45 protein-coding genes, 1 pseudogene and 1 riboswitch are annotated in these 54968 nt (G+C 70.5%); of the genes and pseudogenes, 20 read left to right on the forward strand and 26 right to left on the reverse strand.

Annotation, left to right across the window (positions count from 1 at the left end):
- The coding region (locus tag KAK03_RS22905; RefSeq protein ID WP_210857002.1) for a DEAD/DEAH box helicase at nt 1-1322 on the reverse strand (1322 nt) is incomplete at its 3' end.
- A gap of 314 nt (nt 1323-1636) precedes the next feature.
- On the opposite strand from KAK03_RS22905, the gene KAK03_RS22910 reads away from it, so the two are divergent.
- Nucleotides 1637-4060: a putative bifunctional diguanylate cyclase/phosphodiesterase gene (locus KAK03_RS22910; protein WP_210857003.1), complete on the forward strand. Its 2424-nt coding sequence runs from the start codon at nt 1637-1639 to the stop codon at nt 4058-4060.
- A gap of 39 nt (nt 4061-4099) precedes the next feature.
- Here KAK03_RS22910 and KAK03_RS22915 read toward each other — a convergent pair whose 3' ends face one another.
- The gene (locus tag KAK03_RS22915) at nt 4100-5659 is read right to left on the reverse strand and encodes a M4 family metallopeptidase (RefSeq protein ID WP_210857004.1); all 1560 of its coding nucleotides are present in this window, start codon (nt 5657-5659) and stop codon (nt 4100-4102) included.
- A 256-nt stretch (nt 5660-5915) separates the two neighbouring features.
- Between KAK03_RS22915 and ettA the strand changes: the two genes are divergently transcribed.
- Nucleotides 5916-7580, forward strand: coding sequence for an energy-dependent translational throttle protein EttA (ettA, locus tag KAK03_RS22920; protein ID WP_210857005.1), 1665 nt, complete (start codon nt 5916-5918; stop codon nt 7578-7580).
- Between the two features lie 75 nt (nt 7581-7655).
- Here ettA and KAK03_RS22925 read toward each other — a convergent pair whose 3' ends face one another.
- Nucleotides 7656-8597 (reverse strand): fasciclin domain-containing protein, encoded by a 942-nt coding sequence (locus KAK03_RS22925; RefSeq protein ID WP_210857006.1) that lies wholly within the window; start codon nt 8595-8597, stop codon nt 7656-7658.
- 165 nt (nt 8598-8762) lie between these two features.
- On the opposite strand from KAK03_RS22925, the gene KAK03_RS22930 reads away from it, so the two are divergent.
- Nucleotides 8763-9398 (forward strand): TetR/AcrR family transcriptional regulator, encoded by a 636-nt coding sequence (locus KAK03_RS22930; protein WP_210857007.1) that lies wholly within the window; start codon nt 8763-8765, stop codon nt 9396-9398.
- A 38-nt stretch (nt 9399-9436) separates the two neighbouring features.
- Nucleotides 9437-12199, forward strand: a complete 2763-nt coding sequence (locus KAK03_RS22935; protein WP_210857008.1) for a zinc-dependent metalloprotease — start codon at nt 9437-9439, stop codon at nt 12197-12199.
- A 31-nt stretch (nt 12200-12230) separates the two neighbouring features.
- Here the strand turns inward: KAK03_RS22935 and KAK03_RS22940 are convergent, their stop codons facing one another.
- Nucleotides 12231-14756 (reverse strand): GspE/PulE family protein, encoded by a 2526-nt coding sequence (locus tag KAK03_RS22940; RefSeq protein WP_247661366.1) that lies wholly within the window; start codon nt 14754-14756, stop codon nt 12231-12233.
- A gap of 147 nt (nt 14757-14903) precedes the next feature.
- Here KAK03_RS22940 and pcp point away from each other — a divergent pair, with 147 nt between their 5' ends.
- On the forward strand, nt 14904-15551 hold the full coding sequence (gene pcp / locus KAK03_RS22945) for a pyroglutamyl-peptidase I (RefSeq protein ID WP_210857009.1): 648 nt from the start codon (nt 14904-14906) through the stop codon (nt 15549-15551).
- 101 nt (nt 15552-15652) lie between these two features.
- Nucleotides 15653-16912, forward strand: coding sequence for a hypothetical protein (locus KAK03_RS22950; RefSeq protein WP_210857010.1), 1260 nt, complete (start codon nt 15653-15655; stop codon nt 16910-16912).
- On the opposite strand, the gene KAK03_RS22955 is transcribed toward KAK03_RS22950, so the two are convergent.
- The 12 genes from KAK03_RS22955 to ribD all read right to left on the reverse strand — a co-directional run bounded on the left by KAK03_RS22955 (nt 16867) and on the right by ribD (nt 25522).
- Nucleotides 16867-17088, reverse strand: coding sequence for a zf-HC2 domain-containing protein (locus KAK03_RS22955; RefSeq protein WP_210857011.1), 222 nt, complete (start codon nt 17086-17088; stop codon nt 16867-16869). The two genes, KAK03_RS22950 and KAK03_RS22955, sit on opposite strands and share 46 nt — an antisense overlap.
- The gene (locus KAK03_RS22960) at nt 17085-17660 is read right to left on the reverse strand and encodes a sigma-70 family RNA polymerase sigma factor (RefSeq protein WP_210857012.1); all 576 of its coding nucleotides are present in this window, start codon (nt 17658-17660) and stop codon (nt 17085-17087) included. The genes KAK03_RS22955 and KAK03_RS22960 overlap by 4 nt, the downstream gene beginning before the upstream one ends.
- Nucleotides 17661-17665: 5 nt before the next feature.
- A complete protein-coding gene (gene tolA / locus KAK03_RS22965) occupies nt 17666-18538 on the reverse strand; it encodes a cell envelope integrity protein TolA (protein ID WP_247661367.1) in 873 nt (290 codons plus the stop codon).
- 161 nt (nt 18539-18699) lie between these two features.
- Nucleotides 18700-19128 carry a protein TolR gene (gene tolR, locus KAK03_RS22970; protein ID WP_210857013.1) on the reverse strand — a complete coding sequence of 143 codons (429 nt, stop codon included), beginning with the start codon at nt 19126-19128 and terminating at the stop codon, nt 18700-18702.
- Between the two features lie 7 nt (nt 19129-19135).
- Nucleotides 19136-19825, reverse strand: coding sequence for a protein TolQ (tolQ, locus tag KAK03_RS22975; RefSeq protein ID WP_210857014.1), 690 nt, complete (start codon nt 19823-19825; stop codon nt 19136-19138).
- The gene (gene ybgC, locus KAK03_RS22980; protein WP_210857015.1) at nt 19822-20262 is read right to left on the reverse strand and encodes a tol-pal system-associated acyl-CoA thioesterase; all 441 of its coding nucleotides are present in this window, start codon (nt 20260-20262) and stop codon (nt 19822-19824) included. Before ybgC ends, tolQ begins: the two co-directional genes overlap by 4 nt.
- A gap of 8 nt (nt 20263-20270) precedes the next feature.
- Nucleotides 20271-20660 (reverse strand): TssQ family T6SS-associated lipoprotein, encoded by a 390-nt coding sequence (locus KAK03_RS22985; RefSeq protein ID WP_210857016.1) that lies wholly within the window; start codon nt 20658-20660, stop codon nt 20271-20273.
- Nucleotides 20660-22210 (reverse strand): serine/threonine-protein kinase, encoded by a 1551-nt coding sequence (locus KAK03_RS22990; RefSeq protein ID WP_210857017.1) that lies wholly within the window; start codon nt 22208-22210, stop codon nt 20660-20662. Before KAK03_RS22990 ends, KAK03_RS22985 begins: the two co-directional genes overlap by 1 nt.
- A gap of 13 nt (nt 22211-22223) precedes the next feature.
- Nucleotides 22224-22823 carry a transcription antitermination factor NusB gene (gene nusB, locus KAK03_RS22995; protein WP_210857018.1) on the reverse strand — a complete coding sequence of 200 codons (600 nt, stop codon included), beginning with the start codon at nt 22821-22823 and terminating at the stop codon, nt 22224-22226.
- Nucleotides 22820-23284: a 6,7-dimethyl-8-ribityllumazine synthase gene (ribH, locus tag KAK03_RS23000; protein ID WP_210857019.1), complete on the reverse strand. Its 465-nt coding sequence runs from the start codon at nt 23282-23284 to the stop codon at nt 22820-22822. The genes nusB and ribH overlap by 4 nt, the downstream gene beginning before the upstream one ends.
- Nucleotides 23285-23297: 13 nt before the next feature.
- On the reverse strand, nt 23298-24395 hold the full coding sequence (gene ribBA / locus KAK03_RS23005) for a bifunctional 3,4-dihydroxy-2-butanone-4-phosphate synthase/GTP cyclohydrolase II (RefSeq protein WP_210857020.1): 1098 nt from the start codon (nt 24393-24395) through the stop codon (nt 23298-23300).
- A gap of 17 nt (nt 24396-24412) precedes the next feature.
- A complete protein-coding gene (gene ribD / locus KAK03_RS23010; protein ID WP_210857021.1) occupies nt 24413-25522 on the reverse strand; it encodes a bifunctional diaminohydroxyphosphoribosylaminopyrimidine deaminase/5-amino-6-(5-phosphoribosylamino)uracil reductase RibD in 1110 nt (369 codons plus the stop codon).
- A 146-nt stretch (nt 25523-25668) separates the two neighbouring features.
- Between ribD and KAK03_RS23015 the strand changes: the two genes are divergently transcribed.
- The 7 genes from KAK03_RS23015 to KAK03_RS25180 all read left to right on the forward strand — a co-directional run bounded on the left by KAK03_RS23015 (nt 25669) and on the right by KAK03_RS25180 (nt 33072).
- On the forward strand, nt 25669-26259 hold the full coding sequence (locus tag KAK03_RS23015; protein WP_210857022.1) for a type II secretion system protein: 591 nt from the start codon (nt 25669-25671) through the stop codon (nt 26257-26259).
- Between the two features lie 135 nt (nt 26260-26394).
- Nucleotides 26395-26925, forward strand: a complete 531-nt coding sequence (locus tag KAK03_RS23020) for a GspH/FimT family pseudopilin (RefSeq protein WP_210857023.1) — start codon at nt 26395-26397, stop codon at nt 26923-26925.
- Complete coding sequence (pilV, locus tag KAK03_RS23025; protein WP_210857024.1) at nt 26916-27488, forward strand: type IV pilus modification protein PilV; 573 nt, start codon at nt 26916-26918, stop codon at nt 27486-27488. The genes KAK03_RS23020 and pilV overlap by 10 nt, the downstream gene beginning before the upstream one ends.
- A 14-nt stretch (nt 27489-27502) precedes the next feature.
- Nucleotides 27503-28351: a PilW family protein gene (locus KAK03_RS23030; protein WP_210857025.1), complete on the forward strand. Its 849-nt coding sequence runs from the start codon at nt 27503-27505 to the stop codon at nt 28349-28351.
- On the forward strand, nt 28348-28896 hold the full coding sequence (locus KAK03_RS23035; RefSeq protein ID WP_210857026.1) for a pilus assembly PilX family protein: 549 nt from the start codon (nt 28348-28350) through the stop codon (nt 28894-28896). The genes KAK03_RS23030 and KAK03_RS23035 overlap by 4 nt, the downstream gene beginning before the upstream one ends.
- A gap of 31 nt (nt 28897-28927) precedes the next feature.
- Complete coding sequence (locus KAK03_RS23040; protein WP_210857027.1) at nt 28928-32611, forward strand: pilus assembly protein; 3684 nt, start codon at nt 28928-28930, stop codon at nt 32609-32611.
- Nucleotides 32612-32622: 11 nt separating this feature from the next.
- Entirely contained in the window at nt 32623-33072 is a 450-nt protein-coding gene (locus KAK03_RS25180) for a type IV pilin protein (RefSeq protein WP_210857028.1), read from the forward strand.
- A 27-nt stretch (nt 33073-33099) separates the two neighbouring features.
- On the opposite strand, the gene nrdR is transcribed toward KAK03_RS25180, so the two are convergent.
- From nrdR to KAK03_RS23060, 3 genes are all read right to left on the reverse strand, one after another.
- On the reverse strand, nt 33100-33543 hold the full coding sequence (gene nrdR, locus KAK03_RS23050; protein ID WP_210804042.1) for a transcriptional regulator NrdR: 444 nt from the start codon (nt 33541-33543) through the stop codon (nt 33100-33102).
- Between the two features lie 25 nt (nt 33544-33568).
- The gene (gene glyA / locus KAK03_RS23055) at nt 33569-34819 is read right to left on the reverse strand and encodes a serine hydroxymethyltransferase (protein ID WP_210857029.1); all 1251 of its coding nucleotides are present in this window, start codon (nt 34817-34819) and stop codon (nt 33569-33571) included.
- 63 nt (nt 34820-34882) lie between these two features.
- Nucleotides 34883-35020, reverse strand: a riboswitch (ZMP/ZTP riboswitch).
- 34 nt (nt 35021-35054) lie between these two features.
- Entirely contained in the window at nt 35055-35933 is an 879-nt protein-coding gene (locus tag KAK03_RS23060) for a lytic transglycosylase domain-containing protein (RefSeq protein ID WP_210857030.1), read from the reverse strand.
- A 259-nt stretch (nt 35934-36192) separates the two neighbouring features.
- Here KAK03_RS23060 and KAK03_RS23065 point away from each other — a divergent pair, with 259 nt between their 5' ends.
- The 4 genes from KAK03_RS23065 (at nt 36193) to KAK03_RS23080 (ending at nt 45406) form a co-directional block, all read left to right on the forward strand.
- On the forward strand, nt 36193-37743 hold the full coding sequence (locus tag KAK03_RS23065) for a UbiD family decarboxylase (protein ID WP_210857031.1): 1551 nt from the start codon (nt 36193-36195) through the stop codon (nt 37741-37743).
- A 296-nt stretch (nt 37744-38039) separates the two neighbouring features.
- A complete protein-coding gene (locus KAK03_RS23070; protein WP_210857032.1) occupies nt 38040-41735 on the forward strand; it encodes a DUF748 domain-containing protein in 3696 nt (1231 codons plus the stop codon).
- A 63-nt stretch (nt 41736-41798) separates the two neighbouring features.
- Entirely contained in the window at nt 41799-42353 is a 555-nt protein-coding gene (gene msrA / locus KAK03_RS23075) for a peptide-methionine (S)-S-oxide reductase MsrA (RefSeq protein WP_247661368.1), read from the forward strand.
- A 23-nt stretch (nt 42354-42376) separates the two neighbouring features.
- Nucleotides 42377-45406: a hybrid sensor histidine kinase/response regulator gene (locus KAK03_RS23080; RefSeq protein WP_210857033.1), complete on the forward strand. Its 3030-nt coding sequence runs from the start codon at nt 42377-42379 to the stop codon at nt 45404-45406.
- Nucleotides 45407-45409: 3 nt separating this feature from the next.
- On the opposite strand, the gene pdxH is transcribed toward KAK03_RS23080, so the two are convergent.
- Complete coding sequence (gene pdxH / locus KAK03_RS23085) at nt 45410-46045, reverse strand: pyridoxamine 5'-phosphate oxidase (RefSeq protein WP_210857034.1); 636 nt, start codon at nt 46043-46045, stop codon at nt 45410-45412.
- Between the two features lie 366 nt (nt 46046-46411).
- On the opposite strand from pdxH, the gene KAK03_RS23090 reads away from it, so the two are divergent.
- On the forward strand, nt 46412-47038 hold the full coding sequence (locus KAK03_RS23090; protein ID WP_210857035.1) for a nucleotidyltransferase family protein: 627 nt from the start codon (nt 46412-46414) through the stop codon (nt 47036-47038).
- On the opposite strand, the gene KAK03_RS23095 is transcribed toward KAK03_RS23090, so the two are convergent.
- The gene (locus KAK03_RS23095) at nt 47030-47629 is read right to left on the reverse strand and encodes a gamma-glutamylcyclotransferase (RefSeq protein WP_210857036.1); all 600 of its coding nucleotides are present in this window, start codon (nt 47627-47629) and stop codon (nt 47030-47032) included. The two genes, KAK03_RS23090 and KAK03_RS23095, sit on opposite strands and share 9 nt — an antisense overlap.
- Nucleotides 47630-47733: 104 nt before the next feature.
- Between KAK03_RS23095 and edd the strand changes: the two genes are divergently transcribed.
- The gene (gene edd / locus KAK03_RS23100; protein WP_210857037.1) at nt 47734-49566 is read left to right on the forward strand and encodes a phosphogluconate dehydratase; all 1833 of its coding nucleotides are present in this window, start codon (nt 47734-47736) and stop codon (nt 49564-49566) included.
- Between the two features lie 26 nt (nt 49567-49592).
- Nucleotides 49593-50213 carry a bifunctional 4-hydroxy-2-oxoglutarate aldolase/2-dehydro-3-deoxy-phosphogluconate aldolase gene (eda, locus tag KAK03_RS23105; RefSeq protein ID WP_210857038.1) on the forward strand — a complete coding sequence of 207 codons (621 nt, stop codon included), beginning with the start codon at nt 49593-49595 and terminating at the stop codon, nt 50211-50213.
- Here eda and KAK03_RS23110 read toward each other — a convergent pair whose 3' ends face one another.
- From KAK03_RS23110 to KAK03_RS25185, 5 genes and pseudogenes are all read right to left on the reverse strand, one after another.
- Nucleotides 50214-50837, reverse strand: coding sequence for an FMN-binding negative transcriptional regulator (locus KAK03_RS23110; protein WP_210857039.1), 624 nt, complete (start codon nt 50835-50837; stop codon nt 50214-50216).
- Nucleotides 50838-50858: 21 nt separating this feature from the next.
- Nucleotides 50859-52490 carry a methyl-accepting chemotaxis protein gene (locus KAK03_RS23115; RefSeq protein ID WP_210857040.1) on the reverse strand — a complete coding sequence of 544 codons (1632 nt, stop codon included), beginning with the start codon at nt 52488-52490 and terminating at the stop codon, nt 50859-50861.
- A gap of 115 nt (nt 52491-52605) precedes the next feature.
- Complete coding sequence (locus KAK03_RS23120) at nt 52606-53571, reverse strand: MBL fold metallo-hydrolase (protein WP_210857041.1); 966 nt, start codon at nt 53569-53571, stop codon at nt 52606-52608.
- Nucleotides 53572-53576: 5 nt separating this feature from the next.
- On the reverse strand, nt 53577-54752 hold the full coding sequence (locus KAK03_RS23125) for a tetratricopeptide repeat protein (protein ID WP_247661369.1): 1176 nt from the start codon (nt 54750-54752) through the stop codon (nt 53577-53579).
- Nucleotides 54753-54875: 123 nt separating this feature from the next.
- A pseudogene (locus KAK03_RS25185) lies at nt 54876-54968 on the reverse strand (biopolymer transporter ExbD); the annotation flags it as partial.

A 54968-nucleotide genomic window follows, 5' to 3' on the forward strand; every position in this document is an offset into this window, starting at 1 on the left:
GGCCGAGCGCCGCCCTGGCCGGCCGAGGCCGGCGGACGCGGGCCGCGCGGCGCGCCCTGCGGGGCGCTCCGGCCACCGCCGCCACCGCCACCGGGGCGACCACCACGGCCGCCGCCACCGGCGCCCACGCCGATGGTCATGCGCCGCCCCAGCACGATCGGCTCGGGCTTTTCACCGGCCGGCGGCTCGAAGCCGGGAATGGTCTGGCGCGGGATCTCGCGCTTGATCAGCTTCTCGATGTCGCGCAGGAACTGCTCCTCGTCGACGCAGACCAGCGAGATCGCCTCGCCCTGGGCGCCGGCGCGGCCGGTGCGGCCGATGCGGTGCACATAGTCCTCGGGCACATTGGGCAGCTCGAAATTGACGACGTGGGGCAACTGGTCGATGTCAATGCCGCGCGCGGCAATGTCGGTGGCCACCAGCACCTGCAGCGTGCCAGCCTTGAACTCGGACAGCGCCTTGGTGCGTGCGCCCTGGCTCTTGTTGCCATGGATGGCCATGGCGGTGATGTCTTCCTTGTTCAGGAACTCGGCCAGGCGGTTGGCGCCGTGCTTCATGCGGGTGAAGACCAGCACCTGGTGCCAGTCGCCCTGGCGGATCAGGTGGGCCAGCAGCTCCTTCTTGCGCTCGCGGCCGACCGGGTGCACCTTCTGGGCGATGGCGTCGTTGGTCTGGTTGCGCCGGGCCACCTCGATCAGCTGCGGCTGGTTCAGCAGGCGGTCGGCCAGGGCCTTGATCTCGTCGCTGAAGGTGGCGCTGAACAGCAGGCTCTGCTTCTGCTTGGGGACGATGGCCAGGACCTTCTTGATGTCATGGATGAAGCCCATGTCCAGCATGCGGTCGGCCTCGTCGAGGATGAAGATCTCGACGTGGCTCAGGTCCAGCGTGCCCTGCTGGTGGTGGTCCAGCAGGCGGCCGGGGGTGGCCACCAGGATGTCCACGCCCTTGCGCAGGCGGTCGATCTGCGGCTGCATGCCCACGCCGCCGAACATCACCATGCTGGTCAGTGGCAGGTACTTGCCGTAGGTGCGCACGCTTTCCTCGACCTGGGCGGCCAGTTCGCGGGTGGGCGTGAGGATCAGCGCGCGGATCGCGATGCGGCCACGCGCGTCCTTCTTGTGGCCGGCGGCGGCCAGGCGGTGCAGCGTGGGCAGCGTGAAGCCGGCGGTCTTGCCGGTGCCGGTCTGGGCGCCGGCGAGCAGGTCGCCGCCGCTCAGCACCATCGGGATGGCCTGGGCCTGGATCGGCGTGGGGTGGTCATAGCCCTGATCGCGCACGGCGCGCAGCAAGGGTTCGGCAAGGCCGAGTTGGTCAAAGGTCATGGGGCTCTTCGCGAGCGGGCACGCCCATCGGCCGGCAAGTGATGCCGGCAACCAGCCTGGGTCGCGCGGATGAGGGACGGACGGCGGGGATGCCGGCCGGGTCGGAATCGACATGCGCCGTCGGGCTGGAGCCGTCGACGCCTGGCGCCAGTGTATCAGTCTGATCCGCGCCACAGGCAAGCCTACAGCGTCAGGCGCAGCGGCCGATATGCAGAGAACGTGAGCCCCGCACCCGGTCAGAGCGGGGGGCTGCGGGCGCACAATCGTCCGTCGTGCCGTCCGGGCCTGCATTGGTCCAGTCGAGGATCCTGGTTTTGTCGCTGTCGTTCTTCCATCGTCATTGGGCCGCCTGGCGCGAGGAGACGCGTGTCTTCTCCGACCCGGACAGCGCGTCCGCGGAGCTGCGGGCGCGGCATCTGGCCGGCATCACCCGACTGACGCCGGTGCTGATGGTGGCCAATCTGTTCAACGCCCTGGGTCTGCTGGTGGCGGTGAGCGGCAGCGTGTCGGCCAAGGCCTGGCTGCTCTGGCTGGGCGTGCTGCTGCTGATCGTGGGCGTGGCGCTGCGCGGCTGGCTGCGGCATCGGCGCGAGCCGGTGATGCGCGCCTCGCCGCGCGCCATCCGGCATGCCACCTTGCATGCGCTGGTGCTGGCCTGCGTCTGGACGGTTCCGGTGGTGGGGTGGCTGGACGCCTTGACACCGATCCAGCAGCTGATGGTGGCCGTCACCACCACCGGCATGATGGCGGCTGGTGGCTTTGCGCTGTCCTCGGTGCCCCAGGCGGGCCTGGCCTGGACGCTGGCGCTGGGGACGGGGGCGATCGTGGGCGTGGCCCGGCTGGGCGGCACGGTCGCCTGGGTGCTGGCCGGCATGCTGCTGGGTTACGTGCTGGTGATCGCCGTGGCGGTGCGCTCGGCCGCCCGGCAGTCGGCGCTGCGCCTGCGCTCGGAACGCGAGGCCGAGCGCCAGAGCCAGATGGTCGGCCTGCTGCTGCGCGACTTCGAGGAGCATTCGGCCGACGTGCTCTGGGAGGTGGACCGCCAGGGCCACTTCACCCATGTCTCGGCCAAGCTGGCAGCGCTGTTCGGCGACGACCTCGACATGTCCTCGCTGGGCCTGTTCGAGGTGCTGGCTGGCCGCTCACCCGGCGGCGCCGAGGCCGAGGGCCTGCGCAAGCTGCGCCAGGCCCTGAACGCCGACAAGCCCTTCCGCGACGTGCTGCTGACCGTCGAGGTCGGCGGCGTGCCCCGCTGGTGGTCGATCACCGCCAAGCCGCTGGTCGAGGACAGCGGCCGCACCGTGGGCTGGCGCGGCGTGATCTCGGATGTCACCCAGCAGCGCCTGGCGCACCAGCGCCTGACCTACCAGGCCTATTTCGATTCGCTCACCGGCCTGGCCAACCGCGACCAGCTGCGCAACCGCCTGGTGCAGGTCATCGACGCCTGCGCCAACACGCCGCGCCGCTGCGCGCTGCTGTGTCTGGACCTGGACAATTTCAAGGCCATCAACGACTCGCTGGGCCACTCGGTCGGCGACGGCGTGCTCAAGCTGGTGGCCCAGCGCCTGCAGTCGGTGATGCGCCGCGCCGACTTGGTGGCCCGGCTGGGCGGCGACGAGTTCGCGGTGCTGCTGGACGATGTGCGCAGCGACGACGAGGTCGACCTCCTGGCCCGCCGGCTGCTGCAGGTGCTGAACGCGCCGGGCGAGATCCAGGGGCGCAGCGTGATGGTGGGCGCCAGCATGGGCGTGGCGCTGATCCCCGACCACGGGCAGTCGATCGACGACGTCATGGGCAACGCCGACCTGGCGCTGTACGCCGCCAAGGAAGCGGGCCGCGGTCGCTTCGAGACCTTCGCCACCTGGCTGGGCGAGCGCAGCCGGCGCCTGGTCACGATCGAGGCTGAGCTGCGCCAGGCCCTGACCCGTGGCGAACTGAGCCTGCACTGGCAGCCCAAGGTCGACATCGCCACCTGGCAGATGCGCGGCGTGGAGGCGCTGCTGCGCTGGAACCATCCAGAGCTGGGCTCGATCTCGCCCGGCGAGTTCGTGCCGGTGGCCGAGAAGTCCGGCCTGATCGGCGACATGGGCGCATGGGTGCTGAAAGAGGCCTGCCGCGTGGCGCGCGATCAACTGCCGGACCTGCTGATCTCGGTCAACGTCTCACCGCTGCAGCTGATGCGCGAGGATTTCCTGGCCGATGTCGAGGCCGCCTTTGCCGAGACCGGGCTGGCGCCGGGGCGGCTGGAGATGGAGATCACCGAGTCGGTCTTCATGGACGACGCGGCCACCGCGCTGCGCAACCTGCATGCGCTCAAGCGCCTGGGGGTGCAGATCGCGCTGGACGATTTCGGCACCGGCTATTCGGCCTTCCAGTACCTGCGCCGTTTCCCGTTTGACACGCTGAAGATCGACCGCGCCTTCGTGCGTGAGCTGCTGACCCACCACGATGCGCGCGCCATCGTGCGCACCATCGTCGCGCTGGCCAACACGCTGGGCATGCGCACCGTGGCCGAGGGGGTGGAGGAACCCGCCCAGCTGGAAGTGCTGCGCCAGGCCGGCTGCAGCGAGATCCAGGGCTTCCTGGCCGCGCGCCCACTGCCGCTGGAGCGGCTGCTGGGCCTGATGGACACCTGGAACGAACACAACCGGCCTGAGCCCGGGGCGATGCCCGAGACCCAGACCGTGCCGCTGGACATGCTGGCGCCGCTGTCCGACACCACGCGGGCGGTGCGCTGAGCAGGCGTTGCCGGGGCGCCCGGCAACGCCGCTTCAGCCTCAGTTGACGAGCACGGCCGACCAGGCGGCGGCCACCGCGTTCCACTCGGCCGAGCCGGCGCCGTACAGGTCGGTGGCGGCGTTCAGGCTGGCGGTGCGGGCGCCGGCGTAGTTGGTGCTGCTGGTCATGTAGACCGTCAGCGCGCGGTACCAGATGGCGCCGGCCTTGTCGCGGCCGATGCCGCTCAGGCTGGCGTTGCCGGTGGCCTTCTTGGTGTTGCCGGCCACGCAGGTCGGGCTGGCCGGGCCACTGGCCGGTGCGCTGCCTTCGGCCAGCAGGTAGAAGAAGTGGTTGGCCACGCCCGAGCTGTAGTGCACGTCCAGCGAGCCCAGGGTGGAGTACCAGCAGTCGGCCGAGGCGCCGTCGCTGTTGGGGCTGTGCATGTAGCGCAGCGCCTTGCCGCCACCCGCCTTGTAGAGCTTCTCGCCGATCAGGTAGTCGCCGGCGTCGCTGGCGTTGTTCGCATAGAACTCGACCAGGGTGCCGAAAATGTCGGACGTGGCCTCGTTCAGGCCGCCCGACTCGCCCGAGTAGGTCAGGTTGGCGGTGCGGCTGGTCACCCCGTGGGTCATCTCGTGGCCGGCCACGTCCAGCGAGTCGAAGGGGTTGAAGGTGGTGCCGTCGCCGTCACCGTAGGTCATGCAGAAGCAGCTGTCCGACCAAAAGGCGTTGTTGTACTTGCGGCTGTAGTGGACCCGGTTGTAGGCGCCGACGCCGTTGTTGGCGATGCCGTTGCGGCCATGGACGTTCTTGTAGTAGTCCCAGGTGACCGCGGTGCCGTACTGGGCATCGACACCGATCGTGGCGGTGTCGCCCGTCGTGCCATTGCCCCAGGTGTTGTCGGCATCGGTGAAGATGCTGCCGCCGCTGGTGCGGTTCTTCATGTTGAGGGTGTACATGTTTCCGCGGCTCGGGTCGCGCAGCGAGTAGGTGCCGCTGACCAGGTCGGTCGTCAGCGGCACGCTGCCACTGAAGAAGCTGTTGCCGGTGCCGGCCGCGGCGGCGTCATGCACGTCGTCCCAGCTGTCGAGCACCTTGCCGGTGCGGGCGCTGACGATCACATGGGCCTCGATCGGGGTGCCGTCGGGGCGGGTTCCGAAGACGCGGGTGTCCCAGGCCAGGCGGGCGCGGTCGCCGCGGGCGTAGACCACCAGCTCAGGGGCACTGCCGCGCGCGTCACCGGCCACGCGGCCCTGGGCCACTGCCTGGGCCGCCGCCGAGCCGTAGACCGGCGTGGCACTGACGTCGATGCCGCGCTGCAGCGTCTGCGACACGCCCAGGAAGCTGCCCGAGCCGTGCGAGTGCACGACCACGTCGCCACCGATCACGCGCAGGCCCTTGTACTGGCGGTCCAGGCGGACATGTTCGGTGCCGTCGGCATCGATGACCACGTCTCGCACGCTGTAGCGGTGGTCCGGGCCGTGGAAGGTCTGCGCCGCGAAGCGGGCCAGGTGGGCCTCGGCGCGGGCCTGGGCGGTGTCGGTCGCGGCCAGGGCGGGGGCAACTGCCAGCGCGGTCAGCGCCAGGGCCAGGGCGTGGGTCAGGATCTTGGTCTGCACGGGTCAACACTCCTGTCGGATGTGGGTGGGTGGTCCGGAAGTTCCGGCTGGCCGGCGGATCGCGCTCGGCCGAGGCCGATTCTTCACGGCGTGAGCGCGCAATCCAAGCCCACCAACCCGGGGGGGATCCGCGGGTGGTGGGGTTCCGGCGATAATCGCGGGTTGATCCCGATGCAGGGCGTTGCGCTGTACAGACAGCGCTGCCCGGAAATGCCGGTTGCCACCGGCCCCCACCCGAACCCCACAGGCTTGACCCATGGCCCAATACGTCTTCACCATGAACCGCGTCGGCAAGATCGTGCCGCCGAAGCGGCAGATCCTGAAGGACATCAGCCTGTCCTTCTTCCCCGGCGCCAAGATCGGCGTGCTGGGCCTGAACGGCTCGGGCAAGTCCACGCTGCTGAAGATCATGGCCGGCATCGACAAGGACATCGAGGGCGAGGCCACGCCGATGCCGGGCCTGAAGATCGGCTACCTGCCCCAGGAGCCGCAGATGAACGCCGAGCAGACGGTGCGCGAGGCGGTGGAGGAGGGCATCGGCGGCGCGCTGGCGGCGCAGAAGCGCCTGGACGAGGTCTACGCCGCCTATGCCGAACCGGACGCCGACTTCGACGCCCTGGCCACCGAACAGGCCGAGCTGGAAGCCATCATCGCGGCGGCCGGTGGCGAGAACACCGACCACCTGCTGGACATCGCCGCTGACGCGCTGCGCCTGCCGCCCTGGGAGGCCAAGATCGGCCCGCTGTCCGGCGGCGAAAAGCGCCGCGTCGCGCTGTGCCGCCTGCTGCTGTCCAAGCCCGACATGCTGCTGCTCGACGAGCCCACCAACCACCTGGACGCCGAGTCGGTGGAATGGCTGGAGCAATTCCTCAAGCGCTTCAGCGGCACCGTGGTGGCCATCACCCACGACCGCTACTTCCTGGACAACGCCGCCGAGTGGATCCTGGAACTCGACCGCGGCTATGGCCACCCCTACAAGGGCAACTATTCCGACTGGCTGGACGCCAAGGAAAAGCGCCTGGAGGCCGAGCAGAAGGCCGAGGATGCCCGCGCCAAGGCCATGAAGCAGGAACTGGAGTGGGTGCGCAAGAACGCCAAGGGCCGCCAGGCCAAGAGCAAGGCGCGCCTGGCCCGCTTCGAGGAGCTGAGCGACGTCGAATACCAGAAGCGCAACGAGACCAACGAGATCTTCATCCCGGTGGCCGAGCGCCTGGGCAATGAGGTGATCGAGTTCAAGGGCGTCAGCAAGAGCTTTGGCGACCGCGTGCTGATCGACAACCTCAGCTTCAAGGTGCCGGCCGGCGCGATCGTCGGCATCATCGGCCCCAATGGCGCCGGCAAGTCCACGCTGTTCCGCATGATCCAGGGTGTCGAGCAGCCCGATGCGGGTGAGGTCAGCATCGGCAAGACCGCCAAGCTGGCCTTCGTCGACCAGAGCCGCGAAGGCCTGGCCGCCGACAAGACGGTGTGGGAGGACGTGTCCGGTGGTCTGGACAACATCGTCGTGGGCAAGTTCGTCATGCCCAGCCGCGCCTACATCGGCCGCTTCAACTTCAAGGGCAACGACCAGCAGAAGCTGGTGGGCAGCCTCTCAGGCGGTGAGCGTGGCCGCCTGCACCTGGCCAAGACCCTGGCCCAGGGCGGCAACGTGCTGATGCTGGACGAACCGTCGAACGACCTGGACGTGGAAACTCTGCGCGCGCTGGAAGAGGCGCTGCTGGAGTTCGCCGGCTCGGCGATGATCATCTCGCACGACCGCTGGTTCCTTGACCGCATCTGCACCCACATCCTGGCCTGCGAGGGCGACTCGCAGTGGTTCTTCTACGACGGCAACTACCACGAGTACGAAGAGGACAAGAAGAAGCGCCTGGGCGAGGAGGGTGCGCGCCCGCACCGCCTGCGCTACAAGGCCCTGAAGTGATCGCCCGCGTGGCATCGCGCCCATGAACAAGGCCGCCCTCGGGCGGCCTTGTCGTTTCCGTGCGCTGTGGTGCGGTCAGGGCAGGATCACGCGGTCGATCACGTGGATCACGCCGTTGCTGGTCAGCACGTCGGTGGCGACGATGCCAGCCTGGCGTCCGCGTGCGTCGGTGATCTTCAGGCTGCTGTCCACCGTGAAGGTGCCGCCTTGCAGCGTGGTGATCGCACTGCCCACCGGCACCTGGGCCTTCAGCACCAGCGAGGGCACGACGTGGTAGGTCAGCACCTGCGTCAGCAGCGTGGTGTTGGCCAGCAGCGCGGCCTTGGTGACACCCAGCTCGGTCAGCAATGCGGCGAAGGCGGCGTCGGTGGGCGCGAAGACGGTGAACGGCCCATCGGCCTGCAGCGCCGAGACCAGACCGGCGGCCTGTACCGCCTCGACCAGGATCGTGAACTCCGGCGGGCTGGCGGTGCCGGCGGCCACGGCGGTGGCCACGATGTCGCGGTTGGCCGGCAGCAGCACCTTGTCGACCACATGGACCACGCCATTGCTGGCGTGCCGGTCGGCCTCCAGCACCGTGCTGCGGCGGTTGCGGCCGTCGGTGAAGACCAGGGTCGAGCCCGAGGCCTCGGCCTTGAAGAAGCCGCCGCCCACGGGCTCGATCGGGCTGCCCAGCGGCACGTCCGCGGCAGTGACCCGACCGCCAATGACGTGGTAGGTCAGCACCGCGGTCAGCAGTGGCTTGTTGGCCAGCAGCGTGGCCTTGTCGACCCCCAGCTCGGCCAGCAGGCTGGCGAACGCCGCGTTGGTGGGCGCCAGCAGCGTCGACGGACCGGCGGCGGTCAGGGCGGACTGCAGCCCGGCGGCCTCGACGGCCTCGACCAGGATGCTCAGGTTCGGATCGATCTGGGTCACGCTCAGCAGGCTCGGATCGTCACCGCCGCCGCCGCAGGCGGTCAGGCCGGCCAGCAGGGCCACGGAGCTCGCCAGGGCGGCGCGTCGGGTCAGTCGGTTCATTGGAGTCTCCTGGGTTGAGACCAGTCGGTTCATTTGGTGACTGGACGGTATAAGCATGACTGATTGGTAATCGCCATGCTGACCAAGTAGTCTTTTTCGTGACTGATGAGTCACAAAATCAACCCGGCAATCGCGCTGGTGACCGTCGACCCCTAGAATCGGGCGATGGTGAAGCTGTCCTTCAAGACCCAGGTGCTGCAGGTGCGCGAGCAGGCCATCCTCGACGCGGTGGTGCACCTGCTGGCCGAAAAGGGCTACGAGCTGATGACGCTGGACGAGGTGGCTGCCGAGGTCGGCATCGCCAAGGCCAGCCTGTACAAGCACTTCGACTCCAAGGAGGCGCTGGCCGCCGCCGCGATGGTGCAACTGCTCGACGCCTGCCACGCCGAACTGCAGCGCCTGCAGGCCCAGCCGGGCGCGCGCGCGATCGACCGCCTGCAGGGGGTGGTCCGCTGGGCCCTCCACACCCAGCTGGCCGGCAAGATGCCCACGTTGCCGGCGCAGAACTCCGCGCTGCGCAGCGCCCTGGTGGCCGACCGCCGCTACATGACCCGCCTGGACGAGGTCAGCGAGCACCTGGGCGCCTGGATCGTCGAGGCCCAACGGACCGGCGACCTCGACCCCGGCCTGCCGGTCGAGCTGGTGCTGTTCACCCTGTTTGCCCGCGCCTGCGACCCGGTGCTGGGCGTGATGCGCGCCACCGGCCGCTACGCCGACGAGACCCTGGTCGAGTGGCTGCTGCGCACCTGTTTCCATGGCCTGGCGGCCACCGTCGCCGAGCCTTCGCCCGTGCAGCCATGAGCTGCCGATCTTCGTTCCCGTTGTACCCACCCCGTGCGATGAGCCTGACCCACCGATCCCTGGTTCCCACCGCCGTGAGCCTGTCCGCCCTGCTGCTGCTGGGCGGCTGTGCCAGCCTGCCGAGCCTGGGCGGCGGCCCGGCCACGACCGACGCCGCCAAGCCGGCGGCCGGCAAACCTGAGCCGGCCCGCAGCGGCACCGCGAGCGCCGCGCCCGCCGCGCCCGGGGCGGCAGGCGCGGCACCGGCGGCGGGTGGCCCGCCGGCCTTCGCCACCGTCACCAAGGATGCCAAGCGCATCGACGGCCTGCTGCCGCTGTGGCAGAAGGACGAGAAGGTCTGGCTGGAGCTGCGCCCCGAGGACCTGGGCAAGCCCTTCTTCCTGTCGCCCAAGCTGGCCCAGGGTCTGGGCGAGAACGGCCTGTTCGGCGGCCTGATGGTGGGCCGCTGGCAGCCCTGGGGCCGTGCCCAGGTGGTGGAGTTCCGCCGCATCGCCAACCAGGTGCAGATGGTGGCGCGCAACGACCAGTACACCGCCGCCGCGGGCTCGCCGGAGGCGGCCGCCGTGAAGTCGGCCTTCTCGGACAGCCTGCTGGGCAGCACCGCCGTGGCCAGCCAGGCCCACCCGGACAGCAAGGCCATCCTGATCGATGCCAACGCGCTGTTCGTCACCGACCTGCTGGGCATGGGCATGACGCTGCAGCGCCAGTACCGGCAGACCTACAGCTTCGACAAGGCCAATTCGGCCGTGGTGGACCTGCGTGGCAACCCGGACGAGACCGTGCTGCGCGTGCAGGCGCATTACGTCGCGCCCACCCTGGCCCAGCCCCAGCCAGGCGCGCCGCCCACCACGCCGCAGCCCACGCTGCCCTCCACCTTGCCCGATGCGCGCAGCCTGTTCCTGACGCTGCACTACTCGCTGGTCCGCCTGCCGGCCGAACCGATGCCCGCGCGCCGTGCCGACCCCCGTGTGGGCTACTTCACCACCTCGGTCGACGACTTCGGCAACGACCTGCGCCAGCAGCCGCGCCAGCGCTTCATCAACCGCTGGCGCCTGGAGAAGAAGGACCCGGCCGCGGCCCTGTCCGAGCCGGTCAAGCCCATCACCTTCTGGCTGGACCGCAACATCCCGCTGAAGTACCGCGACGCGATCACCCGCGGCGTGCTGGGCTGGAACGCGGCCTTCGAGCGCATCGGCTTCAAGGACGCGCTGGTCGTCAAGCAGCAGGGGCCCGAGGACAGCTTCGACACGCTGGACGTGGGCGCGGCATCGATCCGCTGGATGACCAACGCCAAGCCGCAGTTCGGCGCCATCGGGCCCAGCCAGGTGGATCCGCGCACCGGCGAGATCCTGGATGCGGACATCGGCTTCGAGAGCCTGTCCAGCCGTGCCATCCGCCACACCCGGGCGCAGGTGCTGGCACCGCGCTCAGTGACCCAGTGGGAAGCGATCCTGCAGGCGCCGCATCTGCATGCGCCGGGCGCCGAGGCCTGCCAGCACGCCGACGAGGCGGCCGAGCAGCTGTCCTATGCGCTGGACGTGCTGGAGGCCCGCGGCGAGCTCGACCCCGACAGCCCCGAGGCCGAGGCCTATGTGCAGGCCTACCTGGAGGACACCACGCTGCACGAGGTGGGCCACACCCTGGGCCTGCGCCACAACTTCCGCTCCTCGCGCATCTACACCGATGCGCAGCTCGACGACCCGGAGTTCACCCGCCGCAACGGTCTGGCCGGCTCGGTGATGGAGTACGCGCCGATCAACCTGCCGGCCCCGGGCCAGCGCGGTGGCATGCCCTTCCAGACCGTGCTGGGCCCCTACGACTACTGGGCCATCGAGTACGGCTACAAGCCGATCGAGCCGACCCAGGAAGCGTCCGAGCTGATGCGCATCGCCGGCCGCAGCGCCGAGCCCGAACTGGCCTACGGCACCGACGAGGACAACTCGCTGGGCATCGACCCCGATTCGCTGCAGATGGACCTGGGCACCGACCCGGTGCTGTTCGCCCGCAAGCGCCTGGCGATCGCCCGCGACCTGATCCATCGCCAGGAGAACCGGCCGCTCAAGCCCACCGAGGACTACACCGTGCTGCGCCGCTCGATCAGCTACGCGCTGCGCGATGCCGGCCGCTCGGTGGGCACCTTGCTGCGCCAGATCGGCGGCCTGCGCACGCTGCGCGATTTCCCCGGCAGCGGCCGCGACCCGCTGCAGCCCGTGCCGCCGGCCGTGCAGCGCGAGGCGCTGCAGCTGGTGGCCAGCCAGGTGCTCGCGGCCGACGGGCTGTCGATCTCGCCGGCGCTGGCGCGCAAGCTGTCGACCGATTACCTCGCCCGCTTCGACAGCGGCGAGCCGGTGGCCACCGACTTCTCGGTCGAAGGCATGGTGCTCGATCTGCAGCGCGCCGTGCTGGCGCAGCTGATGAGCGACAGCGTGGCCGCGCGCGTGCTGGACAACGAGGCCAAGGTGGACCGCCCGGGCCAGGCGCTGGCGCTGTCGGAGCTGATCGACACCATCGGCAAGGCGGTCTGGGCCGATGCCCTGGCCGGCGGCGAAATCCCGGCGGCGCGGCGCGAACTGCAGCGCGAGCATGCCTCGCGCCTGGCCGAGCGGCTGCTGCGCCCCACGCCCGGCAGCCGGGCGGACGCGCGCGCGCTGTGGCGGGCCCAGGCGCAGCGGCTGGTGCGTCAGCTGGACAAGGCGCAGGCTGCGGGCCAGGGGTCGGCGATGAAGGCGGCGCACCTGGCCGACCTGAGCCGCACGCTGAAGCTGGCGCTGGAAGCGCCGCTGCAGCGCAGCGGCATCTGAGGCAGGCAGCGGGAGGCCGGGCCTCCCGCGCTCAGGTGTTCGAGGTGGCGCGCACTTCCTCGATGGTGGTGATGCCCTGCAGCACCTTCTCGATGCCGTCCTGGCGCAGGGTGCGCATGCCTTCGGCGATGGCCTGGGCCTGGATCAGCTCGGCGCGTGAGCCGGTCTGGATCAGGTGGCGCACGCCGCGGCTGACGCTCAGCAGCTCGTGCAGGCCGGCGCGACCGCGGAAGCCGCTGCCCTCGCAGTGATCGCAGCCCGGGCTGCGCCAGGCCAGCAGCTTGCCGTCGCGGCCGAAGCGGGTGGTCCAGTCGGCGATCAGCGCGTCGGGGTTGGGGCGGTTCTCGGCCTCGCCCCAGGCATGCAGGTAGTCGTCGACCAGCTCCTGCAGCGGCTCGGCGCCGATGGGCGTGGACTGCCGGCACTTGGGGCAGATGCGGCGCACCAGGCGCTGGGCCAGCACGGCCAGCAGCGAGTCGGCGAAGTTGAACGGGTCCATGCCCATGTCCAGCAGGCGGGTCACCGTCTCGGCGGCGCTGTTAGTGTGCAGCGTGGACATCACCAAGTGGCCGGTCAGCGAGGATTCCACCGCGATCTGCGCGGTCTCGGCGTCGCGGATCTCGCCCACCATGATCACGTCCGGGTCGGCGCGCAGGAAGGCGCGCAGGGCGCGGGCGAAGGTCCAGTCGATCTTCGGGTTCACCTGCACCTGGCGCAGGCCGGCCTGGGTGATTTCCACCGGGTCCTCGGCCGTCCAGATCTTGCGGTCCGGGGTGTTGATCTCGGCCATCGCCGAGTGCAGCGTGGTGGTCTTGCCCGAGCCGGTCGGGCCCACGCACAGCACCATGCCGTAGGGGCGCTCGATCGCGCGCACCAGCGCGCTGCGGTTGGCCGGTGACAGCCCCAGGTTGGCCAGCGGGATCGGCTTGGCCGAGGCCAGGATCCGCAGCACCGCGTCCTCAAGGTTGTTGTTGGTGGGGATGGTCGCCACCCGCAGCTCGATCGGGCAGCTGGGCACGAAGCGGGCGAAGTTGATCTTGCCGTCCTGCGGCCGGCGACGCTCGGAGATGTCGAGGTCGCACATGATCTTGATGCGCGCCAGCAGCGCCTGGCGGTAGGTGTGCGGCAGCTCCAGATAGGGCCTGAGCACGCCGTCGCGGCGGAAGCGGATGCGCACCTTCTCGCGGCCGGGCTGGGCCTCGATGTGGATGTCCGAGACGTTCTGCTGGTGCGCCTCGTAGATCATGGTGTTGATCAGGCGGACCAGCGAGTTGTCGGACTGCTCGACCGGCTTGTCCTCGACCAGGTCGCGCTCCTGGGGCGCGTCTTCCAGCGCGGCCAGCAGCTTGCCGGTGCCGCCTTCGTCCAGCGCTGCCATGCCGGAGCCTTCCAGCGTGGCGGTGGCGGTGGCCTCGGTGATGCCGTGGCGCGCATAGATGGACTGCACCAGCAGCGCCATGTCCTCCTGGATCGGCAGGACGGGCATCACCTTGGACTGGGTGATGAACTCGATCTCGTCGATGGCCTGGCGCTTGGACGGGTCGTCGATCGCCAGCACCAGGCGGCCGTTCATCTCGGACAGCGGCACCGCCAGCAGGCGCCTGGCGGCGCCCAGCGGCAGGCGCGAGATCACGGCCGGATCGATCGGATAGGCCTCGACGTCCACCACCGGATAGCCCATCTTGCGGGCCAGCGCGGTGCGCAACTCATGGCGCTTGATGTCGCCGCGGTTGACCAGCAGTTCGCCCAGCGGCAGGCCCTTGTTGCTGCGCTGCTGGTCCAGGGCGGCTTCGAGCTGTTGCTGGCTGATGTAGCCCAGCGCCACCAGCGCCTCGCCGATGCGCACCATCGGCATGCGCGACTGGGTGTCCAGCGCGGTGGCCAGCTGTTCCGGGGTGACGATCTTCTGCTGCAGCAGCACGTCGCCGACGCGCTGCTGGCGCAGCTGGGCCTGCTCGGCCAGCGCAGCCTGGATCTGGTCCGGGGTGGCCGAGGAGTCGGCCAGCAGCTGCTGGCCCAGGCTGGGTCCCATGTCCCAGGACAGGTAAGCGTCGCGCGGCACGAACAGCCGGGTCACCTCGTCGCTGGCGGGTTCGACCGGCGGGAACAGGTACAGGCCCTGGGCTGTCTCGACATGGCCGATGGTCTTGCCGCTCAGGGCCGGCGCATCGCGCAGCGCGACGCGGTAGTCGACCTGGGGATGGAAGTCGATCAGCGCCTCGGGATGGGCCTGGCCGGGCGGCGGGTCGGGGCGCAGGATGCGCGGCAGGGCCACGCGGCGGAACTGCGTCAGGCGCAGCGGCATGGCGTTGCGCGAGGGCGGCACCCGCACCATCACGTGGCCCATGGCGGGCTCGAAGGCGATCAGCTCGGCCTGCATGGTGCGGCCGTTCAGGCCCTCGATCAGGCACTCCTCGCCCTTGAGCAGCGGCTGGCTCAGCGCGTAGGCGGGGTAGGGCGGGGCGGGCCAGGCGAGCGACGACGTCCCCGGGTGATCGGAGGCGATCAGGTCCAGACCCTCCAGGGGAGGGAGATCGGGTGGCGTGCTGTCAGGCATGGTGTCGCAAAATGGACGACGGAGCGGTATCGATCCTAGTGGTGACCCGGATGCGGCAAAGCGCCGAACAGGGGCCTCCCGGACGCCCAATCCCGGCGGCTGCGTCAGTGCGGCCCCAACCATGACGCCCCCCGTTGCGGAGGACCGATGAGCCCACCGTGGCTGCTGCTGACCGGCTTCGAGCCCTTCGCGGGCGATACCCTGAACCCGTCCTGGGAACTGGCCCGACGGCTGGACGGTGAGCGCTTCGGCGCGTGGACGGTGCGGGCCCGCTGCCTGCCCTGCCGCTTCGACACGGCGCCAGCGGTCCTGGGCCAGGCGCTGGCGGATGAACCGGCCGCGGTGGTCTGCCTGGGTCTGGCGGGCTCACGCGCCGCGCTGTCGGTCGAGCGCGTGGCGGTGAACCTGGTCGACGCCCGCATTCCCGACAACGACGGCGTCCAGCCGACGGACCAGCCGGTCGTGGCCGGCGCGCCGTCGGCCTACTTCAGCCGCCTGCCGGTCAAGGCCATGGTGCACGCCGCTCAGCAGACCGGCGTGCCGGCCGAGTTGTCGCTGAGCGCCGGCAGCTTCGTCTGCAACCAGATCTTCTACACGCTGCTGCACGCCCTGCAGCACCGCCCCAGCATCCCGGCGGGATTTGTCCATGTGCCGCGCCTGCCGGACATGCCCGGGGGCGACGGACCCGGTCGCCCGCTGCCCCTGGACGACCAGTGGCGAGGGCTGCGGGCGATGCTGGCGGCCGTGGCGGCCGGCGGGCCGGATCGCCGTGACTTTGGTGGCGCCCTCGACTGAGGTCTCAGTAGAAGGGGGGATGTCCAGCCACGCCGGGCCTGCATAGACTCCGCGCCACGCTGTATCCCCCAACCGAGACAAGCAGTACAAGGAGTCTCCCGATGCCGTTGTCCTTCCGCCCCCTCTTTGCGTCGGCGCTTGCGCTGGCCGCCGCCCTGACCAGCGGTCAGGTGCTCGCCGCCAAGCCGGTGGCCTACGCGGCCGAGAACGGCTTCGGCCAGTCCGACGCCCTGCTGATCGAGCTCAAGAACAGCGGCACCCGCGCCGTGGTGGTGACCCCGCTGGGTCGTGGCCAGGGCGCGGTGTCGACGGTCGCCGGTTTCCAGGTGGTGACCCTGGACACGCCCTACACCGAAGAGCAGGACGGCCCGATCGCCGACTGCGACGGCCTGCCCACCCGGGTGCGCCACGACACGACCCAGGTCGGCACGCGTCTGCGCAGCGGCACGGCCAACAAGGGCCTGTCCGAGCTGTCCTACGCCGGCACCGACACCACGCTGGACGGCTGTGACGCCGGCAAGGTGGTGAGCTGGGGCGGCTTCGTGGCGGGCCAGGGCACCAACACCATTCACCGCAACCTGGCCCAGATCCCCGGTCTGGCCGATCTGGTCCCCGGCTCCACGCTGGCCGGCCTGAGCGCCGACCCGGGCACCGTGGTGAACAACCAGCTGGGCGCTGACCTGGCCACCTTCGGCAGCGGCAGCCTGAGCTTTGCCCGCTCCGGCGCCACCGTGCCTTACACCGTCAATGCCGACGGCTGGATCGTGATGAGCCTGCCCACCGGCGCCCAGCGCGGCTACCTGCGCCTGGCGCTGGCCGACAACCGGGGCATGGAGCAGTGGCTCTCGGCCGACATGCTGGGTGGCGTGCCGCAAAACCTGTGGTCGCCGCAGATGATGAAGCCGGTGGCCGGCACCGCCTGGGGCGCGGGTGCAGCCAACGCGCGGATCTGGGAATCGGCGATCTTCGCCAAGTCCACCTTCCCGTTCTTCTTCTACCTGTACAAGGACGGCACGGGCGAGCGCGTCAGCAAGGACCTGGTGGCCGGCACCGAAAGCCGGGCGCCGCTGAGCGCCTGGACCGTGGATGGCAGCGGTGCGCTGGTCACCGAGCGCACCACCGGTGGCAGCCTGCTGCGCCGCCGCACCTGGCAGCCGCTGGCCCTGAACGGCAAGGCGATGGGGGTGCTGGAATCGGAGACCGGCTACTTCCCTGATGGCAGCACGGTGGTCATCATCCCGCCGCGGGTCAATGCCTACATCGACCAGGGCAAGGCGGTGAAGCCGGCCGTGAAGCAGGCGGCGCGCCAGGCGACTCAGTCGCTGCGCTCGCCTTCGTCGAGCCGTTCGCTGTCGCGGTAAGCACGCCAGGGGCCCATCGCGCCCCTGATCAGGTCCTGCTGCTTCGAGAACCGGGTGCAGGCGTCGCACATCGCCAGATGGGCGCGCAGCCGCAGGCGCTGCACCCAGTTCAGCGCCAGGTCCTGGCGCAGCAGCATCAGGCCGGCGGCCTGTCGGCAGGTCAGCCAGGGTTTCATCGGGCGCCCTTCACGGCCATGTCCTGGCCGAACCATTGCTGTTGCAGGCACTCGCGCAGGCGCAGCCGCGCCCGGTGCAGCAGCACCCACAGGTTGGACGGGGTGATGGCCAGCGTCTGGCAGACCTCGTCGCTGTCGAGCTCCAGCCATTCACGCATCAGGAACACGCGGCCCTGCACCGACGGCAGCTTCTCCACGCAGGCGTCCAGCACCGTCAGGAACTGGCGCTGACCCAGCGCCGAGTCGGGCATGCTGGGCCAATCGGCCGGGGCATCCAGCCAGTGGCCGGACTTGTCGAACAGCAGCTCGTCCAGATCGGTCTCGTCGTCTTCGCCGGGCAGGGCGGCCTCGCGGTGCTGGCGGCGCAGCTGGTCGACCAGCTTGTGCTTGAGGATGCCCACCAGCCAGGTGCGCAGCTGCGACTGGCCCGCGAAGGACTGCGGTTTCTCCAGGGCTGCCAGCAGCGTGTCCTGCACCGCGTCCTCGGCCCAGGCCTCGTGGCGCAGCTGGCTGCGGGCATAGCGCATCAGCTGCGGTCGCAGCGCCTCGACGCGGTTGGCGAAGTCGTCCATGGTCATCAGTCCCGGGGTCTGAATCCGACCACAATGGTCGGCGGCACGCGGCCGTCGGTGTCGCGCGGCAGCACGCCGGTGCGGTCGACGGCGCGCAGCACGGCGTCATCCCAGACCTTGGAGCCACTGCTCTGGATGATGCGTCGCCCGACGATGCTGCCGTCAGGTCCCACGCGCAGTTCCACCTCGGCGCGCGGATTGCCCGCCACCTCCTCGGTGAGCACGATGTTGGGCTTGATCCGCGCGACGATGCGCCCGGCGTAGTTGGCCGAGGGCCCGGCATCGCGCGCCGCGGCGCCGGTGCTGCCGGGCGCGCCCGTGCCCGTGGGGCCGCCGCCCAGCTGCTCGGCCATGCGCCGCATCTGCTCCTGGCGCAGCTTCTCGCGCTGGGCCTCGGCGGCCTTCTCCTTGCGCTGGGCTTCGAGCTTCTCGGCCTTGTCGCGCTCGGCTTTCTCCTGCTGGGCCTTGTCCTGCTGGGCTTTCTGCTCGCGCTCCTTTCGGCGCTGGTCCTCGGCGTCCTGGCGGGCCTTCTCCTCGCGCAAGCGGCGGGCCTTCTCGATCGCGATGTCGGCCTCGCGTTCGGCCGCCGGGGGCGGCGCCGGGGGCGTCACCACCGGGCGCGGTGGCGGCGTGGGCTCGGGGGTCTCGGCCGGCTCAGGCCGGGCGGGGGCGGCGATCTGCGGCACCGCGGCCCACAGCTCGGCGCTGACGGCAGCGGGCTCCTCGGTGCGCCACTGCACACCCAGGGCCAGCGCCGCCAGCAGCCCCGCATGGGCCAGGGCCGACATCGCCAGGCCGGCGCGCGGGCTGTCGGCGCTGGGCGGGCGCAGCGACTCGCGCGGCACCATCAGCGGCGGTGGCAGTCCCAGGGAAGCCATCTCAGTGGCGCCCGGCCGTCTGAAGCCACTGAGCGCCCCCTCGGGGGGCAGCGAACGACAGTGAGCGTGGGGGTGTCATTGGCCAGTGGCGCCCGGCCGTCCGAAGCCACTGAGCGCCCCCTCGGGGGGCAGCGAACGACAGTGAGCGTGGGGGCACCATGTCAGGCTCCCGAGCGCACCGACAGGCCCACCCGCTGCACGCCGGCGCGCTGCAGCGTGTCCATCACGCGCACCACACTTTCGTACTTGACCTGGCGGTCGGCCGAGATCACCACCGGCACGTCGTCGCGGCCCTGCTGGGCCTCGCGCACGCGGGCGGCCAGCTGGGGCAGGGCGATCGCGGCGGGCTCGCCGCTGTCGACCTTGATCTTCAGCTTCTCGTCGCCGGCCACGACCACCTCGATCACCGAGCTGGGGCGCTGCCTGGCCTTGCCCACGCTGGGCAGGTCGACCACGCCAGTGGTGATCATCGGGGCGGTGACCATGAAGATGATCAGCAGCACCAGCATCACGTCGATGAACGGGACCATGTTGATCTCGTTCATCGAGCGGCGTCGGCGGCCACCGCCGCGGGACATCACGCCAGGCATGGCCGGCTCAGCGCGTCGCGCCCGCCGGCGGGGCGGACACGTTGCGCTGCAGGATGTTGGAGAACTCCTCGGTGAAGCTCTCGAGCTGGATGGCGATGCGGTCGATGTCGCGCGCGAAGCGGTTGTAGCCGATCACCGCCGGGATCGCCGCGAACAGGCCGATCGCGGTGGCCACCAGCGCCTCGGCGATGCCCGGCGCCACCGTGGCCAGCGTCACCTGCTGCAGGTTCGACAGGCCGACGAAGGCATGCATGATCCCCCACACCGTGCCGAACAGGCCCACGTAGGGGCTGACCGAACCCACCGAGGCCAGGAAGCCCAGGTTGCCTTCAATCGCATCGAGCTCGCGCTGCAGGCTGGCCTTCATCGCACGGCGGGCGCCATCGAGCTGGGCGGCGGTGTCCAGGCGGCGCTCGCGCAGCTTCATGAACTCGCGCATGCCGCTGGCGAACAGCCGCTCCATCGGCGAGGTGTCCGGCCGCGTGCCGGCCGCCTGGTACAGGTCGGTGAGGTTCTTGCCGGACCAGAACTCCTGCTCGAACTGGTCGTTGCCGCGGCGCACGCGCCCCAGGCCCACCAGCTTGGCGAAGATCACGGTCCAGCTGGCCAGCGAGATCAGCAGCAGGCCGGCCACCACCAACTGGACGACCCAGCTGGCGTGGAGCACGAGGGAAACAATGGACAGGTCCTGGTTCATTCGGTGAGGTCGGCCTGCGGCTGCAGGCGGGCAAGGATGTCGGAGGGAATGCGGCGCGGCCGGTGCTGGGCGCGGTCGATGCAGGCCACGGTGATCTGGCCTTCACACAGCAGTTGCTCGCCCAGGCGGCAGCGCTGCAGGAAGCTCAGCCGGGCGCGGCCGATCAGCTGCGGCTCGACGCTGACCTGCAGCGCGTCATCCAGGCGGGCCGAGCCCAGGTAGCGCAGCCGGGCGTCGGTGACCACGAAGAGGGCGCCCTCGCGCTCGGCCAAAGCCTGCTGCTCCACGCCTTGCGCACGCAGCCACTCGGTGCGGGCGCGCTCCATGAACTTCAGGTAGTTGGCGTAGAACACGATGCCGCCGGCGTCGGTGTCCTCCCAGTAGACGCGCACCGGCCACTCGAACACGGTCGTTGACGCGGCGGCGGCCAAGCTCATGCGGCGGCTCAGCGCAGGCTGCGCTGGTACACCGGGCCCCACAGCGGGTGACCGGCCTCGGACTTGCCGAGCTGGAACTGGGGATCAGCGGCCCGCGCGGCGCGGAAGGCGGCTTCGCACTCGGTCTCGCGCTGGCTGGTGCAGAAGATGAAAGCGAGCGTCTTGTACGCCGACGCGCGGTCGCGCGGGCTGGCCAGTTGCAGGCGCAGCGCCTCCTGCAGCGCGGCCTCGGCCTCCGGGTACTGGGCGTCGTCGTACAGGCGCAGGCCGGCGATCAACTGGCGCTCGGCCGGGCGGTCGAGCACCTCGGCGACGCCGGTGGGCGGTGTGCTGCAGGCGGCCAGCCAAAGGCTGACCAGGCAGGCCAGGGCGGTGCGCAGCAGGGCAAGAGGACTCATCAGAAACGGAACTTCAGGGTGGAGGGCTGGGACGGGTCGACCTCGATGTGGCGCACCTGCGGGGGGGCATCACCGTTGCGCACGGTGATCGTGTGGGGACCTGCCGGCAACTCCAGGTGACGCAGCGGGGGCGCCACCCCGACCGGACGGCCATCCACCTCGACCTCACCCCAGGGGGTGACCGCCAGCTGCACCCGTCCGAGGGCGGGTGGGGCCGGTGGCGGCGCTGATGCCGTCACCTCGACCGGGCGCACCTTGGTGCGGGGGGGCTTGCGGTTGGCGGTGTCGGCGGGCTTGGCGGCCACCAACTCGGACTCGGGCGTCGGCGCCGATGCGGCTGCGGCCGAAGCCGGTGGCGGCGCGGGCGGTACCACGGTGCCGGGTGGCGGGCTGGCCAGCGCCGCCTCGGTGGTCAGTCGGCCCGGGCCGATCGCGGTGGCCGGGCGTTGTGAGGTCCACCAGGCCTGCAGGCCGGCCGCCACCCCCGCGGCGCCCAGCGACAGGCCGGCCAGCACCAGCAGGCGTCGGCGTTGCTGGTCCTGGGTTTCACCCAGCGCGGCGGCTTCGGGCGATTCCAGCCAATGGCGCAGGTCCATCGCCATGTGCCGCGCCGAGGGATAGCGGTCCTCCGGGCGGCGCGCCATGGCGCGTGCGGCGATCGCCGACAGCGCTGCCGGCACCTTGGCATTGAGCCGGCGGGCCAGCGGCAGCGGGGCCTCGCGCACGGCGCGGTGGATTTCCTCGATGGTCGCGCCGGTGTAGGGCCGCTGGCCGGTGAGCAGCTCGAACATCACCACGCCCAGCGAATAGACGTCGCAGCGGCGGTCCACCGCGCCGCCGGCCAGTTGCTCGGGTGCGAGGTAATACGGCGAGCCGGCCAGCGGACCTTCGACCGTCGGCACATCGCGGTGGGCGACGCGGGCAATGCCGAAATCGAGCACCTTGGGCAGCTTGCGGCCGACCATGAAGATGTTGGCGGGCTTGATGTCGCAGTGGATCACGCCCTTGCCGTGCGCATAGGCCAGCGCGTCGGCCACGCGCCGCACCAGGTGGGCGATCTCCAGCAGGCTGGGTTGCCACTGTTCACGCAGCAGGTGGCGCAGGTCGCGTCCGCGCAGCGGCTCCATCGCGATGTAGACGCCCTGCTCGGAGGGGCCGGCATCGAACACCGTGACGATGTGCGGGTGCGACAGCCGCGCGGCGGCACGCGCCTCATTGAGGATCAGGTCGTCCAGCGAGCTGCCGTAGTCGCCCGCCGCCGAGGCCGGCAGGTGCAGCGTCTTGACCGCCACCGCGCGCGACAGCAGCGGATCCCAGGCGGCGTAGACAGTGCCCAGCCCGCCCTCGCCCAGCACCGAGCGCAGCGTGTAGCGGCCGACATGGCCGATCGAGGCCTGGGTGGCCGGACCCTCGGCCGCTGCCTGGGCCGCTGCGGCACTGGCCGAACGCAGCGCGGCGGGCAGGTCCTCGACCACGGTGGACTCGAAGCCGGAGTCCACCGCATCAGCCGGCATCGGCCGTTTGCGCAGGAAAGGCAGGGTCCAGCGCATCGCTCGGGCAGGCTCAGCCCCCGCGGGCGGCCGCCACCTCGGCGGGACGCAGCTGGGCGGCAGCCTTGTCAAGCACGCCGTTGACGTACTTGTGGCCGTCGGTACCGCCGAAGGCCTTAGCCAGGTTGACGGCTTCGTTGATGGCGACGCGGTAGGGCACGTCCACGCAGTGCGCCAGTTCATAGGCGCCGATCAGCAGGGCCGCATGTTCGACCGGCGAGAGCTGCTCGGTCGGCCGGTCGACGTAGCGGCGCAGCGTTTCATCGAGCTGCGGCGCGGTCTCGATACAGCCCGAGAGCAAGGCATCCAGGTGCACGGTGTCGCAGGTCTCGAACTCGGCCTCGGCCTGGCGGCGGATCTGCGCCTGCACCTCGTCGACGCTGAGGTCTTCGGGCGCCGACAGCTCGGCGCCGCCCTGGGTGGACAGGCGCTCGACGATGGACTGCAGGGCGAACTCGCGCACCTCGGGCAGCAGCGTGGAGGGATCCTGACCGTTGAGCAGCCAGCGGTACAGGCCTTGCAGCGCGTAGGCACGGGCCTGGCGACGCGCGGCGATGTGCTGCTGGTGTCCGGGATCGCGAGGCGCGCGGCTGCCGGGTTTCTTGCCGCTCATGGCAGCGCGTCCAGCAGGTTGGCCATCTCGACGGCCACGCGCGCGGCATCGCGGCCCTTCTCCTCGGCGCGGGCCCAGGCCTGGGCCTCATTCTCGACGGTGAGGATGGCGTTGGCGATCGGGATCTGGTGGTCCAGCGACACCCGGGTGACACCGGCGCCGCTCTCGTTGGCCACCAGCTCGAAGTGGTAGGTCTCGCCGCGGATGATGCAGCCCAGCGCGATCAGCGCGTCGAAGTCCTCGCTGTCGGCCAGGGCCTTCAGGGCCACCGGCACCTCCAGCGCACCGGGGACGGTGACCATTTCGATGTGCCGCTCGGCCACGCCCAGCGCGGCCAGCTCGGCCAGGCAGGCTTCGGCGAGCTTGCGGGTGATGTCGTCATTGAATCGGGCACGGACGATGGCGATCGACAGCTCGTGGCCGTCGAGCGATCCGCTTTGGCCCTGGTTGGCGCCTTGCATGGGGTCCTCGTGTTCAGTCGGCAGCGACGAAGCCGCTCACCTCGAGCCCGAAACCGGTCATGCTGGGCATGCGGCGCGGGCTGCCAAGCAGCTTCATGCGGGTGATGCCCAGCTCGCGCAGGATCTGCGCGCCCACCCCATAGGTGCGCAGGTCCACGCTGGGACGCGGGGAGGTGTCGGCGTCCTGGGGCAGCAGTTGCGCCAGCAGGCCATCGGCGGATTCGCGGCCGCAGTTCAGCAGCACCGCCACGCCCTGGCCCGCCTGCTGCAGCCGTGCCAGGGCCTGCGGCAGGCCCCAGGAATGGCGGTTGCTGCAGGCATGGTCCAGCAGGTCGACCACGGTGAAGGGCTCGTGCACGCGCACCAGCACCTCGTCCGTGGGCGACCAGCGGCCCACCGACAGCGCAAGGTGCACGCCGCCGGAGTGGTCGCGGAAGACATGGGCGTCGAACTCGCCCTGGGCCGTGACCAGGCGGCGCTGGCCGGCACGCGTGACCAGGGTCTCGTGGCGGCTGCGGTGGGTGATCAGGTCGGCGATGGTGCCGATCTTCAGGCCATGGGTCTTGGCAAAGATCTCCAGGTCGGGCAGCCGGGCCATGCTGCCGTCGTCGTTCATGATCTCGCAGATCACGGCGGCGGGACTCAGGCCGGCCATGGCGGCCAGGTCGCAGCCGGCCTCGGTGTGGCCGGCGCGCATCAGCACGCCGCCATCCTGGGCCTGCAGCGGGAAGATGTGGCCTGGCTGCACCAGGTCGGAGGCGCGCGCATCGCGGGCCACCGCGGCCTGCACGGTGCGGGCGCGGTCGGCGGCGCTGATGCCGGTGGTGACACCTTCGGCGGCCTCGATCGACACCGTGAAGGCGGTGCCGTGCGAGGTGCCGTTGCGCGCCGTCATCGGCGGCAGGCGCAGGCGTTCGCAGCGCTCGCGGGTGAGCGTCAGGCAGATCAGTCCACGCCCGAAGCGGGCCATGAAGTTGATCGCCTCGGGCGTGACATGGTCGGCGGCCATGACCAGGTCGCCTTCGTTTTCGCGGTCCTCCTCGTCGACAAGGACCACCATGCGACCGGCCGCCAGTTCGGCGACCAGCTCGGGGACAGGGGAAATCGGCATCGCCCGGATTGTAGGCGTCAGCGGCGCAGGCGCAGGCGCAGGTCCTCACCGACCGGGGTGATCTCATGGAATCGCCAGCGCGTGGCCGCGTCCAGGCCCGGCAGGGCCGTCAGCTCGGCCAGCGGCCGGCCCGGCCCCACCAGCATCGGGGCCAGGTAGAGCAGCAACTCATCGACCCAGCCGCCGCGCAGCCAGGCGCCCGCCAGCGTGGGGCCGCATTCCAGGTGCAGTTCGTTGCAGGCCAGCGCGTGCAGGTCGGCCAGCACCGCGGCCAGATCGATGCGGCCGTCCACCAGCGGGCAGGGCACCAGGGTGGCACCGCGGTCGCGCAGCGCCTGGGCCGCGGCGCCATCGGCGCTGGCGGTGTAGACGCGCACCGGCGAGGGGCCGGCATCGAACAGCCGCGCCTGGGGGGGCGTCTGAAGGTGGGTGTCGACAATCGCCCGCACCGGTTGGCGGGCGACCGCCACCTCGCGCACATCCAGCCGCGGGTCGTCGGCCAGCACCGTGCCGACACCGCACAGCAGCACGCCGGCGCGTGCGCGCCAGGCATGACCGTCGGCGCGCGCGGCGCCACCGGTGATCCACTGGCTGCGGCCGTCGGTCAGCGCGGTCCGGCCATCCAGCGACGCGGCCATCTTCAGCCGCACCCAGGGCCGGCGGCGCTGCATGCGCGAGAAGAAGCCGATGTTCAGCTCCCGCGCCTGCTCGGCCAGATCGGGTGGGCCCCATTCGGCACGGATCCCGGCCCCCGCCAGCCGGGCCATGCCCTGGCCGTTGACCAGCGGGTTGGGGTCGCCCACGGCGGCCACCACGCGGGCCACGCCGGCCTCGATCAGGGCGTCGCAGCAGGGGGGCGTGCGGCCGTGGTGGGCGCAGGGCTCCAGCGTCACATAGGCGGTGGCACCACGGGTGGACTGGCCGCGCGCCTGGGCGTCGCGCAGCGCCATGACCTCGGCATGCGGGCCGCCAGCCTGCTGGGTGAAGCCCTCGCCGATGACCTGCCGGCCCCCCGGTGCCACCAGGACGCAGCCCACCCGCGGGTTGGGCTCGCTCAGGCCGATGGCGTGCCGGGCCAGTGTCAGGGCCTGGCCGAGGTGGTGGGCGTCGAGATCGGTGGGGTGCATCGGTAACGGGGTTGAGTGGCGATTGTCCCCCCTTCAGAGGGAGGGACGCGCGGCCGCCGTCGGTGCAGCATGTCGAGGTACCGCGCATGCCTGCCCCGGCGTGGCGGACCAGCGCCGCAGTCGATGGCGCGCACCAGGGAGACCCCATGCCAAGTCATCGCGCTCAACGCCCCCCGAGGCGCGCGCCCGCCGTCGCCGGCTTTGGCCTGCTGGAGCTGGTCATCGGCCTGGCCGTGCTGACCATCCTGGCGTCGGCGGCGGTGCAGCCGGCGCAGCAGATGCTGCGCGCCCGCAGCGTCGACCAGTCGGTCGAGGGCCTGGTGACGGCGCTGGCCCGCGCCCGAGCCGAGGCCATGGCCCGTGCCGAGGTGGTCACGGTCTGCCCGCGCGACCCGCTGGCCGGCGATGCCGCGGCCGTCTGTGCCAACAGCCTGGAATGGAGCGCTGGCTGGCTGGTCTTCGTCGACCGTGAACGGCGCGGCCTGCTCGAGCCGAGTGACCTGCTGCTGCAGGCCATCCAGCCGCCCCCGCACCCGCCACGGGTGATCGCCACGATGCGCCGCATCAGCTTCATGCCCACCGGCATTTCCCTGAACGCGGCCTCGCACTTCGATTTCGTGCCCGAGGGTGGCGACCCCGCCGCGCCCGATATCGTCGGCGCCCGGCGCGCCTGCATCAACAAGCCCGGCCGGCTGCGCATGCTCCCCCGGGCGCTGCCCTGTGCGGGCTCGGCATGACCGTTCGTCGCCGCCCGACGGCCTTTTGTCCGGCGCTCGCGTCAAGCCGGCCCCGGTCCGGCCGACAATCACGACATGAGATGTGTCGCAATCCGTCCCGGTTACCGGGCACGCCAGTCCGGCCGGGGGTTCACCGTGGTCGAACTGGCCGTCACCCTGGTCGTGCTGGCCGCCCTGGTGATGTCCGCCGTGCCCTTCATGCGGGACTTTGTCGGGGGTCGGATCGCCGAGTCCCAGGCCGAGGAACTGGTGTCCTCGCTGCGCCAGGCACGCAGCGAGGCGATGAAACGGCTGGTCGAGGTGTCGGTGTGCGCCGGCAAGAACCTCACCACCGACAACGCCGAGTGCTCCGGGTCCAGGACCTGGAGCCAGGGCTGGATCAGTTTCGTGGACTACAACAACAACGGCATCCGCGAGGCCGGCGAACCCGTGCTGCGGGTGTTCGCCGGCCCGGCAGGCCTGAAGGCGGCCGATGGCAGCGTGCAGTCGCTGACCCTGGCCCGCACCGGCATCCTGTTGCGCGCCGATGGCGCCGCACTGACGAACGATGCCCAGTCCTGGGTGCGCTTTGCCCCCAATACCGGATCCGACCGGTCGGCGCGCACGATCTGCGTGAATCGTCAGGGCCGGGTGGCGCTGTTGAAGGGAGCGGGCGCATGCGCATGATTCGGTCCTCCGTCCACCAGCAGCGAGGCGCCTCGCTGATCGAGGTGCTGGTGTCCATCCTGGTGGTGTCGCTGGGGGTGGTGGCCATGGGCGGCCTGCTGGCCTCGGCCACCCGCCTGGGCAAGGCCAGCGAGATGCGCGCCGTGGCCAGCCTGATGGCCTCTGACATCGCCGACCGCATGAAGGCCAATGTTGGAGCGGCCCGCAGCAGCCTGTACGACCACACCGATGCCTTCGTCAGCCCGCCCGCCACGCCGACCCCGGTGAACTGCGCGTTGCCGTTGAACTGCCAGCCCAAGGAGCTGGCCGACCAGGACATGGCGCAGTGGCGGCTGTCGCTGCTGAATGCCCTGCCGTCCGGCACTGGCTACGTGCGCTATGACGCCGGTGCACTGGATGCCGCCGGCGGCGCGGTGGACGTCTGGGTGGCGTGGCTGGACCCGACCGCACTGTCGGTGGGCGCCTTCCAGGACATCGACAGCCTGAACGCCAAGACCTGTCCGCCGGGCTTCCGCGACCTCAACCCGCAGCCGCGCTGCATGTATTTCCGGGTGGCACTGTGATGAGGACCGCCCACATGCGCCGCGCACCGGGACAGGCCGGCTTCACGCTGGTGGAGCTGATGGTGTCCCTGATGGTCGGGATGATGGTCGTGGCCGCGTTGCTGGCCGGCTACTTCGCGATTTCCGTCAGCAGCCGCCACACCCGCGCGCTCACCCAGATGACCGAGGACGCCAGCGCCGCGCTGGGCGTGCTGCGCACCCACCTGGCCCAGGCCGGCTACAGCCGACCCTCCGGGGTGACCACCAGCGGCTTTCAGCGCATCTACACCGGTGCGGCAGTGGTGGGGTGCGATGGCAGCTTCAAGGATGTCACCGCCGCCATTGACGCGCTGGCCTGCGCCGACACCACGGGCAACGATGCCCTGAAGGACGCGGTGTCGGTGGCCTATGAGGCCGACACGGCCAACTCCATCGCCTCCGGCGGCAAGCCGCTGGACTGCCTGGGCAACGCGCTGACCAGCATCGGCACGGCGCCCAACGCCTACTACCTGAACACCAGCACCTTCTACGTTGCCAGCGGGGTGGATGGCCGCGGCGCACTGTTCTGCCGGGGCAATGGCGGCGGCACGCCGCAGGCACTGGTCGAGAACATCGCCGACCTGCAGGTGCTGTACGGCATCAGCACCAACCTCAATGCCGACCCGGTGACCGTGGGCTATTACGGCAAGGCCTCCGCGGTGAACATGGCCAACGTGGTGGCGGTTCGCCTGTGCGTGGTTGTGATGAGCAGCGACGAGGTCATGGACGACAAGACCCCTTACTTCAACTGCAGCGATACCCAGGTCACGCCCACCGACAAGCGCATGTACCGGGCGTTCCGATCGACCGTGCTGCTCCATAACCGCCTGAAGGCCAACCTGTGAAGCCCGCCCTGTCTGCGCGCCGTCGCGGCGCCTCCTCCTCGCGCCAGCGCGGCGTGACGCTGATCATCGCGCTGGTGATGCTGGTCGTGATCGGCCTGGCCTCGGCCGCCGTGATGCGCAGTTCGCTGACCTCCGACGTGGTTTCGAACAACGCCCGGCTGCACACCCTGGCCCAGCAGGCGGCGCAGCTGGCGCTGCGCTTCTGCGAAACCCAGATCGAGCGCGAATCCAAGGACTGGATCGGCGGTTTCACGATCAATGCCGCTTCGCCGGGCGATCCGTACTGGCAGTCATTCACCACCTGGCACGGGGGCAGCGCGGTCCAGGCCATCAAGGTGCCTGACGCGGTGCTGGCCTCTGGCGACAGCAGCTTCAAGCCGACCACGGTGCCGCAGTGCCTGGCCGAGTGGAGCGACGCCGTTCCGGGCACCCGGACCATCATCGTCACCGCCCGCGGCTTCAGCCCCGATTACGACCAGACCGACGCCGGCCGGCAGACCGCCGGCTCCGTGGTCTGGCTGCAGTCCACCCTGCGCATCAAGTGAGCGCAGCATGCCCGCATCCAGAGAGGCCCGCATGAACCGATCCCATTCCCTTCAGGCCTGGTCGCTGGCCGGCGCTGCGCTGCTGGCTGCAGCCACCCACGCCTGGGCCGAGCCGGCGCAGTCACCGCTGACCGCGCGCAGTGCGGCGCCGCCGCTGCCCAACCTGATGCTGACGATCGATGACTCGGGGTCGATGCTGTTCGACTTCATCCCCGAGGAGACCTTCACGGTCAATGGCAAGAGCGTCATCATCGCCACCTCGCCCACCGACGTGAACCAGCGCTTCTGGCCGGTGGGCTATCCGAACGACAAGCGGCGCTCGCCCTACCGCCAGTGGACCGACGGCAACTGGTACACCTTCTCGTACACCGTGGGCGGCGTCGTCACCGCGCTGGGACCGAACAAGGCGGCGGTGTTCGAGATGCAGTTCCGCTCGCCCGATGTCAATGCGCTCTACTACAACCCGGACATCTGGTACCGGCCCTGGAAGAACGTTGATTCGCTGCCGAACGACATGGCGAATTCGACCTACACCAACGCCCGGCTGGATCCGGTCTTCGATGCCACCAGTGTGCTGGACCTCAGCAAGACCTTCACCGGCAAGCAGACCTGGTGCACCAGCTACAAGGTTTGCGATGCCACGCCGACCTCGCGCAGCTTCAATCCGGCCATCTACTACCGGTTGAAGGATGGCTCAGTTGATCCCAACCAGAAGACGTCGTACACCTTCTACAACCTCAACACCACCAACGACACGTCCGAACCTTACGCACCGGCCACCAAGCACGCCAACCGCAAGGATTGCGCCGGCTCGCGTTGCACCCAGGCCGAGGAACAGCAGAACTTCGCCAACTGGTTCACCTACTACCGCCTGCGCGAGACCATGACCAAGGCGGCCATCAGCCGCTCGCTGGTCGACTACCAGGACAAGATCCGTGTGGGCTGGGCCCAGTTCAACGCCTACAACAACAGCTCGACCAAGACCCGTGTCCAGCAGGGCATCCAGCAGATGACGGCCGCGCAGCTCAAGACGGTGCTGTCGGGCATCCACCAGGTGTCCTCCTTCGAGGGTACGCCCACGCGCAACGTGCTGGACGAGATCGGCCAGTACTTCCAGAAGGAAGACAGCAGCAGCCCCTGGCTGGGCACGCCCGGCGATACGGCGTCGAGCAAGCTGTCGTGCCGTCGTTCGGCCAACTTCCTGTTGACCGATGGCTACTACAACGACACCTACACCGCCGCCGGCAATGCCGACGGCTCGAACGGACCGAAGTACGAGGGGAGCCTGAACCCCGACAACTACACCGACGTGCAGTACCTGGCCGTCCCGCCGTATTCCGACGGCACCACGCCTTACTCCGACACGCTGGCGGACGTGGCGATCAAGTACTTCAAGAACGACCTGCAGCCGGGCATTGCGAACCGGGTGCCGCCGGTCCAGGGTGACATCGCCTTCTGGCAGCACCTGACCCAGTACACGGTGGGTCTGGGCGTTGTGGGCACGCTGGATTCCACGGCCGCCAACAAGGCCACCACGCTGGCCCAGATCAAGAGCGGCGCGAAGAACTGGCCCGATCCGTCGGCGGGCTCGGCCCAGAAGGTCGATGACCTCTGGCACGCAGCGGTCAACACCGGCGGCGATTTCTATTCGGCCAAGAGCTACGAGGACCTGTCCAAGGCCATGCGGGATGCGATCGGCAAGGCGATCTCGAAGACCGCGAAGGAAGCCGGCGTGTCGCTGAACTCCTCCACCAAGGTGCTGGGGACCTACAAGTTCGTCCCGAAGTACCAGGCGGTGTCCTGGTACGGTGACCTGGAAGCCTATGCATTGACCGATGTCGGTGCAGAGAGCGGTGCGCCCGTCTGGAAGGCTTCACAGCCCAAGACGGCCACGAACAAGCCGGTGGAGTGGACGGCCCGCAACCTGCTGGTCTGGAACCCGGACGCCAAGAAGGCCACGCCGTTCACCTGGCCCAAGGTCTCCACCGATGGCATGGGTGCCACGAACGCTGCCGCGATGAAGATCGACGGCACTGTGGACGGCCCCACGCTGACCGACTGGGTGCGTGGTGACACCAGCAACGAGGCGGCCGACAAGCCCTACCGCACGCGCAGCGGCAACCGCTACCCGGACTTCGTCAATTCGCCGCCGGTCTACGTCAAGGACCTGGTCCAACGGGATTATTCGGGCATCGATGCCGGATACACCACCTACCTGGCCTCCAAGGTCGACCGTACCAAGGGCGTGGTCTTCCTGGGCGGCAACGGTGGCATGCTGCACGCGTTCGACAGCAGCACCGGCGATGAGGTGATGGGCTTCCTGCCCTCGCCGGGTCTGCCCAAGCTGGCCAAGATCGCGGCCAAGAACTACGGCACCGAATCCAACTTCCACCAGTATGTGGTGGACGGCCCGCACATCGAGGCCGACGCCTACATCGTGACCCGCCGCGACGCTGCAGCCAAGTGGGCCAATGTGGTGGTTGGCACCATGGGTGCGGGCGGCCGGGCGATCTATGCGCTGCATGTGCCGACGACCAACCCGACCGCACTGGACGCCGACACCGTGCTGTGGCAGCGCTCCAGCACCGACGACCCCGACTTCGGCTACATGATGGGTGATGTCGCGGTTGGCAAGATCCAGGGCGGTACCGCGTCCGACGGCTGGAAGGTCTTTGTCGGCAACGGCATCGACAGCACCGACGGCAAGGCCGCGCTGATGATCATCGACCTGTCCACGGGTGCGGTGGACAAGGTGGTGCTGGATACCAGTGGGGGCAACGGCGCGATGGGTGTGTCGCTGGTGCGCAATGATCTGGGTGCCGTGATGGCCGCCTATGTGGGCGACATGAAGGGCCAGCTCTGGCGGGTCGAGTTCGCCTCGGCCACCAACAGTGCCACCTGGAAGGTGGGCTACGGCGGCAAGCCCCTGCTGCAGGCCTTTGACCCCGATGGCGTGACGCCGCAATCGATCACGACGGCCCCCTACAGCATGCCGTTCAAGTTCGGCAATGGCCAGCTCGTCGTGTTCGGCACGGGTCGCCTGCTGAACGAGACCGACGCCGATTCCGCCCGCCAGCAGACGATCTACGGCGTGCTCGATCCCACGCCGGCCAAGGATTCGACCGACAGTCTGAGCAGCCCCTACTACGGCGGAACCGATATCCGCGGTGTGCTGTCCAAGCGCACCCTGGGTGCGGCCACGACCATCACGGTGGGCGGTGTCACCCGCACCTTCTACCCGATCGAGGGCGAGGACATGGACTGGAATGTCCGCAAGGGCTGGTACCTGGAGCTGACCAAGGCGGGGCAGCGGGTCATCTACCCGGTGCAGCCGATCTTCGATGACTACATCTTCGTGCAGAGCATGGTGCCGGCGCCGAAGGCGGCCGAGTGCGAGGTCACCAGCGGTTCTGGCACGAACTTCATCTTCCGTGCCCATGAAGGCCTGCCGCCCAAGGATCCCATCGTCGACACCAACAACGACGGCAAGATCGACGAGAACGACAAGCCGCTGGGTGCCTATGACGTGAACGCCGACGGCACCGACGGCCTGGTCGTGCCGCCCGACAGCGAATGCGTCGACGGCTTCAAGATCGTCTGGGACTTCGACACCGACCCGCGCGGCAAGGCCATCCGCCTGGCCTGCAGCACCACGGCCCAGAAGGTCATCGACCGTGTCTGGCGCGAGATCGTCAACCCGCCGCAGCCCAAGTGAGGAACGACAGCATGACCCCTGAATCGTCGCCCGGCCGTCCCGGCCCCAGCGCCCGCGCGCCCGCCCGGGGCTTCACCCTGGTCGAGGTGCTGATCGTGGTGGCCATCCTGGGCATCCTGTCGGCCTTCGCCTACCCGGCCTATACCGAGCAGGTGGCGCGTGGCCGCCGCTCAGGGGCCCAGGCGGGGCTGATGGAAGCGGCACAGTGGATGCAGCGCTACTACGCGGCGCTGAACACCTACAAGGACGCCGACAAGAAGATGCCCGATTCCTACAAGTCGATTCCCCGCGATGGTGGCGCCAAGACCTACACGGTGGAAGTGGCGGTGGGTTCGGACGAGCGCAGCTACACCCTGACCGCCAAGCCGGTGACGGCCGACGCCAAGTGCGGCAACCTGACGCTCAATGACCTGGGGCAGAAGGGCAGCCAGTACGGCGACGTGCCCACCTGCTGGCGCTGAGATCCACCGGGCGCGTGGCGCCCGGCCTCAGATCTCCTTGATCAGCCGACTGAACTCGTCGACGTCCTCGAAGCTGCGGTAGACCGAGGCGAAGCGCACGTAGGCCACCTTGTCCAGGCGCTTGAGCTCGCGCATCACGAGCTCGCCCACGCGCGTGGACGGCACCTCGCGCAGACCGCTGGCCAGCAGCTTCTCCTGGATGCGCTCCAGCGCGGCGTCCACCTGTTCGATGCTCACCTGACGCTTGCGCAGCGCCAGGGTCATCGAGGCACGCAGCTTCTCGGGGTCGAACTCCACCCGCGCACCACCGCGCTTGACCACCGCCGGCAGCGAGATCTCGGCCCGCTCGTAGGTGGTGAAGCGCTTCTCGCAGCGGTGGCATTTGCGCCGCCGGCGCACCACGTCGCCCTCATCGGACTCCCGGGTCTCGACGACCTGGGTCTCGTCGTGTCCGCAGTAGGGGCAGCGCATCGCCGTCTCCGCCTGGGGATACCGATCAGCGGTAGACCGGGAAGCGGCGGGTCAGCGCCGACACCTGCTCGCGCACGCGGGCGATGGTGGCCTCGTCGTGCGGGTTGTCCAGCACGTCGGCGATCAGGTGGGCCGTCTGACGGGCCTCCTCTTCCTGGAAGCCGCGCGTGGTCATCGCCGGCGTGCCCAGGCGGATGCCGCTGGTGACCATGGGCTTTTGCGGGTCGTTCGGGATGCCGTTCTTGTTGCAGGTCATGTGGGCGCGGCCCAGGATGGCCTCGGCCTCCTTGCCGGTCAGACCCTTGGGACGCAGGTCCACCAGCATCACGTGGCTCTCGGTGCGGCCGCTGACGATGCGCAGGCCGCGCGCCTTCAGCGTCTCGGCCAGCACGGCGGCGTTTTTCACCACCTGCTGCTGGTAGGCCTTGAACTCGGGCGACAGCGCCTCCTTGAAGGCCACCGCCTTGCCGGCGATCACGTGCATCAGCGGACCGCCCTGGATGCCGGGGAAGATCGCCGAGTTGATCTTCTTGGCCACCTCTTCACCGCGCATCAGGATGATGCCGCCACGCGGGCCGCGCAGGCTCTTGTGGGTGGTCGAGGTGACCACGTCGGCGTGCGGCACCGGGTTGGGGTAGACGCCCGCGGCCACCAGGCCGGCGTAGTGCGCCATGTCGACCATGAAGTAGGCGCCGACGGCCTTGGCCACCTGGGCGAAACGCTCGAAGTCGATGCGCAGCGCGAAGGCCGATGCCCCGGCGATGATCAGCTTGGGCTTGTGCTCGTGGGCCAGCCGCTCCATCGCGTCGTAGTCGATGTCTTCCTGGGCATTCAGACCGTAGGACACCACCTTGAACCACTTGCCCGACATGTTCAGCGGCATGCCGTGCGTCAGGTGGCCACCTTCGGCCAGGCTCATGCCCATGATGGTGTCGCCCGGCTGCAGCAGGCCGAAGAACACCGCCTGGTTGGCCTGCGAGCCGCTGTTGGGCTGCACATTGGCGTACTCGGCCCCGAAGAGCTGCTTGGCGCGGTCGATGGCGAGTTGCTCGACCACGTCGACGTTCTCGCAACCACCGTAGTAGCGCTTGCCCGGGTAGCCTTCGGCGTACTTGTTGGTCAGCTGCGAGCCCTGCGCAGCCATCACGGCCGGCGAGGTGTAGTTCTCGGAGGCGATCAGCTCGATGTGCTCTTCCTGGCGGCGGTTCTCGGCCTCGATGGCGGCGAACAGCTCCGGGTCGACACGGTCGATCGTCGATTGGGTGCGGTCGAACATGGATGTCATCCTTGGTGTGGCGTGGCGCGGCCCGGCGCGATGGTCGCTGCATGGCGGCCATCGGCGGGTTGCCCAGGCGAACGGCAGTTCAGGGCCGCATCACATGTCGGCCCCCGCGCTTCCCGGTGGTGATCCACCTCGCAGCGGACGCCACCCGGGGAGGGTGGCCGTCACGCCCTGTCGCCAGTCGCGCGTGATGTCGTGTTGTCAGCCCGCAGTGTAACGGGTGTGCCGCTCAGCCGGCCAGCGCCACCTGCTCGTGCACGGGGTCGGTGGTCAGCGGAGAACTGGCCGCGGCGGCGGCCGCAGGCGCACTGGCCGTGCTGGGCGCGGCGATCACGGTGTTCGGTGCCGTCACCGGCACGTTCTGGCCTGCCGCCACCGCCATCAGGTGACGGTGCTCTGAGAGCACCTTGCCGGCGTAGCCGCCGTCGTCGTCCAGGTTGGCCGCACCCACGTAGTAGCGCAGGCCGCCTTCCAGCGAGCCGGCACGCGCAATGCACTCGCGCAGCACGGCCACGCCCACGCGCAGGTTGCTCACCGGGTCGAAGGCGGCCAGGCGGCCGCCCATGGACTCGTACTTGTCGTTGTGCACACGGGTCATCACCTGCATCAGGCCCTGCGCGCCCACCGGGCTCTGCGCAAACGGGTTGAAGCCCGATTCAATGGCCATGATGGCCAGCAGCAGCGTGGGCTCCAGGCCCGCGCGCTGGCCCACGGTCCAGGCTTCCTGCACCAGGCGGGCCACCGGCTCCGGCGCCACGCGGTAGCGGCGCGAGATCCACTGCGTGACGGCGGCCTGCGGCCGGTTCAGCGTGTGCACTTCGGTCGCCAGCGTGCGGACCATCGCCGGATCAGCCGGCATGTCCAGCAGTTCGGGGCCTTGCCGCTCGGCGTGACGCTCCTGCAGCCAGCCCAGGGCCTGCTGCTCGAAGCTGGTGCGCAGGTCGGCGCGCCCGGCCACGAAGGCCACGGCGGCCAGCACCAGCAGGCCCAGCAGCGCCAGCATATTGTGGCTGACCTCGAGCAGACCGCCGCCCACGTCGCGCAGGAACACGCCTGCGCTGTGGCGGCCAGCCTCGGTCACGTCCTTCCACCATCGTGAAAAGCGCATGTCCATCCTTTCGTCTGTACCACCGGTGGCGGGAGGGCCCAGGCCCCAGTGGCGGGGCGGCCGGTGGTGATAATCAGTGGTCGCGCGCCGCAGCGGCGGGCCATCGTGGGCCTTGTGTTCGCAGACCAGGCGTCGGGTTCCCTCCAGGCTGTTGTTGCATTCAGCAGGGGAAACCCGTATTCGAACGTCGGGGCGGATTGTAGGAAGCGTCAAAATAACTGGTCAAGCATAAGGCCACTGAAATCAATAACAATTGGCTATGAAATACAAGGACCTTCGCGACTTCATGGCGCAGCTCGAACACCGTGGCGAACTGCGCCGGGTCGCAGAGCCAGTGCTGGCGCGGCTTGAAATGACAGCACTCGCCGACCGCGTGCTGCGCGCCGGCGGCCCGGCGCTGTTGATCGAGAACACGCCTGGTTACAACATTCCGGTGCTGCTGAACCTGTTCGGCACGCCGCGCCGGGTGGCCTGGGGTCTGGGCGTGGACGATGTGGGCGCGCTGCGCGACGTGGGCCGCCTGCTGGCCGCACTGAAGGAGCCGGACCCGCCCCGTTCGCTGCGCGAGGCCGGACGCCTGTGGGACATGGCCAAGGCGCTGTGGGACATGAAGCCGGCGCGGGTCAGCAAGGGCGTCTGCCAGGAGATGGTGGTCGAGGGCGCCGAGGTGGACCTGGGCCGCTGGCCGGTGCAGACCTGCTGGCCCGGCGATGCTGCGCCGCTGATCACCTGGGGCCTGGTGGTCACCCGCGGTCCGCAGTCGGTGGCGCGGCCCCGCAGCCGGCAGAACCTGGGCATCTACCGTCAGCAGGTCATCGGCCGGCGCGAGGTCATCATGCGCTGGCTGGCGCACCGTGGTGGCGCGCTGGATTTTCGCGAGTTCGCGGCGGCCAACCCAGGACAGCCGTTCCCGATCGCCGTGGTGCTGGGGGCCGACCCGGCCACCACACTGGGTGCCGTGACCCCGGTGCCGGACACCTTGGGTGAGTACCAGTTTGCCGGCCTGTTGCGCGGCGGGCGGACGGAACTGGTCGACACCCAGGTGGGAGAGGGCGGTCTGTGGCTGCAGGTGCCGGCGCGCGCCGAGGTGGTCTTCGAGGGCCACATCCCGACCGCTGCCGACGGCTATGAAGGGGTGAGCGAGCAGGGTGTGCCGCTGAAGTCGATCGGCGGCTACCTGCACGCGCTCGAAGGTCCTTACGGCGACCACACCGGCTACTACAACGAGCAGGACTGGTTCCCGGTGCTGCGCATCGACCGCCTGACCCACCGCCGCGATCCGGTCTACCACAGCACCTACACCGGCAAGCCGCCCGATGAGCCGGCGGTGCTGGGCGTGGCGCTCAACGAGGTCTTCGTGCCGATCCTGCAGAAGCAGTTTCCGGAGATCGTCGACTTCTACCTGCCGCCCGAGGCCTGCAGCTACCGCATGGCGGTGGTCTCGATCCGCAAGGCCTACGCCGGCCACGCCAAGCGCGTGATGTTCGGGCTGTGGAGCTTCCTGCGCCAGTTCATGTACACCAAGTTCATCGTCGTCGTCGACGACGACATCGACGTGCGCGACTGGAAGGAGGTGGTCTGGGCCATCACCACCCGCATGGACCCGGTGCGCGACACCACGCTGGTGGACGGCACGCCGATCGACTACCTGGATTTCGCCTCGCCGGTCAGCGGCCTGGGCGGCAAGATGGGGCTGGACGCCACCCACAAATGGCCGGGTGAAACCCAGCGCGAATGGGGCCGGGCGATCACCATGGACGGCGCGGTGCAGGAGCGCATGGACGCGCTGTATCAGCGGCTGTTTTCCTGAGCCTGATCAAGTCCTCTTCAAGGACGCGAATACCGCTTGCATCCGCCGCGCGCCGGGCGTAATCTTGCATCGCCGTCCACTGCGATGGCATCCCACCGGGCGCCATTCCGGCGTCCCATGGAGCCCCGGCCCGATTACCGCCGGATCTCCACTGGGCAGTGAAGCTGCCCACAGGCCCCCCGGTCGTCATCGGCTTGGGGGGCTTCGTCGTTTCTGGGGTATCTGCAGCGCGTGGCGGCGGGCACAGCCTGGGTCACGGATCGCGCAGAATCCTCTTTTCACCTGCGCCGTCGCCCATGTCCCCGAACCCGCCGCCGACCCCCGCGCACCATCCTCAACGCTGGCAGCAGCCGGCCGTGCGTCGGCTGGCGCGGATCGCCGCCGCCGTCACCATCCTCTGGCTCGTGCTGGTGGCGCTGGCCCTGGTGCTGCCCGGCCTGCTGCGCGGCATGGTGGAGCGCGAAGCCAGCCAGGCCCTGGGTCGCGCGGTGCGCATTGAGCGCCTGGCCTTCAACCCGCTCACCCTCAACGCCCAGGTCGAGGGCCTCACCGTGGCTGGGCAGTCTGCGGACACGCCGCCGCTGCTGCAGGTGGACCGCGTTTCGGCCAACCTGTCGCTGGCCAGCCTGTGGCAGCGTGCGCCGGTGCTGGACGCGCTGCAGATCGAGCGGCCGCGCCTGACCCTGGCGCGCCTGGACGCCAACCGCTACAGCATCGATGACCTGCTCGCGCGCTTTGCGCAACCGTCCGAGCCTGGGGCAGCGCCGCTGCGCTTGGCGCTGTACAACCTGCGCGTGACCGATGGCGACATCGCCCTGGATGACCGACCTGCGAAGCGGGTGCACCGGCTCACCGCGATCGAGCTGGGCCTGCCGGTGGTGTCGAACCTCGATGAGCACGACGTGGCCATCCTGGTCGAGCCGCGGCTGCGACTGCGCCTGAACGGCACCGAGGTCGACACCGGCGCCCAGGCACGCCCCTTCGCCAAGGAGCGCGCTGGCGAGTTGCGCCTGGACCTGAACGGCCTGGACCTGGCCGACTGGCAGGCCTACTGGCCCACGGCGGTACCAGTGCACCTGCAGGCGGGCCGCCTGCACTCGGCGCTGCGCCTGCGCTTCAGCGCGCCGGTCGGTGCCGCGCCCACCGTGAGCCTGCAAGGCCAGCTCGGCATCAGTGATGCGCAGCTGGTGTCCGCGCGCGGTGAGCCGCTGCTCGCGTGGCAGCAGCTGAACCTGAGTCTGGCCGATGTCAAGCCGCTGCAACGCCAGGTCCATCTGGCGCGGCTGGTCTGGAGCGGCGCGCGCTGGCAGCTGCGCCGCGAGGCCTCGGGCCGGCTCGCGGGCTGGATGACCGCACCCACGCCCGGACGCGTTGCCGGGTCACCTGCGGCGCCCCCATCGTCACCCGCGTCGACGCCGGCGTCGCCAGCATCGGCCGCCTGGACCGTGCAGCTGGACGACCTGCAGCTGACCGACCACGCGCTGAGCTGGCAGGACGCCACCACCCAGCCCGCTGCGCAGCTTGCCTTGCAGGACATCGGACTGAGCGTGCAGCACCTGCGCTGGCCCGTGGGCGACGCCACGGTTCAGGCAGAGGCCACCATGGGGCTGCCAGCGGCGGTGGCCCCGGCAGCCTCGGCGGCGGGCCAGCTGCGTGCCCAGGCCACGCTGAGCGCCGCGCGCAGCAGCATCCGCCTGCAGGCCAGCGACCTGGGACTGGCACCCTGGCGGCCCTATCTGGCCGCGCTGCTGCAACCGCGCCTGGACGGCCGCCTCACTGTTGAGGCGCAGGCCGACTGGACCGGCCTGCCCGAAGGCCTGCCGACGGCCCTGAGCATCCAGCGCGCGCGCCTGGACGACTTGCGCCTGACCGACGGCACGCAACGCCCGCTGGCCTGGACCGCCCTGGAGCTGGGCCCGGTGCAGGTGGATCCGGCGCGCCGCGCCGTGCGCATCGACCGGGTGACCTGGCAGTCGCCGCAGGCGGTGCTGTCGCGCGACGCGGCCGGGCGGCTCAGCGCGCAGGACTGGCTGGTGCCGCAGCCGGCTGCGGCCTCTGGTGAGTCGGCGCCCTGGACGCTGGCGCTGGAGCGGCTCCAGGTGCGCGGCGGCCAGTTGCAATGGCAGGACGCCGCCACCGGGGGCGACCCGGTCGCCCTGCTGGTGGATGGCGTGGCGCTGCAGCTCGGCCCGCTGCGCTGGCCCGCGGTGGCTGGCGCGCCCATGCCGGTGAGCGGCGAGCTGCGGCTGGCGGCCGCCAATGAGCGGCCCCAGCGCGGCACGCCGCGCGCCGGCCAGTTGCGCTGGGACGGTCGGCTCGCGCTGGCGCCGTCGCTGGCCTGGCAGGGCAAGATCCAGGCACAGCAGTGGCCGGCCCACCTGCTGGCCCCCTATGCCGCTGATGCGCTGCCGGTGACGCTGGCGCGCGCCGCGATCGACTGGCAGGGCAGTGTCGACGCCCAGGTGCAGCCCGCCGGGCTGGCCGTGTCGGCGGCCGGCCAGGCGCGGGTGGCCGACCTGCGCCTGCTCGGCGCCCGGGGCAAGCCCTCGGCCGGCGACGAACTGCTCAGCTGGCGTGAGCTGTCGCTCGACGGTCTGGAGTGGCGCTCGGCGCCCGGACAGGCGCCGCGGCTGGTGCTCAGGAAGGTCGGCCTGAGCGACTTCTATGCCTCGCTGGTGGTGACCGAGCAGGGCCACCTGAACCTCAACGACCTTCAGTCCGCGTCCGAGTCGGGCGCAGTGGCACCGTCCGTGGCGGCCTCGGCGCCGGTCGCTGCGTCGGTCGCAGCCGCCAGCGCGGCAGCGCCCGCGGCGTCGGCCAGCGCGCCTGCGCTGCAACTGGTGCTGGGCGGCGTCGAACTGCGCAACGGCCGGGTGGATTTCGCCGACCGCTACATCCGTCCCAACTACAGCGCCGCGATCAGCGAGCTGGGTGGCACCATCGGCGCCTACCGCTGGGATGCCGAGGACCTGGCCACGGTGGAACTGGCCGGCCGGGTGGCCGGCACCGGACAGCTCGACATCCGGGGCAAGCTCAAGCCCACCGCCCATCCGCTGGTGCTGGACATCCGCGCCCGTGCCACCGACCTGGAGCTGACGCCGCTGTCGCCCTATGCCGCCAAGTACGCCGGCTATGCGATCGAGCGCGGCAAGCTGTCGATGGACCTGCGCTACCAGGTCCAGCCCGACGGCCGGCTGGAGGCGCGCAACCAGATCGTGCTGAACCAGCTGACCTTCGGCGACAAGGTCGACAGCCCCGATGCCACCCGCCTGCCGGTGCTGCTGGCCGTGGCCCTGCTGAAGGACCGCAACGGCGTGATCGACCTGGACCTGCCGATCGGCGGCTCGATCAACGACCCCGAGTTCAGCGTCGGCGGACTGGTGATCAAGCTGATCCTGAACCTGCTGACCAAGGCGCTGACGGCGCCCTTCGCGCTGCTCTCAGGGGGTGGCGGCGGCGAGGACCTGGGCCAGGTGGCCTTCGAGCCCGGCACGGCCCGCCTGGCGCCGGCGGCCGACGAAGCGCTGGGCAAGGTGGCTCGCTCGCTGGCCGAGCGTCCGGCGCTGCAGCTCACCATCACCGGCGTTGCCGATCCGCTGCGCGAGCGCGCGGCGCTGCAGGCGGCTGCCCTGGAGCAGCGCCTGCGCAGCGTGGGCCGCAGCGAGGATGGCGATGCCCAGCCCTGGGACGCCGCGCGCCGCGAGGCCGCGCTGCGCCGCCTGTACGCCGACACCCCGCTGCCCAACAAGCCGCGCAACCTGCTGGGCCTGGCCACCACGCCCGAGCCGGCGCAGATGGAAGCCATGCTGCAGGCCGCCATGCCGGCGGATGAAGCCAGCGCACGGACCCTGGCCACCCGACGTGCCGAGGCCGCCCGAGACGCGCTGCGCGCCCGCGGCCTGGCCAACGAGCGGCTGTTCCTGGCCGCGCCGCGCCTGTCGGGCCAGGAGGGCCCGCCGCCCGGGGCCAGCCTGCAGATCGACGTGCGCTGAGTCCCTGCCGGGACGGGGTCTCCCCGCCCCGCGCGGCGCGGGGCGCACACGCATAATCGACCCATGTCGGGCGAAGGCGGGAACAACATGCGGATGTGCACGATCACGCTCGCCGGAGGGTGCTTCTGGTGCCTCGAGGCGGTCTACCTGCGCGTGGCCGGCGTGACCGCGGTGCAGTCGGGTTATGCCAACGGCCACCTGCCGCAGCCCAGCTACGAGCAGGTCTGCCGAGGCGACACCGGCCACGCCGAGGTGGTGCAACTGCAGTACGACCCCACCCAGGTCGAGTTGCGGGCCCTGCTGGAGGTGTTCTACGCGGTCCATGACCCCACCACGCTGAACCGGCAGGGCAACGACGTCGGTCCGCAGTACCGCTCGGGCATCTACTGGAGCGACCCGGCCGACGAGCCGGTGGTGCGCGCCGTCACCGCCGAGGCCGACGCGCTGCTGGGCGGCGGCGTGGTCACCGAGCTGGCGCCGCTGAGCGGCTTCTGGCCGGCCGAGCCCGAGCACGACCGCTACTTCGAGCGCAACCCCTGGCAGGGCTATTGCGCCTTCGTCGTCGGGCCGAAGGTGGCCAAGTTCCAGCAGCGTTTCACCTCGCTGCTGCGTCGCTGAATACCGGCTGCGAGATCTCCGCGATGTCCCCACCCGCCGCGCCAGCCGCTGCCGGCGATGATCCGCTGGCCCTGTGGTGGTTTGAGGTGCCGATGCCATCGTGGCGCCTGGCTGCCGATGGCTGGCAGGGCAATCGTGCAGCCCAGGACTGGCTGAGCGAGCAGCAGCCGCCGCCCGAGGCCTGGTCGCAGGTGCTGGCCCGGCTGGCCGAGGCGCCCACCGACCGGCCTTGCCTGCTGACCCTGGCGCCGCCGGGGATCGCCTTGCAGTTCACGCCCCAGGCCCTGGGTGCGGCGCAGGGCTGGTGGCTGCAACGCTTCGAGCTGGGCTCCAGCGGGCTGGTCAGTGTGACCGAACTGCTGGAACTGCTGCGCGGCCATGGCCCCGTGGGCAGCCTGGTGCGCGACCTGGATACCGGCATTGGCCAGTGGGACGGCGATGTCTTCGAGATGCTGGGTGTGCCGCCCGCGCAAGGCACACCGGACTTCGAGCAGGCGCTGGCCATGGTGCACGAGGCCGACCGCGCCGCGTTCCTGGAGCGCCACCAGGTGCTGTCGGCCGAGCCCGGCCGCTACAGCCTGCGCTTTCGCGTCCGCCGCCCCGATGGGCAGACCCGCCACCTGCTGTCGCTGACCGAGGTGCTGGCGGCCCGCGGCGGCCACGGCCGGCGTCTGGTGAGCCTGCTGTTCGACGAAACCGACAGCGTGGTGCGGCACCAGGCCGAGCGCGAAGCCAGTGACGACCTGTCCTCGGTGCTGGCGATGGCTGGCGTGTCGGTCTGGCGGGTGGATGTCGCCACACAGACGGTGCAGTTCAACGAGGCAGGCTACCGCATGATCGGTCTGCCGGCGCGTGAAGCGCCGATGCCGCTGGCCGAGGTGCGCTCGCTGATCCACCCGGATGACCTCGCGCGCGTGGTGAACGCGGCGGCCGAGGCCAGCCACAGCCAGTCGGTGGTCGACGTGATGGCGCGCTACCGCGATGGTGACAGCGGCTGGCGACGCCTGCTGACCCGGCGGGTGGCGCGGCGCGATGCCGATGGCGTGGTGCGCACGCTGCTGGGCGTATCGCTGGACTTGAGCGAGCTCAGCCAGGAGCGCGACCGCGCGCTGGCCCTGATGGACCGGATGCGCCTGGTGACCGACGCGATCGGCGTGGGCTTCTGGTGGCGTGACCTCGACGGCGGCCTGCTGGAGTGGGACCAGCAGATGTACCGCCTGCACCACCGCGATCCCTCGGAGGGCACCCCCTCGCTGGACGAGTTCCTGGAGCGCCATGTGCACGCACTCGACCGCCCGATGCTGATCGACCGGCAGCGGCGCCACATCAGCGAGTGGCCGGCCACCTCGGAGATCACCTTCCGCATCCTCACCCCCGAGGGGCAGACGCGCTGGATCCAGTCCTGGACCCAACGCCACTGGCGCGAGGGCCACCGGCTGTCCTTCGGCATGCACGTCGACGTCACCGCGCAGCGCGAGGCCCAGTGGCAGGCCGAGCGCGAGCGCGAACGTGACCGCTTCGCGATCGAGGCGGCGGGCATCGGCGTCTGGGAAGTGCCGCTCGACGGCCGGCAGGCGCGCTGGAGCCCGTCGATGTACGCGCTGTTTGGTCGACCGCCCACCGAGTCCGTGTCGCCGCTGCGGGTGATGGCCGAGGCCCTGGATCGCGGCGCGCTGGCCGATACCCGCGAGGCGCTGCGACGCTGCCGCCTGCACGGCCGGGATTTCCGGGTCGAGCATGCGGTGAAATGGCCCGACGGCAGCCAGCGCTGGCTGCTGTCCTTCGGCCGCCTGCAGTGCGACAGCGCGGGCCAGCCAATGGCCGTGACCGGTGTGGCAATCGACATCACCGGCCGCCGTCGCAGCGAGGAACTGGCGCGCGAGCGCGACCGCGCCGAACAGGCCAGCCTGGCCAAGTCGGCGCTGATGGCCCGGGTCAGCCACGAGCTGCGCACACCGATGAACGCGGTGCTGGGCTTTGCCGAACTGATGGCGCTGGATGCGCTGAGTGCCACGCAACAGGAGCGGCTGCGCTGCATCCGGGCCGCTGGCGGCCACCTGATGGAGCTGATCGACGACCTGCTGTCGCTGTCACGCGCCGACGCCGCCGGTACCCACCTGGCCACCCAGCCGGTGCCGGTCAGCGAGGTGCTGGCCGAGGTGTGCCAATGGGTCGACGCGCTGGCCCAGGCGCATGGCGTGCAGATCGAGGCGCGCCAGGCCATGAACACCGCGGCCTGGGTGCAGGCCGACCGGCGCCGGCTGGGCCAGGTGCTGACCAACCTGCTGACCAACGCGATCAAGTACAACCGCGCGGGCGGTCAGGTCTGGATCGAGCTCAGCGGCGCCGATCTGGACGGCACGCCCGCCTGGTCGATGGCGGTGCGCGACAACGGCCGCGGCCTCAGCCCCGAGCAGCAGGTACACCTGTTCGAGCCCTTCAATCGCCTGGGGGCCGAACGCGAGGGCATTCCCGGCAATGGCATCGGCCTGTCCATCGTGCGCCAGCTGATCACCGACATGGGCGGGCGGCTGGCGGTGAGCAGCCAGATCGGTCAGGGCTCGGTGTTCCGTGTCGACCTGGCGGCCGTGGTGCCGCCCGAGCAGAGCACCGTGCCAGCGTCGCGCCAGGGCACGGCCCGTTCACCCGTGCCACCGAGCGCGCCGACCCAGGGGCCGATCGAGGTGCTCTACGTGGAGGACAACGCGGTCAACGAGTTGCTGGTCAGCCAGGCACTGAGCCTGCGGCCGCGGTTTCATCTGCGCACGGCCGGCGATGGCGCCGAGGGCCTGGCGCTGGCGGCCCGGCACGCACCGCGCATCGTGCTGCTGGACATGCAGCTGCCGGATTGCCACGGGCTGGAGCTGCTGCAGCGGATGCGTCAGCTGCCGGCGCTGGCCGGGTCGCGCTTCATGGCCCTGTCGGCCAACGCGATGCCCGATGACATGCAGGCGGCCCTGGCGGCCGGCTTCCACGACTACTGGACCAAGCCGCTGGATGTGCAGCGCTTCCTGGACAACATGGATGCCCAGGCGGCGCAGCTGGGCCGCTGAGTGTCAGGGGGCGAGTCGCTCGCGCAGCCAGCGGCCGTCCGCCAGCCGGTAGCTCAGGCGGTCATGCAGGCGCGACACGCGGCCCTGCCAGAACTCCCAGCGCTCCGGCACGAGGCGGTAGCCGCCCCAGTGCGGCGGCCGCGGCGGATGCAGGCCATGGCGCGCCGCCGCCTTGGCGGCATTGGCCACCAGCACCGCGCGCGAGGCGATCACCTGGCTCTGCGGCGAGGCCCAGGCGCCCAGCCGCGAGTCCAGTGGCCGCGACTGGAAGTAGGCGTCGGACTCCTCCGCGGACACCTTCTCCACCCGGCCCTCCACGCGCACCACACGCTCCATGACCACCCAGTGGAACTGCAGCGCGGCCACCGGGTTCGCGGCCAGTTCCTGGCCCTTGCGGCTCTCGTAGTTGGTGTACCAGACCAGGCCACGGGCATCGACGCCCTTGATCAGCACGATGCGGGTGGAGGGGCGGCCATCGGCGCCCACCGTGGCCAGCGTCATCGCGTTGGGCTCGGCCACACCGGCGTCGATGGCCTCCTGCAGCCAGGTCTCGAACTGCCGCAGCGGGTCATCGGCGGCCAGGTGTTCCTCAAGCTCAGCGCGCTCGTAGCTCTTGCGCAGGTCGGCAATGTCCTTCATGCCCCCAGTGTAGTGTTCGTGCTCAACCCGAGGGCCTGTTCGCACTACGGGAAGGGATTGCGTTGGTGCCCAGAAAGGTCGCAGGCAAGGCGCACACCACAGCCGGGTTGGATACCCGGCGCGGATGTGCAACGCCGCATGCGACCTTTCTGGGCTTCAACCCTTCGGGGAGGCCCGCCAAATCGGGCCACTCGTCGTTGCACCGCTTGCCCGCACGTCAGTGCGGGCTGTGCGCTGCGTCTAGATTGGCCCGATTTGGCGGGCCTTCGCAACCCTTCCAGTAGTGGGAACAGGCCCTAGGTGCAAGGCCTTAGGTGAACGTCCCAGCTTTGCGCCCCCGGTCGGCGGCGCGATGCTCAGGCCGTCATGACCAAGCTTCCTGTCGTCCTGGTGCTGGCTGCCGGCCTGGGCTCCCGCTACCACGGTCCGCGCCACAAGCTGGCCGAGCCGCTGGGCGAGGGCAGTGTGCTGGCCATGACCGTGCGCCACGCGATCGCCAGTGGCCTGCCGGTGGTGGTGGTCACCACGCCGGCCCTGGCCGAGGACGTGGCACCGCTGGTGGCGCGGCGCGATCTGGTGGTGCTGGGTGGACCCGGCGGCCAGCCGCGCGGCGGCATGGGCGACTCCATCGCCGCGGGGGTGTCGGCCCGCGCCTCGGCGCCAGGATGGCTGATGCTGCCTGGCGACATGCCGCTGGTGCGCCCGCGCACGCTGCAGCAGGTGGCGGCGGCCCTGCAGAGCCAGCCCATTGCCTATGCGCAGTTCCGGGGCCGGCGGGGCCACCCGGTGGGTTTTGGCGGCGAGCTGTATTCCGAACTGGTCCGCCTGCAAGGCGACGAAGGTGCACGGCGCCTGCTGGTGCGCTATCCCACGCAGGGCATCGAGGTCGATGACCCGGGCGTGCTGGTCGATCTGGACACCGAGTCCGATCTGGCCGCGCTGCGCGCCCAGCTGTCGGGCCGCGGCGAGGACGCGCTGACGCCCTCAGAGTAGCTGGTGCTGGCGCGCCAGTCGCACCTGCCGGGCCAGGTGGCGGTCGGTGATGCCGTGGCGGCGCAGCGCCTCCTCGGTCTGCACCAGATAGTCCAGCGTCCGCCCGTAGCGACCCTGGGCATGCCGCAGGATGTGCAGCAGGTCGTGATCAGCCAGCGCGCCGACATGGGCCGGGCTGTGCTTGTCCAGGGTGAAGGCCAGCGCCCGCAGCGGCCCTTGCGGCGTCTGGCAGCGCAGCCAGCGCGGTGTGTAGGTGCCGGTGGGCATCTCGCGCAGCCACAGCTGCCGCAGCGTGGCCTCGGCCTGCGCCGGCGGCAACTGCAGTGCCAGCCCGTGGCAGCTGCCGCCGCGCACCAGGGCCAGCACCAGGCCGGGCTGTTCCGGGGTGCCGCGGTTGATCCGTGAGCGCATGCGCAGGCAGCGGTGCCAGCCCATCACCTGTGCCGGGCGCTGCTCGGCGGGGTCGAAATCGGGCTTCCAGATCAATGAGCCGTAGGCGAACAGCCACAGCGGTCCGTGGCCGCCCCATTCGTGCAGCGTGCGGTCCAGCAGCGGCGCGGGGTCGCGGGCGTCGGGCAGGGCCAGGTGCATGCGCGCATTGTGGATGTGTCCGCGGGGGTTTGACCATGTAACCAAGTTACCTGATAATCGCAGGCATGGTTACAGACCCCTCAGACGCTTCCCAGGGCCCCCGGATGAATCCGTCAAGCACCCCGCTCCACCCCGTTGTCCATGCCGTGACCGAGCGCATCCGGCAGCGCAGCCAGGACAGCCGGCGCAGCTACCTGGACGGCGTCGAGCAGTTGCGCCAGCGTCCACGGGGCGCCGACCGCATGGGCTGCGCCAACGTGGCGCATGCCTTCGCCGCGATGCCTGGCGATCAACGCCTGCGTGTGGTGGCCGAGCGCGCGCCGCACCTGGGCATCGTCACCGCCTACAACGACATGCTGTCGGCCCATCAGCCCTATGAGGGCTACCCGACGCTGATCCGCGAGACGGCGCTCAGCCTGGGTGCCACCGCCCAGGTGGCTGGCGGCGTGCCGGCGATGTGCGACGGCGTGACGCAGGGCTTCGAGGGCATGGAGATGAGCCTGTTCTCGCGTGACACCATCGCCATGGCCACCGCCATCGCGCTGAGCCATGACGTCTACGACGCCGTGCTGATGCTGGGCATCTGTGACAAGATCGTTCCGGGCCTGCTGATCGGCGCGCTGCATTTCGGGCACCTGCCCTGTGTCTTCGTGCCGGCCGGGCCGATGGGCTCGGGCCTGTCCAACAGCGACAAGGCCAAGGTGCGCGAACAGGCCGCCCAGGGCCTGGTGGGCCGAGAGGAACTGATGGCCGCCGAGCAGGCGGCTTACCACAGCCCCGGTACCTGCACCTTCTACGGCACCGCCAACTCCAATCAGATGCTTCTGCAGGCCATGGGCCTGCACCTGCCGGGCGCCGCCTTCGTGCCGCCCAATACGCCGCTGCGCGAGGCCTTGACCCGGGCCGCCGTGGGCACTGCGCTGGAGCTGCGCCGCGACCGCCGCAACCAGCCCATCGGCGTGCAGGTGGACGAGCGCTGCATCGTCAACGCCATGATCGCCCTGCTGGCCACCGGCGGCTCGACCAACCACCTGATCCACTGGGTGGCCGTGGCCCGCGCCGCCGGCATCCTGATCGACTGGGGCGACTTCTCCGAGCTGTCGGGCGTGGTGCCCCTGCTGGCCCGCGTCTACCCCAACGGCAGCGCCGACGTGAACCAGTTCGAGGCCGCGGGCGGCCCCGGCTTCGTGATCCGCGAGCTGATCGATGCCGGCCTGATGCACGACACCCAGGCCGTGCACGAGGGCGGCCTGCGGGCCCAGGCCCAGCGGCCGGTGATCAGCGGCGCCACGCTGACCTACCAGCCCACGGCCGCGGCCAGCACCGACGAGTCGGTGCTGCGCGGCGCCGCCGCGCCGTTCTCGCCCACCGGTGGCCTGAAGCTGTTGACCGGCAACCTGGGTCGCGCGGTGATCAAGGTCTCGGCCGTGCCGGAAGACCGGCATGTGATCGAGGCGCCGGCGCGCGTCTTCGACAGCCAGGAGGCGCTGCAGGCGGCCTTCAAGGCGGGCGAACTGGACCGCGACGTGATCGCCGTGGTGCGCTTCCAGGGCCCGCAGGCCAATGGCATGCCCGAGCTGCACAAGCTGACCCCGCCGCTGGCGGTGCTGCAGGGCAAGGGCTACCGCGTGGCCCTGGTCACGGACGGCCGCATGAGCGGCGCCTCGGGCAAGGTCCCCGCGGCGATCCACGTCAGCCCTGAAGCCCTGGCCGGCGGCCCGCTGGCCCGGGTGCGCGACGGCGATCTGCTGCGCCTGGACGCGGTGGCCGGCACGCTGGAGGCGCTGGTCGATGACGCCGACTGGACCGCCCGCGAGCCCGCCCAGCGCGACCCGGCGCGCGCCGCCGCCCACGGCCGCGGTCTGGGCCGCGAGCTGTTCGCCGGCATGCGCCGCCATGTGGTCAGCGCCGAGCAGGGCGCCTGCACCTGGTTGTGAACCCCGATATCCCTGACTGACACACCATGAACACCCTGGAACTGGTCGACCACGGCCCCGTCATTCCCGTCATCGTCATCGACCGCCTGGCCGACGCCGTGCCCCTGGCCCAGGCCCTGGTGGCCGGCGGCGTCCGGGTGCTGGAGGTGACGCTGCGCACCCCGGTGGCGCTGGAAGCCATCCGCGCGATGAGCGCCGTGCCGGGCGCCATCGTCGGTGCCGGCACGCTGCGCAACGCGGCCGATGCGCGCGCCGCGCACGAGGCGGGCGCGATCTTTGGCGTCAGCCCGGGCTACACCGCCGAGTTGGGTGCGGCCTGCCGCGAGATCGGCTTGCCGCTGCTGCCCGGCGTGGCCACCGCCAGCGAGGTGATGGCGGCGCAGGCCGATGGCCTGTCCTTCCTGAAGTTCTTCCCGGCCACGGCGGCCGGCGGCATCCCGATGCTCAAGGCCCTGGCCGGTCCGTTCCCGGATGTGGCCTTCTGCCCCACCGGGGGCATCAGCCTGGCCACCGCGCCGGACTTCCTGGCGCTGCCCAATGTGAAGGTCTGCGGCGGTTCCTGGCTGACGCCGGCCGACGCGGTGCGCAGCGGCGACTGGGCCCGCATCACCCAGCTGGCGCGCGAGGCCGCGGCGCTGCCGCGCTGATCAGCGGCGCATCAGGGCGGCCAGGGCCGCGGCGGCCGGATCCGGCTCGGCGTCCAGACCCGCCAGCACGCCCTGGCGGTCAGCGGGGTCGCGGTTCTGGCTGAGCTTGAACTTGGCGGCCACGGCCTGCACCTGCAGCTCCACGCCGACGATGCCGCGCAGCATCGCGGCCATGTAGTCGGGCGGCGCGTCCTCCAGCTGCCAGCCGGGCGCGCGGTGCGCCTCGTGGTCGACGGTCAGCTGGTCGAGAAAGGCGCGCAGCCAGGCCGGGTCATCCACCGCACGCAGCCGGGCCCGGCACTCGATCAGCACGTAGTTCCAGGTCGGCACCGCCTTGCCGGTGGCTGCCTTGGACGGATACCAGCCTGGCGACACATAGGCCTGCGGCCCATGGAAGACCGCCAGCACGGTCTGGCCATCGGCATGGCGCCACAGCGGGTTGGCGCGCGCGACATGGCCCTGCAGCAGCATACTGTCGGCCTGCTGCGTCACGCGCAGCGGCAGCGGGTCGATCGTGGCCTGCCCGGAGGCGTCGTGGTGCACCAGCGTGGCCAGCGGATGCGCGCGCATCAGTGCCAGCCAGGTCTCGGGGTCGTGCTCGGCGAAATGGGCAGGCTGGTACATGCCTGCCAGCTTAACGCGGAATCAGGCGCCGGCCCGGGCCGCCTTGCGCAGCGCCACCGCATCGGGCAGCGTGCGGTGTTCGCCCTGCTGCAGGCGGAACACCGACACCGCGTCAGCCACCGCCATCGCCTGGGACTCCAGCTGCATCGCCGCCGCCGCCACCTGCTCCACCAGCGCCGCGTTCTTCTGCGTGATCTCGTCCAGACTGGACACCGCGGCGGTCACTTCGGAGATGTCGCGCAGCTGCCGATCGGCGCCCTGGCTGATCTCGTCGATCAGCTGGCCGACCTGGCGTACCGAGCTCATCGCATGGCCCATGGTGCCGCCGGCCGCCTCGGTCAGCTGGTTGCCGGTGGCCACGCGGTGGCTGGAGTCGTCGATGATCTGCTTGACCTCGCGGGCCGCGGCCGAGCTGCGCTGCGCGAGTGCGCGCACCTCGCCCGCGACGACCGCGAAGCCGCGGCCCTGGGTTCCGGCGCGTGCGGCCTCGACCGCGGCGTTCAGGGCCAGCAGGTTGGTCTGGAAGGCGATGCCCTCGATGACGCCGATGATCTCGTCGATGCGGCCCGAGGAGTCGCGGATGCCGTGCATCGTGGCCGTCACCTGCTGTACCGCGTCGGCGCCCTCCAGCGTCACGGCATTGGCCTGCTGGGCACACTGTGCCGCCTGGCGTGCGGTGTCGGCGTTGTGGCGCACCGTGCCGGTGATGGCCTCCATCGACGAGGCGGTGCGTTGCAGGTTCGCGGCCTGGCTCTCGGTGCGCTGCGACAGGTCCTGGTTGCCCACGGCGATCTCGCGTGCCGCGGCGCGCATGCGGTCGACCTCGGCACGGGCGTCGGCCACGATCGAGCGCAGGTTCACGTTCAGCTGGTTCAGGGCGCGGGTGAACTGGCCGACCAGGTCGTCGCGGTCGCTGGTCAGGACCTGGGTCATGTCACCCGCGGCCATGCGGTTGGCGGTGCGCAGCAGCGCCAGCATCGGGCGCGTCGTCAGGCGGTTGATCCACCAGCCTCCGCCCAGCGCCGCCAGCGCACCCGCGGCCATGAAGGCCAGGACCAGCCATTCCCCGTCCAGCAGGCGCGACAGGCCGGCGCCGGTCAGCAGCGCCGCCAGGCCGAGGGCGCCGACACTCAGGCTCACACGTTGGCCCAGTCCCAGTTGCAGGGCCTCGGCCAGGCGCCCGCGCCAGTCGGTGCGCAGCACGCGGCCGGCCTTGAGCACGTGCAGCAGGCGGCCGGCCTGGGCTTCCGCGCGCATCGTCGCGTACAGCGCTTCGCAGGCGGCCACCTGTTCGCGCGTGGGCACGCCCCGCACCGACAGGTAGCCCACCGGGCGGCCGTCTTCGACGATGGGCGTCACGTTCGCCTGGACCCAGTAATGGCGGCCATCCTTGCGGCGGTTCTTGACCACGCCGGTCCAGGGACGGCCGGCCTCGATCGTCGCCCACAGGTCGCGGAAGCCCTCGGCAGGCATGTCCGGGTGGCGGATCAGGTTGTGGGGCTGGCCCATCAACTCGTCGCGGGCGTAGCCGCTGACCTCGATGAAGGCGGCATTGCAGTAGGTGATCCGACCCTTCAGGTCGGTGGTCGACACCAGGCTGGCCCCGGGGGGCAGCAGGTATTCCTCCGGGATCACCGGCAGGTTCAGACGCATGGCGGGCTCGTGAACGGCATGGGCGGGCCCTGCGCTGGCAGGGGGCGACGGTCTTGCCCGGAAGCTTAGGGGCGTGCGTGGCGCGCAGCCCGCCGAACAACGGGCCTGACCACCGTCAATTCGACGGCGAGGCCGCTCGCCGGTCCAGCCAGATCCCCATGCCCTGGGCGTTGAGCTCGATGTCGATCGCCAGGGCCTCGGCCACCGCGGCCCGCGCCATCGGGCAGCCGTGGCGGGCCAGGGCGTCCAGGTAGAGCTGCAGCAGGCCCTCGCGCAGCTGCGCGTGGCGCGTCGGCCCGGGGCTGACCGCCTCGGCCAGGGCCACCATCTGCGCGAGCTGTTCCAGCAGGCTGTCGGCCAGCGCCTGCACCTGACCCAGGCGGCCGTAGTGCGTCAGGTAGACGCAGTCGGGTTGCCGGGCGCGCAGGCGCTGGATCGAGGCCACCAGCGCCTCGGGCTCGAACTGCACCGGCGTGCTGGTGGGCAGGATCCAGGCGCGGCCGTCGACGTCGAACTCGCGGTAGGACAGGCCGAAGGTGTCGCCGGTGAACCAGCCGCGGGTCACCGGGTCCCAGATCGCATGGTGGTGACGCGCGTGACCGGGGGTGTCGATCAGCGCCAGCTGCCGACCGCCCAGCGCCACCTGCTGGCCGTCGTGGCTGCTGTCGACCCGCTCGGCCGGCACGCCCACCAGCTGCCCGTAGGAGCGGTCCATCTCGGCCTGCCCGTAGACCGCCAACGCGCCCTGGTACAGCGCACTGGGATCGATCAGGTGGCGCGCACCGCGCGGGTGCACCAGCACGCGGGCGCGGGGCAGGTGTTGCATCAGCGGCCCCACGCCGCCGGCGTGGTCCAGGTGGACATGGGTGGGGATGACCCAGTCCACGGCATCGCGCGCCAGGCCCAGGGCCTCCAGCGCGCCGAGCAGGCGGGGCAGGGCGTGGCCGGTGCCGGTGTCGACGAAAGCGGCCCGGCCCTGGTCGACCACCAGGTAGGCGGCGTCGAAGTGGTCGCGCTGGAAGGCGGTGTCGATCAGGTGGACGCCACCGCCCAGCGGTACCAGCCAGGTCGGCAGCGTCACGTCGCTCAGGACTGGCCGGCCAGAATGGCGTAGAGGCGGGCGATGTCCGCCACGCCGTCGGTGCCCTGGACGCTGCGCAGCGTCTGCTGCGCCTTGCTCTTGTTCTTGCCCAGCATCATCGCGCGGCCCAGGCGCAGCTTGGCGTCTTCCGGCCGCTTCAGGTTGCCCTTGGCAATGCCCTGCTCGATCAGGCTGATGCCCTTGTCGGCCTGACCGGCGCTGGCCAGCACGCTGCCCAGCTGCACCAGTGCGTTGCCGTCCTTGGCCGCCGTGGCCTCGGCGATGTCCTTGTCGACGCTGGCCGAGGACTCCGATTCCTGCTTGACCGCCAGATCGCGCAGGCGCTTGTGGCGCTCGGCCTCGGCCCCGGTGCCCAGGGCACCCGAGGCAAAGCCCTTCTCGACGATCTGCTTGGCCTCGGCGGCATAACCGGCCTGCAAGGCCAGCTGGGCCATCTCCATGTACTCCTCGGTCTTGGTCAGGTTGCCAGTGGCCAGGCGCAGGCGCATCAGGTCGAGCGAGAAGCGGTCGGAGAAGCCCGCCTTGCGCGGCAGGCGGCCCAGCGTGGCGGCCCAGTAGTCCTTCTTCGGGTAGTAGGCGACCAGCTTCTCCAGCGTGGCGAACTGGCCCGCGGTGTTGTTGGTGCGTTGCTGGGCGTCGGCCAGACGCAGCAGGTCGCCTTCCTCGGGGCGGCGGCCGGCCTGCTCGGCGGCCGAGATCGCGCCCTGGGCGTCCTTGGCGATCGCGCTGTAGTCGCCGCTGGCGCCTTGCAGGTAGGCCTGGAGCTGCTTGAGCTGTGCGCTTTGGCTGCCCAGCGACAGGGCCTTCTGCACCCACTGCGAGGCGCGGGCGTTGTCCTTGAGCTGCGAGTAGGCAAAGGCCAGCGACTCGGCCATCTGGACCTGCTCGGCGCCCGAGAGCTTGCCGGAGTTGAAGGCCGACTCGAAGGCCTGCGCCGCCGTGGCGTTGTCGCCCGCGCGCTGGGCGGCCGCTCCGCGCATGCGGTCGATCATCAGCTGTTCCTGGGCGCTCTTGCCGCCCACGGCGTCGGCCTCGCGGACCTTGGCCAGCGCTTCCTTGGCCTTGCCGGCGCGCAGCAGTTCGCTGGCCTGCTGCAGCGGCTTGCCCACCTCGGGACGCAGGCTTTGGGCCTGGGCCGCGGTCAGGCAGCCGGCGGTCAACAGGGCAAGGGTGAGGGCGCGCAGGGAGGTCATAGCGTGTCGAAAAGGTGGCAGTGGGGTTCCAACGTGACAAGGGACCGGTCCGTTGTCCGGCCGATCCCCTGCACAGGCGAGGCCGAAGCCTCAGTTCATGAATTGCTCGTTGCCGACGATGCCGATCTTGGTGACGCCCAGGCGCTGCGCCTCGGCCATCACCATCGCGACATGCTTGTAGGT

Origin of the sequence: Ideonella alba, assembly GCF_018069845.1 — a bacterium.
In the GTDB taxonomy this organism is placed as follows: domain Bacteria; phylum Pseudomonadota; class Gammaproteobacteria; order Burkholderiales; family Burkholderiaceae_C; genus Ideonella; species Ideonella alba.

What these genes read in the sequence shown, in the direction of transcription:
- eda (WP_210857038.1), top strand. Translation starts at nt 49,593, where the DNA reads ATGAACACCCTGGAACTGGTCGACCACGGCCCCGTCATTCCCGTCATC.
- KAK03_RS23070 (WP_210857032.1), top strand. Translation starts at nt 38,040, where the DNA reads ATGTCCCCGAACCCGCCGCCGACCCCCGCGCACCATCCTCAACGCTGG.
- KAK03_RS23015 (WP_210857022.1), top strand. Translation starts at nt 25,669, where the DNA reads ATGCCAAGTCATCGCGCTCAACGCCCCCCGAGGCGCGCGCCCGCCGTC.
- KAK03_RS23030 (WP_210857025.1), top strand. Translation starts at nt 27,503, where the DNA reads ATGCGCCGCGCACCGGGACAGGCCGGCTTCACGCTGGTGGAGCTGATG.
- KAK03_RS22940 (WP_247661366.1), bottom strand. Translation starts at nt 14,756, where the DNA reads ATGCCTGACAGCACGCCACCCGATCTCCCTCCCCTGGAGGGTCTGGAC.
- KAK03_RS23080 (WP_210857033.1), top strand. Translation starts at nt 42,377, where the DNA reads ATGTCCCCACCCGCCGCGCCAGCCGCTGCCGGCGATGATCCGCTGGCC.
- ettA (WP_210857005.1), top strand. Translation starts at nt 5,916, where the DNA reads ATGGCCCAATACGTCTTCACCATGAACCGCGTCGGCAAGATCGTGCCG.
- pcp (WP_210857009.1), top strand. Translation starts at nt 14,904, where the DNA reads ATGAGCCCACCGTGGCTGCTGCTGACCGGCTTCGAGCCCTTCGCGGGC.
- pilV (WP_210857024.1), top strand. Translation starts at nt 26,916, where the DNA reads ATGCGCATGATTCGGTCCTCCGTCCACCAGCAGCGAGGCGCCTCGCTG.
- tolQ (WP_210857014.1), bottom strand. Translation starts at nt 19,825, where the DNA reads ATGAACCAGGACCTGTCCATTGTTTCCCTCGTGCTCCACGCCAGCTGG.
- ribH (WP_210857019.1), bottom strand. Translation starts at nt 23,284, where the DNA reads ATGCAAGGCGCCAACCAGGGCCAAAGCGGATCGCTCGACGGCCACGAG.
- KAK03_RS23060 (WP_210857030.1), bottom strand. Translation starts at nt 35,933, where the DNA reads ATGCGCTTTTCACGATGGTGGAAGGACGTGACCGAGGCTGGCCGCCAC.
- edd (WP_210857037.1), top strand. Translation starts at nt 47,734, where the DNA reads ATGAATCCGTCAAGCACCCCGCTCCACCCCGTTGTCCATGCCGTGACC.
- KAK03_RS23065 (WP_210857031.1), top strand. Translation starts at nt 36,193, where the DNA reads ATGAAATACAAGGACCTTCGCGACTTCATGGCGCAGCTCGAACACCGT.
- KAK03_RS22985 (WP_210857016.1), bottom strand. Translation starts at nt 20,660, where the DNA reads ATGAGTCCTCTTGCCCTGCTGCGCACCGCCCTGGCCTGCCTGGTCAGC.
- KAK03_RS22960 (WP_210857012.1), bottom strand. Translation starts at nt 17,660, where the DNA reads ATGGACGACTTCGCCAACCGCGTCGAGGCGCTGCGACCGCAGCTGATG.
- KAK03_RS25180 (WP_210857028.1), top strand. Translation starts at nt 32,623, where the DNA reads ATGACCCCTGAATCGTCGCCCGGCCGTCCCGGCCCCAGCGCCCGCGCG.
- KAK03_RS23115 (WP_210857040.1), bottom strand. Translation starts at nt 52,490, where the DNA reads ATGCGTCTGAACCTGCCGGTGATCCCGGAGGAATACCTGCTGCCCCCC.
- KAK03_RS22955 (WP_210857011.1), bottom strand. Translation starts at nt 17,088, where the DNA reads ATGAAACCCTGGCTGACCTGCCGACAGGCCGCCGGCCTGATGCTGCTG.
- ribBA (WP_210857020.1), bottom strand. Translation starts at nt 24,395, where the DNA reads ATGCCGATTTCCCCTGTCCCCGAGCTGGTCGCCGAACTGGCGGCCGGT.
- msrA (WP_247661368.1), top strand. Translation starts at nt 41,799, where the DNA reads ATGTCGGGCGAAGGCGGGAACAACATGCGGATGTGCACGATCACGCTC.
- KAK03_RS23095 (WP_210857036.1), bottom strand. Translation starts at nt 47,629, where the DNA reads ATGCACCTGGCCCTGCCCGACGCCCGCGACCCCGCGCCGCTGCTGGAC.
- KAK03_RS23090 (WP_210857035.1), top strand. Translation starts at nt 46,412, where the DNA reads ATGACCAAGCTTCCTGTCGTCCTGGTGCTGGCTGCCGGCCTGGGCTCC.
- KAK03_RS23110 (WP_210857039.1), bottom strand. Translation starts at nt 50,837, where the DNA reads ATGTACCAGCCTGCCCATTTCGCCGAGCACGACCCCGAGACCTGGCTG.
- KAK03_RS22935 (WP_210857008.1), top strand. Translation starts at nt 9,437, where the DNA reads ATGAGCCTGACCCACCGATCCCTGGTTCCCACCGCCGTGAGCCTGTCC.
- nusB (WP_210857018.1), bottom strand. Translation starts at nt 22,823, where the DNA reads ATGAGCGGCAAGAAACCCGGCAGCCGCGCGCCTCGCGATCCCGGACAC.
- pdxH (WP_210857034.1), bottom strand. Translation starts at nt 46,045, where the DNA reads ATGAAGGACATTGCCGACCTGCGCAAGAGCTACGAGCGCGCTGAGCTT.
- glyA (WP_210857029.1), bottom strand. Translation starts at nt 34,819, where the DNA reads ATGTTCGACCGCACCCAATCGACGATCGACCGTGTCGACCCGGAGCTG.
- KAK03_RS22930 (WP_210857007.1), top strand. Translation starts at nt 8,763, where the DNA reads ATGGTGAAGCTGTCCTTCAAGACCCAGGTGCTGCAGGTGCGCGAGCAG.
- nrdR (WP_210804042.1), bottom strand. Translation starts at nt 33,543, where the DNA reads ATGCGCTGCCCCTACTGCGGACACGACGAGACCCAGGTCGTCGAGACC.
- tolA (WP_247661367.1), bottom strand. Translation starts at nt 18,538, where the DNA reads ATGGCTTCCCTGGGACTGCCACCGCCGCTGATGGTGCCGCGCGAGTCG.
- KAK03_RS23040 (WP_210857027.1), top strand. Translation starts at nt 28,928, where the DNA reads ATGAACCGATCCCATTCCCTTCAGGCCTGGTCGCTGGCCGGCGCTGCG.
- tolR (WP_210857013.1), bottom strand. Translation starts at nt 19,128, where the DNA reads ATGCCTGGCGTGATGTCCCGCGGCGGTGGCCGCCGACGCCGCTCGATG.
- KAK03_RS22990 (WP_210857017.1), bottom strand. Translation starts at nt 22,210, where the DNA reads ATGCGCTGGACCCTGCCTTTCCTGCGCAAACGGCCGATGCCGGCTGAT.
- KAK03_RS22925 (WP_210857006.1), bottom strand. Translation starts at nt 8,597, where the DNA reads ATGAACCGACTGACCCGACGCGCCGCCCTGGCGAGCTCCGTGGCCCTG.
- ribD (WP_210857021.1), bottom strand. Translation starts at nt 25,522, where the DNA reads ATGCACCCCACCGATCTCGACGCCCACCACCTCGGCCAGGCCCTGACA.
- ybgC (WP_210857015.1), bottom strand. Translation starts at nt 20,262, where the DNA reads ATGAGCTTGGCCGCCGCCGCGTCAACGACCGTGTTCGAGTGGCCGGTG.
- KAK03_RS22950 (WP_210857010.1), top strand. Translation starts at nt 15,653, where the DNA reads ATGCCGTTGTCCTTCCGCCCCCTCTTTGCGTCGGCGCTTGCGCTGGCC.